General features: G+C 47.6%; 32 protein-coding genes, 1 tRNA gene, 1 other RNA gene and 1 pseudogene. 4 read left to right on the top strand and 31 right to left on the bottom strand.

The features are described 5' to 3' along the window. From ACI4N7_RS05125 to ACI4N7_RS05060, 14 genes and pseudogenes are all read right to left on the bottom strand, one after another. Positions 1–171: pseudogene (locus ACI4N7_RS05125) on the bottom strand (30S ribosomal protein S12 methylthiotransferase RimO); the annotation flags it as partial. Then, positions 168–1,214: an ABC transporter substrate-binding protein gene (locus ACI4N7_RS05120; RefSeq protein ID WP_439732287.1), complete on the bottom strand. Its 1,047-nt coding sequence runs from the start codon at positions 1,212–1,214 to the stop codon at positions 168–170. The pseudogene ACI4N7_RS05125 and the gene ACI4N7_RS05120, both read right to left, overlap by 4 nt. Positions 1,215–1,354: 140 nt before the next feature. Next, positions 1,355–3,877, bottom strand: a complete 2,523-nt coding sequence (locus ACI4N7_RS05115) for a DNA translocase FtsK 4TM domain-containing protein (RefSeq protein ID WP_439732286.1) — start codon at positions 3,875–3,877, stop codon at positions 1,355–1,357. Between the two features lie 220 nt (positions 3,878–4,097). After that, complete coding sequence (locus ACI4N7_RS05110) at positions 4,098–5,441, bottom strand: replication-associated recombination protein A (RefSeq protein ID WP_439732285.1); 1,344 nt, start codon at positions 5,439–5,441, stop codon at positions 4,098–4,100. Positions 5,442–5,626: 185 nt separating this feature from the next. After that, positions 5,627–5,809: non-coding RNA, 6S RNA (gene ssrS / locus ACI4N7_RS05105), on the bottom strand. A 53-nt stretch (positions 5,810–5,862) separates the two neighbouring features. After that, positions 5,863–7,671, bottom strand: a complete 1,809-nt coding sequence (gene aspS / locus ACI4N7_RS05100; protein WP_439732284.1) for an aspartate--tRNA ligase — start codon at positions 7,669–7,671, stop codon at positions 5,863–5,865. Positions 7,672–7,716: 45 nt separating this feature from the next. Next, positions 7,717–8,979 carry a histidine--tRNA ligase gene (gene hisS, locus ACI4N7_RS05095; RefSeq protein ID WP_439732283.1) on the bottom strand — a complete coding sequence of 421 codons (1,263 nt, stop codon included), beginning with the start codon at positions 8,977–8,979 and terminating at the stop codon, positions 7,717–7,719. A gap of 197 nt (positions 8,980–9,176) precedes the next feature. Then, complete coding sequence (locus ACI4N7_RS05090; protein ID WP_439732282.1) at positions 9,177–9,644, bottom strand: Fur family transcriptional regulator; 468 nt, start codon at positions 9,642–9,644, stop codon at positions 9,177–9,179. Between the two features lie 10 nt (positions 9,645–9,654). After that, positions 9,655–10,707, bottom strand: a complete 1,053-nt coding sequence (locus ACI4N7_RS05085) for an AI-2E family transporter (RefSeq protein WP_439732281.1) — start codon at positions 10,705–10,707, stop codon at positions 9,655–9,657. Further along, positions 10,704–11,312: an MBL fold metallo-hydrolase gene (locus tag ACI4N7_RS05080; protein WP_439732280.1), complete on the bottom strand. Its 609-nt coding sequence runs from the start codon at positions 11,310–11,312 to the stop codon at positions 10,704–10,706. Before ACI4N7_RS05080 ends, ACI4N7_RS05085 begins: the two co-directional genes overlap by 4 nt. Positions 11,313–11,362: 50 nt before the next feature. Further along, complete coding sequence (gene dtd, locus ACI4N7_RS05075; RefSeq protein WP_439732279.1) at positions 11,363–11,812, bottom strand: D-aminoacyl-tRNA deacylase; 450 nt, start codon at positions 11,810–11,812, stop codon at positions 11,363–11,365. A 2-nt stretch (positions 11,813–11,814) separates the two neighbouring features. Continuing rightward, positions 11,815–14,217, bottom strand: a complete 2,403-nt coding sequence (locus tag ACI4N7_RS05070; protein WP_439732278.1) for a RelA/SpoT family protein — start codon at positions 14,215–14,217, stop codon at positions 11,815–11,817. Continuing rightward, positions 14,210–16,219, bottom strand: a complete 2,010-nt coding sequence (recJ, locus tag ACI4N7_RS05065) for a single-stranded-DNA-specific exonuclease RecJ (RefSeq protein ID WP_439732277.1) — start codon at positions 16,217–16,219, stop codon at positions 14,210–14,212. Before recJ ends, ACI4N7_RS05070 begins: the two co-directional genes overlap by 8 nt. Before the next feature lie 126 nt (positions 16,220–16,345). Further along, positions 16,346–16,792, bottom strand: coding sequence for a histidine kinase (locus tag ACI4N7_RS05060; protein ID WP_439732276.1), 447 nt, complete (start codon positions 16,790–16,792; stop codon positions 16,346–16,348). Between the two features lie 218 nt (positions 16,793–17,010). Between ACI4N7_RS05060 and tadA the strand changes: the two genes are divergently transcribed. The 3 genes from tadA (at position 17,011) to ACI4N7_RS05045 (ending at position 21,342) form a co-directional block, all read left to right on the top strand. After that, positions 17,011–17,460, top strand: coding sequence for a tRNA adenosine(34) deaminase TadA (gene tadA / locus ACI4N7_RS05055; protein ID WP_439732275.1), 450 nt, complete (start codon positions 17,011–17,013; stop codon positions 17,458–17,460). Positions 17,461–17,484: 24 nt separating this feature from the next. After that, positions 17,485–17,573 (top strand) — tRNA-Ser (locus ACI4N7_RS05050). Between the two features lie 2,023 nt (positions 17,574–19,596). Further along, on the top strand, positions 19,597–21,342 hold the full coding sequence (locus ACI4N7_RS05045) for a DUF4127 family protein (protein WP_439732274.1): 1,746 nt from the start codon (positions 19,597–19,599) through the stop codon (positions 21,340–21,342). 153 nt (positions 21,343–21,495) lie between these two features. Here ACI4N7_RS05045 and recN read toward each other — a convergent pair whose 3' ends face one another. Both recN and argR read right to left on the bottom strand, forming a co-directional pair. Beyond that, positions 21,496–23,166 carry a DNA repair protein RecN gene (gene recN, locus ACI4N7_RS05040; protein ID WP_439732273.1) on the bottom strand — a complete coding sequence of 557 codons (1,671 nt, stop codon included), beginning with the start codon at positions 23,164–23,166 and terminating at the stop codon, positions 21,496–21,498. 14 nt (positions 23,167–23,180) lie between these two features. After that, on the bottom strand, positions 23,181–23,636 hold the full coding sequence (gene argR / locus ACI4N7_RS05035) for an arginine repressor (protein WP_439732272.1): 456 nt from the start codon (positions 23,634–23,636) through the stop codon (positions 23,181–23,183). Between the two features lie 322 nt (positions 23,637–23,958). Here argR and ACI4N7_RS05030 point away from each other — a divergent pair, with 322 nt between their 5' ends. Then, on the top strand, positions 23,959–24,453 hold the full coding sequence (locus ACI4N7_RS05030) for an S-adenosylmethionine decarboxylase family protein (protein ID WP_439732271.1): 495 nt from the start codon (positions 23,959–23,961) through the stop codon (positions 24,451–24,453). A gap of 100 nt (positions 24,454–24,553) precedes the next feature. Here the strand turns inward: ACI4N7_RS05030 and pheT are convergent, their stop codons facing one another. The 15 genes from pheT to ACI4N7_RS04955 all read right to left on the bottom strand — a co-directional run. Then, positions 24,554–27,025, bottom strand: coding sequence for a phenylalanine--tRNA ligase subunit beta (gene pheT, locus ACI4N7_RS05025; protein ID WP_439732270.1), 2,472 nt, complete (start codon positions 27,023–27,025; stop codon positions 24,554–24,556). A gap of 19 nt (positions 27,026–27,044) precedes the next feature. Continuing rightward, the gene (pheS, locus tag ACI4N7_RS05020) at positions 27,045–28,058 is read right to left on the bottom strand and encodes a phenylalanine--tRNA ligase subunit alpha (protein WP_439732289.1); all 1,014 of its coding nucleotides are present in this window, start codon (positions 28,056–28,058) and stop codon (positions 27,045–27,047) included. Positions 28,059–28,788: 730 nt separating this feature from the next. Next, positions 28,789–29,925 carry an acyl-CoA dehydrogenase family protein gene (locus ACI4N7_RS05015; RefSeq protein ID WP_439732269.1) on the bottom strand — a complete coding sequence of 379 codons (1,137 nt, stop codon included), beginning with the start codon at positions 29,923–29,925 and terminating at the stop codon, positions 28,789–28,791. Between the two features lie 173 nt (positions 29,926–30,098). Further along, positions 30,099–31,271 (bottom strand): pyridoxal phosphate-dependent aminotransferase, encoded by a 1,173-nt coding sequence (locus ACI4N7_RS05010; protein ID WP_439732288.1) that lies wholly within the window; start codon positions 31,269–31,271, stop codon positions 30,099–30,101. A 53-nt stretch (positions 31,272–31,324) separates the two neighbouring features. Further along, entirely contained in the window at positions 31,325–31,762 is a 438-nt protein-coding gene (locus tag ACI4N7_RS05005) for a flavodoxin domain-containing protein (RefSeq protein ID WP_439732268.1), read from the bottom strand. 157 nt (positions 31,763–31,919) lie between these two features. After that, positions 31,920–32,348 carry a flavodoxin gene (locus ACI4N7_RS05000; protein WP_439732267.1) on the bottom strand — a complete coding sequence of 143 codons (429 nt, stop codon included), beginning with the start codon at positions 32,346–32,348 and terminating at the stop codon, positions 31,920–31,922. A 92-nt stretch (positions 32,349–32,440) separates the two neighbouring features. Further along, entirely contained in the window at positions 32,441–33,130 is a 690-nt protein-coding gene (locus ACI4N7_RS04995; RefSeq protein WP_439732266.1) for a hypothetical protein, read from the bottom strand. 3 nt (positions 33,131–33,133) lie between these two features. Then, on the bottom strand, positions 33,134–34,816 hold the full coding sequence (locus ACI4N7_RS04990) for a glutamine--tRNA ligase/YqeY domain fusion protein (RefSeq protein WP_439732265.1): 1,683 nt from the start codon (positions 34,814–34,816) through the stop codon (positions 33,134–33,136). A gap of 253 nt (positions 34,817–35,069) precedes the next feature. Further along, on the bottom strand, positions 35,070–35,960 hold the full coding sequence (locus ACI4N7_RS04985) for a fumarylacetoacetate hydrolase family protein (RefSeq protein WP_439732264.1): 891 nt from the start codon (positions 35,958–35,960) through the stop codon (positions 35,070–35,072). A gap of 200 nt (positions 35,961–36,160) precedes the next feature. Then, positions 36,161–37,312: an MFS transporter gene (locus tag ACI4N7_RS04980; protein WP_439732263.1), complete on the bottom strand. Its 1,152-nt coding sequence runs from the start codon at positions 37,310–37,312 to the stop codon at positions 36,161–36,163. Between the two features lie 363 nt (positions 37,313–37,675). After that, positions 37,676–38,404 carry an alpha/beta hydrolase family protein gene (locus tag ACI4N7_RS04975; RefSeq protein WP_439732262.1) on the bottom strand — a complete coding sequence of 243 codons (729 nt, stop codon included), beginning with the start codon at positions 38,402–38,404 and terminating at the stop codon, positions 37,676–37,678. Next, the gene (locus ACI4N7_RS04970) at positions 38,385–39,299 is read right to left on the bottom strand and encodes a lysophospholipid acyltransferase family protein (RefSeq protein WP_439732261.1); all 915 of its coding nucleotides are present in this window, start codon (positions 39,297–39,299) and stop codon (positions 38,385–38,387) included. Before ACI4N7_RS04970 ends, ACI4N7_RS04975 begins: the two co-directional genes overlap by 20 nt. Positions 39,300–39,469: 170 nt before the next feature. Next, positions 39,470–40,492: a UDP-3-O-(3-hydroxymyristoyl)glucosamine N-acyltransferase gene (gene lpxD / locus ACI4N7_RS04965; protein ID WP_439732260.1), complete on the bottom strand. Its 1,023-nt coding sequence runs from the start codon at positions 40,490–40,492 to the stop codon at positions 39,470–39,472. Positions 40,493–40,500: 8 nt separating this feature from the next. Continuing rightward, positions 40,501–40,959 (bottom strand): OmpH family outer membrane protein, encoded by a 459-nt coding sequence (locus tag ACI4N7_RS04960; RefSeq protein ID WP_439732259.1) that lies wholly within the window; start codon positions 40,957–40,959, stop codon positions 40,501–40,503. After that, on the bottom strand, positions 40,952–41,191 hold a 240-nt coding region (locus ACI4N7_RS04955; protein WP_439732258.1), incomplete at its 5' end, for a hypothetical protein. The genes ACI4N7_RS04960 and ACI4N7_RS04955, both read right to left, overlap by 8 nt.

Genomic DNA, 41,191 nt, shown 5'->3' with positions numbered 1-41,191 from the left:
TTCCTTGGCGGGATCAATAAAGGTGCAGGTATTGATGATAATGACCTGGGCCTCTGACAGATCTTCTGTCAGCTCATAGCCTGCCTTTTCCATAATACCTACCATCATTTCCGTATCTACCAGGTTTTTGGAACATCCCAGGCTGATAAATCCAAGTTTCTTCTTACTCAACTATTTGTCCCTCCAAAACGGATCTTCTCTCCCCACTGGGTAAGAAGATCTTTCTTTCCTTCATCAAAATACATTTTTTCCAGATTCCAGAAGTCCAGCGAATGGCCGTCGCTGTCCGGTTCCTTTGTAAAATCATTGACATAAATATAATAATACTGGTTTTCTTCCATCTGTTCTTTATATTCGGAAGAAGTCAGAAGCCAGTTCAGAAGTTTCTGCGCCCGGTCAGGATGGGCTGCATCGGATGAAACGCCGGCGCCGAAAAGATACCAGGGCGATCCGTCCTCCGGATACATAATCACAATGGGCATTTTGTCCTTCTGGCTTCGAATGGCTTCATTCAGTCCGGAAATGCCGATATCGCACTTTCCCATACCGGCCATACGGGAAGGGGTAGACAGATATTTCCCGTACTGCACAATATGCTTCTGGGCTTTTCCCAACAGGGAAAAAGTCTGTTCAATGCCAAAATGTTCTGCCATGCACATCAGCAGGTCTTCTGCCATATCCGCCGCAATAAAGTCGGTCATGGAAAGACGGAGGGAACTGCGCCCCAGCACTTCATTCCAGTTGTAGGCAAAAGCGGGATGTTTCTTTGCATAGTCTTCATTCACCGCAAAAACTACCGGATCCACCCAAAGACCGGTCCAATAGCATTCTTCATCTTTAAACAGATTCAATGCAGTATCTGTCTGGGCAGAGGCATAGGGAGAAAGCATTTTTTCATTTTTCAGCCTGATGAGCATATCCTGGGATGTAATGTATAAATCTGCCGCCGGCATGGAATCACTTCCGCTTCCCGACTTGAGAAGCTGGGATTTAGACTGGTACACTACATTCATTTTAAGTCCGCTGTCATGATAAAAAGTGTCGCCCAGCGCTTCCAGCATGCCGCTCGGCATATCTGTATACACCGTTACATACTCCGATGGATACAGCTTTTCTGCCTTCACTTCCGCCTGCTGCCGTGCAAAGCGGAGAATTCCCCAGAATGCAAGGGCAGCCAGCAGTAAAAACAAAAAAACAGAAGCCAGTCGTTTCATGGAACCACCTCTTGCAAAATTATATCATACTTCCACAGCATGAGAAAAAGGGATAGTGAAAAGCGCAGTTTCCTGAAAAAGCTTCCTGCAGCCGGATATGCAGAACAGGGTTCCCGACGAAAGTCCTCTCTTTTACTGTTTTACTGTTTTTCCGGCTCCGGCGTTTCATCCTTCGTTTCCTGTACGGATTCCCTGGTTTCTTCAAAAAGCTGCTGCGCCCTGTTCTTATCCATAAGGATTTCCCTGGGTTTAGCCCCTTCGGCAGGACCTACAATTCCCAGCCTTTCCATGGAATCCATAAGCCTCCCCGCCCGGGTGTAGCCGATGCGGAAACGCCGCTGCAGAGCAGAAACGGAAGCTCTTTTCGTATCAAGCACCCATTCCGCTGCTTCCTGTAAAAGCTCGTCCTGTTCTTCTTCCTCCTCCGTCTGTCCCGATTCTTCCTTTTCCGGTACAGAAAGGTCGATAGGTTCATATTTGACAGGTGCTTTTTCCTGCTCAAGGCATTCTTTTCTTACATAATCCACCACAGCTTCCACTTCTTCATCAGAAATAAAAGCCCCCTGCACACGGACTGTAGTCAGTGCACCGGCCTGTTTGAAAAGCATATCCCCTTTGCCAAGAAGTGTTTCGGCGCCGCCTTCATCCAGAATAATGCGGGAATTCAGGGCAGACTCCACCATGAACGCAATCCGGCTTGGAATATTGGATTTGATGACGCCGGTAATGACATCGGCGGAAGGACGCTGGGTTGCCAGAATCAGGTGAATACCGGCGGCTCTGGCCTTCTGGGTCAAACGCTGGATAAGGACTTCCACTTCTTTGGCAGCCACATTCATAAGGTCTGCAAATTCATCTACAATAATAAGAATATAGGGCATCTTCTTATCCGGATTCTGCTTGTTATAGCCCTCAATATTTCTGACCTTGGCTCCTGCAAAGAGCTGATAGCGGGCTTCCATTTCACGCACCGCCCAGTTCAATGCTCCCTCCGCCTTCTTCATATTGGTAATGACTTCCGTGCGAAGATGGGGAATGCCGTTATATACCGAAAGCTCGACCACCTTGGGATCAATCAGCATCAGCTTGACATCTTCCGGACGGCTGTGGTAAATGATGCTGGTGATAATGGAATTAATGCACACCGATTTCCCGGATCCCGTAGAACCGGCAATCAGAAGATGAGGCATTTTAGCAAGGTCGGTTACCACCGGCTTGCCTGTAATATCCTTGCCTAAAGCCACAAGAATATGGCCCTTCCCATTCCTGAATTCACTGCTGTCAAGCACATCCCGAAGAGGTACGGTTACGGAACGGGTATTGGGAATCTCAATCCCCACTGCTGATTTTCCCGGAATGGGCGCTTCAATACGGATATGGGTGGCTGCCAGAGCCATGGCCAGTTCATTGGACAGTCCTTCAATCTTGCTCACCCGCACCCCGACTTCCGGGCGCAGCTCAAAACGGGTCACCGTAGGCCCTACGCTGGCATGAATCACTTTAGCCATGACGCCGAAGCTTTTAAGGGTGGATTCAATAAGTGCCGCATTCTTACTTACATCGCTTCCACTCTCTCCTTTGGCACCTTCTGTATGGAGCAGAGATAAGGGAGGAAACCGGTATTCCTGTTTCACAATGCCTGTCACAGGAGGCCGGACAGGAGATTTTTCTCCCTCTTCTTTGACCGCTTCCTCCTCTGTATTTTTCTCCTCCGGCAAAGGCTGCAGCTCTTCCTCCGATTTCTCGGAAGGCAGTGCTTCTTCCGGCTCCGGAGCGGGCGCCTCTTCCGGTTCTTCTGTTTCAGGGAGAGGCGGCATCACGAAATCTTCCGGCTCTTCCGCTGCCGGAGGATTATCCTTTCCTGTTTCTGTTTCTTTTTCTTTTTCTTCTGCCGGGGAAAGAGCTTCTTCCGTTTCCGGAGAAGAAACTGCCTTTTCGTTTTCCTTTTCTTCCTCTGCCGGTTCAGATTCCGGCTCTGCCTCTTCTGCTTCTGTCTTTTTCTTTTTAAAGATAAATTCCGTGGGCTTATCTTTCAGTACTTCCAGTCTGGCAGCAGAACGGGCTGCTTCCAGCGAAGCCTTCCGCTCCTTGATCTTCTGGGCCATACCGCCCAGCTTTTCCCCTGTCTTTGCGCTGATTTTCTGCGCTTTGGTTCCCACCTTTTCCGCTCCTTCAGACAGGGACCAGTGGGTCAGGAGAAGAATATCCACCACCGACAGACCCAGAAGAAGGATGGTCGTACCGATTTCTCCCAGAGCCAGATGGAAAAAGGCGGTCAGTCCTCCGCCAATCACCCCGCCGTACTGCAGGATTTCCGAAATATCCATTTCCCTTCCCTGGGGTACATAGTAATGGTGTACCAGGCAGAGAAAGAGAACAAACAAAACCCCCAGGAGCACATTGCGCCGGTTCGCGGCAATCCCCCGGGATGCCAGGGCATATCGGGCGCCAAACAGAATAAGGAACAGGGCGGAAAGAACACTGCCCAGCCCAAAGAGAAAATGGATACCGTCATTGACCCATTTTCCCATAATTCCTGTACCTTCGCTGAAGAGGCTGATTAATACAAAAATGCCAAAGCAGAAGATGACAATTCCTGATATTTCATAACTTCCTGATCTATTATTTTTCCGCCTTCTGGCGGAAACGGTCTTTTTTTTCATACTGTCGAAAACTCACTCCTGTTTTTGAGACCTATCCATAATCGGGCTTTCCGGTCTTTAAGGAATCGCTGATTAAGTCATTGTCTGTTTTTATTCTTGAAGTTTTATGCAATGCAAGAAATAGAACAATGCAAACAGCGGTCTGTTTAAGAAGCCCCATGATGCGGCAGTGCACAAAAATTCTTATAAAAGCAGGCTCTATGAATGAATCAGTGCTTTCTCAGTCATGGAGGCCGGTTTTACCGCTTCCACCGGTATTTCCCTTATTTCTCCGTTCTTCCCAGCGTTTGGAAATCATTGTTTCTTCTCCATTGCTGATGGGCTTATAGTAAACATGCCCTTCCAGTTCCCTGGGAAGATAGCGCTGCTTCACCCATCCGCCAAAATCATGGGGATAGAGATATCCGTTTCCATGACCCATCTCCCTGGCTCCGCTGTAATGGGCATCTTTCAGATAGTCGGGAATAGACCAGTCCGTTCTTGTCTTGACTTCATCCATGGCCCTGTCAATGCCCACCACCGCGCTGTTGCTCTTGGGTGCCAGTGCAATGTAAAGCACCGCTTCCGACAGAGGTATCTTGGCTTCCGGAAATCCGACCATTTCAGCAGCCTGCGCTGCTGCCACCGCTACGGAAAGAGCCCGGGGATCGGCCAGCCCCACATCTTCTGCCGCACAGATCATAATGCGCCGGGAAATAAAAGAAGTTTTTTCTCCCCCGTCAATCATGCGGGCCAAATAATGAAGAGCCGCATCGGGATCACTGCCCCGCATGCTTTTAATAAAGGCGGAAACGATATCATAATGATAGTCGCTGTTCTTATCATATACAGATAGATGTTCCCCTGCAACTTCTTCCACTTCCCTTGCAGTAAGCATTCCGTTCACAGGCAGCAGGGAAGATGCCTGCTCCAGCAGGTTCAGAGCCATCCGTATGTCACCGGAGGCATAGGAGGAAATCATCTTCAGCACATCATCCGTTGCCTGGTAGCCATAGCTTCCAAGCCCCTTTTCCTTGTCCGTAAGGGCACGACGCAGGATCTGGATTTCCGCACTTTCCGGAAGGGCCTGCAGATGAATCAGGCGCACACGGGAAAGAAGAGGTCTGTTGATTTCGAAATAAGGATTTTCAGTGGTGGCGCCAATCAGGATGATAGTGCCATCTTCCAAATAAGGAAGGAGCAGATCCTGCTGCCCCTTATTGAAACGATGGATTTCATCAATAAACACAATGGTGCGTCTGCGGTAATAGCGGAGATCCTCTTTCGCCTGGGACACTACGTCTCTGATATCTTTTGTGCCGCTGGCTGTCGCATTAAGCTTCACAAAACGGCTCTCCGTCATTTTGGCAATGACTGATGCAATGGTCGTTTTGCCGCACCCTGGAGGTCCGAAGAGAAGAATAGAGGGAATCGTATCTTTTTCAATCATGCGGTACAAAAAAGAATTTTTCCCCACTGCCCTTTCCTGTCCCAGGATGTCTTCCAGACGGTCCGGACGCATGCGGTCGGCCAGGGGAGCATAAGAAACGGTCTTTCCATTATCATAATCGAATAAAGAGTCCATGATAACCTCACTCAAATACAAATGTTTCCCCTATATTATCCCATGGATGGAAAGAAAAATCAAACAGATTTTCCATAGACGCACTGCCGCTGACGGCAGAAACAGAGGTCTATGCCGCCGGTGATTCATCCAATGCAGAAGCTCATCAAAAAAGCCGCCAAGAAAATCTTGACGGCTTGATTGTTGATAGCCCCACCATGTCGTTTATTGCCGTATTTTGAGTCTGCATAATTGCAGGTGGGTGTTCTTGAGACAAGGTTTCTTGAACAGTCCCCTTTCGGGGCATTGACTCACCTCATCAGCGCTGAACTCCCGTTATAAAGGTGTTGGTTCAAAATAAGAAGGCACGACGTGCACAGCAGGGTTTCTTTACAGATAGTGTAGCAAAAATCCTATCATTTTACAAGATGATGACAAAGATTTATGCCTTTTCAAAGAGATCTTTTTCTTTCTTGATATCTACTTTGATATGAAGTTCCTTCAGCTGTTTATCAGCAACGGTGGAAGGAGCCTGGGTCAGCGGATCAATAGCGCTCTGGGTCTTCGGGAAGGCAATGACATCGCGGATGGAATCCAGGTGCAGCATGAGCATGACGAGACGGTCAAGGCCCAGTGCAATGCCTGCATGCGGCGGAGCACCATACTTGAATGCATCAAGCAGGAAGCCGAACTTCTGCTCTGCTTCTTCCTGGGAAATGCCGATGGCCTTGAATACTTTTTCCTGCAGGTCTTCCTGGTAAATACGGAGAGAGCCGCCGCCGGCTTCTACGCCGTTCAGCACCATATCATAGGCCTTGGCATAAACCTTGGAAGGATCTGTGAGGAGGTACTGTACATCTTCATCCCGAGGTGCGGTGAAAGGATGATGTTCAGCGACATAGCGGTGTTCTTCTTCGCTGTATTCGAACATAGGGAAGTCAGTTACCCAGCGGAAGCAGAATTCATTGGGATCAATGAGGTTCATGCGGCGTGCCATTTCCAGACGGAGTTCGCCCAGAGCCTGAGCGACTACCTTCGGCTTATCCGCAATGATCAGTACAAGGTCTCCCTTTTCTGCTTCGCAGGCTTTTCCGATTTCACGAATCTTGTCTTCGCCCAGGAATTTGGTAATCTGGCATTTCAGAGTGCCGTCTTCATTGAAGCCGATCCAGGCAAGACCTTTTGCACCATAGTGGCCTACATAGTCTACCAGACCGTCCAGTTCACGGCGGGGAATACCGGCATCGCCCTTTACATTGATGGCTTTCACTACGCCGCCATTGTCAAGAACGGAGCGGAATACCTTGAAGCCCGTATTGCGGAGCAGGTCGGAAATATTATAGAAATGCATGTCAAAACGGAGATCCGGTTTATCGGAGCCGTAAAGATTCATGGCATCGTCCCATTTGATTCTCTTGAAGGGGATTTCAATATCCCTGTTCAGAACCTTCTTGAAGACTCTCTGCATCATATGTTCCATCAGGTCCAGAATGAAATCCTGATCTTCAAAAGAAAGTTCCATATCCAGCTGGGTAAATTCAGGCTGGCGGTCCGCACGGAGGTCTTCATCACGGAAGCAGCGGGCTACCTGGAAATATCTTTCCAGTCCGGAAACCATGAGCAGCTGCTTGAAGAGCTGCGGGGACTGGGGAAGAGCATAGAATTTGCCCGGGTTGACACGGCTTGGTACCAGATAGTCTCTGGCACCTTCCGGGGTGCTCTTTGTCAGCATCGGAGTTTCGATTTCAAGGAAATCATGTTCATCCAGGAAGGTTCTCATTTCATGGACAATCTTATGTCTCATGATGAGATGGTTCTGCATTTCCGGACGTCTCAGGTCGATATAACGATATTTGAGACGGACATTTTCATCTACATCAATGCCGTCTTCCACATAGAATGGCGGAGTCTTGGCCTTGTTCAGGACACGGAGTTCAGAAACAACGACTTCTATTTTGCCGGTCTTCATTTTCGGATTGACAGTGTCTTCGCTTCTTTCGCGAACCTTGCCTTTGACTGCCAGTACATATTCGCTTCTTACGCCTTCAGCCTTGTGGAAAGCTTCTTCACCGTACTGTGGGCTTAATACCAGCTGTACGATACCGCTTCTGTCACGAAGATCAATGAAAATCAGTCCGCCATGGTCGCGGCGGGTATTTACCCAGCCTGCCAGAGTTAATTCCTTACCACAGTCGTTTTCTGTTACTTTACCGCATCCGCAGGATCTTCTCATCCCTGCCATTGTTTCCATATTAGAGCACCTCTTTAAAAATAATATATAAAAGAATGACAACTCTCAGGAGTTATGTTCTTCTTTTGCAATAAAACCGGCTACTTCTGCAAAGGGAATATCCTGCTGCGTTCCGGTATCCATATTCTTTACGGCAGCCTGACCTTTTTCCAGTTCGTTGCTTCCGATGATAACCGTAAACTGGGAATTCAGCTTTCCGGCCTGCTTCATCTGTCCCTTCAGGCTTCTTCCCTGAAGATCCATATCAGTAAGTACGCCAAGACCCCTTAATTCTTCCTGAATCTTGAATCCTTCCGCTACGGCTTCCTCTCCCAGGGCAGCAATATAGACTCTCTTCTGCGCTTTGGGCTCAGGAATGAGATGCTGCATCTCCAAAGCCAGGAGAAGACGTTCCAGTCCAATGGCAAAACCGATGCCCGGTGTGGAAGGGCCTCCGATTTCTTCTACCAGTCCGTCATACCGGCCGCCGCCGCAGACAGCGCTCTGGGCGCCAAGAGGCGGATACTGGATTTCAAAAGCTGTATTGGTGTAGTAGTCCAGGCCTCTTACAAGACGGGGATCAACGGTATAGGAAATGCCCAGTCTGTCAAGGTAGTGCTTGACTGCTTCAAATTTGGCATGGCATTCATCACAGAGATAATCCGTGATTTCCGGAGCTCCTATGGAAGCTTTCCGGCAGCCCTCTTCCTTGCAGTCCAGAATACGGAGAGGATTCTTGTAGAGCCTTTCCCTGCAGTCATCACAGAGCTGGTCCTTCTTTGCTTCAAAGAATTCAATCAACTTTTTCCGGTAAGCAGGACGGCAGTTCTTATCACCGATGGAATTCAGGTGAAGATCCAGGTCTTTCAGTCCCAGCCTGTGGAAAATTTCACAGGCCATGGCAATCACTTCCGCATCAGCCAAAGGCGAAGAAGCCCCAAGCACTTCCAGGCCGAACTGATGGAATTCCCGGTACCTTCCGGCCTGAGGCCGGTCATAGCGGAACATGGATCCGATATAGAACATTTTATGTACCTGCTGGTCTCCATACATTTTGTGTTCCAGATAGGCACGGACTGCGGAAGCTGTATTTTCCGGGCGCAGGGTTACCGAACGGTTTCCCCGATCCGTAAAGGTATACATTTCCTTCGTTACTACATCGGTGGTATCACCGATACCACGCTGGAAAAGCTCTGTCGCTTCAATAATAGGAGTCCTGATTTCCTTATATCCATACCGGGCGCATACATCCCGGATGACTCCCTCCATATAATCCCACTTATACACTTCTTCAGGCAGAATATCATGGGTTCCTTTTAATGCCTGCATAACGACACCTCTTTAATTTTTGCAGATTTCTCTCTGCAAAGGCATTCTTCCGGATAGATTTCCCATCCGGGTACATTAACAAACTAAATTGTACCATCTTACAGGGTATGTTGGCAAATTGAAATTAGATACGCCTCTGGCGCCAAACTTCGGGCTCTTTAGACCCGTCAATCCTTACGCCCTTCGGGTGTATCCCTTTACAGATTCTGGTTCTTGCTGGCACAGTCCCTGCAGTATCCGTAAAATTTCAGCTGATAGTCTACAATATCAAATCCGTTTTCCTTCTTGATTTTATCCTTCACTTCGTTCAGGAAATCATAGGAAAATTCCGTTACCTTTCCACAGCCAAGGCAGATCAGGTGGTGATGGGAATGGGACAGGTTATGGTCGTTTAATTCATACCGGCTCCGGCCGTCCCCAAAATCCAGTTTTTTCAAAAGTTCCAGATGAGTGAAAAGTTCCAGGGAGCGGTATACAGTAGCCAGTCCGATATCCGGATTTTCATCCCGCACCATGGCATATACATCTTCTGCGCTCATGTGGTTTTCCTTGCTGTCCAGAAAAGCCTGCAGGATAATCTGGCGCTGGGTAGTAAACTTATACTTATGTTCCCTGATTTTCTTTTTCAGAGTATTCATAACCGTAGACTTTTTCATATTTCGCATAATCCCTCCATTATCTTACATTTTTATATCTGTCATAAAACCACATATGCTTCAGAAGGATCTGCAGCACTGCCACCAGGGGAACGGCAATCATCATCCCCAGCACGCCGAATATTCTTCCTCCGATGAGAACCCCGGCAATAATGGCCACCGGATGAACATTGATAATGCTTCCCATCAGTTTGGGCATGACAAAATGTCCATCCACCTGCTGCACGATAATGTAGAAAACAATAACCTGAAGCATGACGGCTGTCCCCTGCAGAAGCCCCAGAAGGATGGGAGGGATAGCTCCAATAATCGGCCCGATGAGGGGAATCATTTCCACAATCCCTGCCAGAAGACCGATGACCAGCGGATAAGGAATATTCAGAGACCACATGCCTATGAAAACCACAATGGCCATAAGCGTGGATAAAAGCAGCTGCCCCCGAATATAGGCATTCAGCACGAAATGGATTTCTTTAAAAAGTTCTTCCAGATGATGATGAAAACGGTCGGGGAAAATATGGATGAATGCATTCACAAAATACCCGCCCCGCTTCATCATGTAGAAAGTGATAAAAGGCACTACGATCAGTTCAACCACCGTACTGGCAAAAGTAAAGATTGCTGACAGGCTGAAGGAAGCAATCTTGAGGGTATATTCACCGATATCCTGCAGAATGCGGGCCAGAAGAGATTTGGCTTCCGGCGGCATGAGACTGAGCTGGTACTCTTTTTCCAGCTCCGGTATGGCCTGCTGCACTGCCAGAAGCATGCCCGGTACGCTTTTGATGAATTCCTGGAATTCCGAAATGAAAGGAACGAAAATATGAACGGCAATGAAATAAATCACTGCTATAAACAAGGCGAAGGAAAAGAGAATAGCAAAATCGTAAGGAAAATGCCTGATTCCCATTTTCTGGGCCTGTCCATATACCGCATGGGCCACAGGGTTCAGAAGCGTAGTAATAATCAGGGACACGATAAAGGGAAACAGAACAGACGGTGCAGCAATGATCAATGCTGCAAAGGAAACGGCAATCGCCACCCTCAGCCAGAATTCAACGCCCCATTTCATAGGGATCCTCCATGGAGAAAAGGATTGTTCCTTTTCTCTTCCCCAATGGTGGTCTTGTCTCCATGGCCGGAAAGAACCACTGTACTGTCAGGAAGAGCAAAAAGATTTTTCCTGATATTTCCGATGAGTTCTTTAAAATCTCCGCCGGGAAAATCCGTGCGTCCCACAGATCCCTGGAACAGGGAGTCCCCGGTAAAGACGATACCCTCTTTCGGTGCATAAAAGGAAATTCCTCCGGGTGTATGCCCCGCCGTATCAATCACCTGAAAAGAAGTGCCGCAGGCATGGATGATATCTCCATCCCTGACCCACCGGTCCGCATCTGCCACCAGAGTAGGAGAAGGAAACATGGCCGATAAATTCATATCTGCGTTCCGCAGCCCTCCCTGATCCCGTTTATCCATGTACATCTGCGCTTCCGGGAATGCTTTCCTCAGCGCGTTCATGCCTGCCATATGGTCTACATGGGCATGGGTCAGGAAAATGGAACTGAGCCGGATTTTCTTTTCCTGCAGAACCCGAATATACTGCTCCGGCGAGAAGGATGGATCCACTACAATTCCCTCCATGGTTCCCTCATCGTACAGGATATATGTGTTTGTCATAAATGGTCCAAGAACCATGTACATAATCTTCATCATGTAAAACTCCGGTTTTAAAAATTCTTTTCACTGTCCAGAAGAATAGTGACAGGCCCGTCATTTTCAAGGGCCACTTTCATATAAGTACGGAAATGTCCGGTTCCTACTGAGACTCCCGCTTCCCTGCAGATTTCCACTACCTTTCTGTACAGATCATCTGCCCTGTCGGGAAGCTCGGCTTCTGTAAAACTGGGACGCCTGCCGTGCCGGGCATCTCCGTAAAGAGTGAACTGGGATACAATAGAAAGCTCTCCTCCTGTATCCAGCAGGGAAAGGTTCAGTTTGCCCGCTTCGTCTTCAAAAATACGAAGATGAAGGATTTTGTCTGCTATATAGGCAGCATCCTTTTCCGTATCCCCCTTCTTTACTCCTAAAAGGACGGACAGCCCTTTCCCTATGGAGGAAACTTCTGTCCCCTCTGAATCGACTTTGCACCAATTGCAGCGCTGTACAACTGCTCTCATCATCAATCTCCCTGTACTGAATGCATGCGCCGCACGGAGTGGACGCCCTTGATTCTTCTGATTTTCGTCATAATATAATCCAGCTGCTGCAGATCTTTGATCTGGATTCCCAGATGCATGACTGCCATGCCGTTGTTTTCAACCTTCACATTCGCTTTGGATACGGAAAGCTTCATTTCTGTCAGGGCTGCCAGGATATCCGCCATAAGGCCTGTCCTGTCATAGCTGATTACTTCAATGGTTACCAGGAACATGCTGTTCGTCTGTTCTTCCCAGGACACATCAATCATGCGGTCCTTGTCCGGGAAATTAATGGCATTGGGACAGTCTGCCCGATGAACGGAAACGCCCCGTCCTCTTGTGACAAAGCCTACAATGTCATCACCGGGTACAGGATTGCAGCATTTGGACAGGTGCACCACCAGCCCCTCTTCCCCTTTCACCAGGATGCCGTTATTAGACCGGGTCTTTACGCTCCGCATCTTCAGGTTTTCCAGGGCTTTGGCTGTCTTCTGGGCTGTCGGCTTCTGGGCATTCACTTCCCTCTTGTAGAGTTCCGTGAGCTTCAGAATGACACTCTTGACAGCCACCCCGCCAAATCCTACGGAAGCCAGCATATCCTCCGTGCTCATATTATTGAATGTCTTAGCCACCTGGGCCAGCCGGTCTTTGGCAATCAGTTTCTTCCATTCATAACCCAGACGATCTGCTTCCTGGATGAGCGCTTCCTGGCCGCGGGAAATATTTTCCTCGCGGTTTTCTTTCTTGAACCAGCTTCTGATCTTCGCCTTGGAATCCGCCGCTCCCACCATATTGATCCAGTCATAGCTGGGTTTCCCTGTTTTGGAAGTAATAATGGAAACGATATCTCCGTTTTTAAGCTTCGTATCCAGAGGCACGATTTTATTATTGACCTTGGCCCCTACACAGCGGTTACCCACTTCCGTATGAATCCGGTAGGCAAAATCAATGGGGATAGAGCCTTTCGGAAGATTGATGACATCCCCCTTAGGCGTAAAGACAAAGACCTCATCAGAGAACACATCCAGCTTCAGCGCATTCATGAATTCCTTGGGATTGCTTGTATCCTGCCATTCCAGAATTCGTCTGAGCCAGCTGATCTTCGCATCAAAATCCTTGGAGCCCGCCTGCTTGCCTTCCTTATACCGCCAGTGGGCAGCTACGCCGTATTCGGAAATATGATGCATTTCCCAGGTACGGATCTGGATTTCTACCGGCTGTCCCCGGGTGCCGATGACAGTGGTATGAAGAGACTGGTACATATTGGGTTTCGGCACCGCAATGTAATCCTTGAAACGGTTCGGCAGCGGCTTCCACAGAGAATGGGCAATCCCCAGGACCGCATAGCACTGGGGAATGGTATCGACAATAACCCGCACTGCATAAAGGTCATAAATCTGGGATAAATCTTTATTATCCCTTTTCATTTTCTTGTAGATACTGTAGAAATGCTTCGGCCTGCCGGTAATGGTCGCCTTAATGCCGGCCTCTTCGATATGGTCATGAAGCACCCGCATGGTATCATTGACGATTTCTTCCCGGGCCTTCCTTTTCTGTTTCATCTGGCGGACCAGATCATAGTATTCATCGGGATGCAGGTAATGGAAGCAGAGATCCTCCAGTTCCCACTTGATATTGTATATGCCGAGACGGTGCGCCAGGGGTGCGTAGATTTCTATGGTCTCCTTGGCAATGCGCTGCTGCTTTTCCCTGCGGAATACCCCCAGGGTTCTCATGTTGTGCAGACGGTCTGCCAGTTTGATAACCACCACCCGGATATCCTTGGCCATAGCCAGGAACATCTTGCGGAAATTTTCCAGCTGCTGGTCTTCCTTATCCTTATAGTGGAACTGGGACAGCTTTGTGACGCCGTCTACCAGAAAGGCCACTTCTTCCCCGAACATCATCTTGATGTCTTCCAGTGAATATTCCGTATCTTCCACCACATCATGCAGAAGGGCGGCGATGATGCCCTGGGCATCCATTTCCAGTTCCGCCAGAATATAGGCTACTGCCAGAGGATGGATAATATAGGGTTCTCCCGTAGCCCTCACCTGGGAGGCATGGGCTTTATCCGCCAGCTCATAGGCTTCCTGGATGGCATCCAGACTTTTGGGATCCTTGATATAGGTTTTTACCTTATCAATGAGGCGCTTGTATTCCTCTTCCTTCTCTCCGCCCCAGTCCTTTTTCTGCTTCTGCTTCTCCACATATTCTTCCTGGTGAATCAAAAATTCTGCCAGTGTAGAAGCCGATGCATCTGTATGAATGGTTTCTTCATTCAGGTTCCTGTTGAATACCCCCTGAAGATTGGCGGGTTTGATCGGCAGCTTTTCTGCCGGTTCTGCGGCCTGCACATTTTCGTTTTCCATGCTCTTATCCATTCCATCCACCTCCCTGAGCCCTGTGTTTCCTGTAAACGGAAGAAGATAATAAATCCAGCTTCCTGTTTATTATCCTCTTCTGGTAAAAATCCTCTCCATTCCTGCTGAATCGGGACAGGATCTCCAGCTCTTCAAAAACCGCCAGCGCCATGCCTAACTTAACCGGTTCGAAATCATATTTCTTCTTCATCAGATAATGGACTTCTCTTACCGGTTTAGCCATATTCCGCAGGATAACCATGAGCTTCCTGTATACATCCGCCAGATAATCTCTGTCCAGCAGGTTCATCGGTTCCTCTCTGATATCCCTGCCGATCAGCTGCACATGTTCCCCATACCATTCGTGCACTTCCGGTTCAAACACCAGATCCACCACATCCCCGGCCTGGCAGGGATTTTCATCCCCTACGCCCCAGAATATGGCATCTACCAGACCGCTGCTGCCGGACAGCTGACACTTGAAATGCCGTCCGTCCGCCCCCATATGACGGGCTGTTTCCACGAAAGCGTGCTTCATGGCAAAAAGAGGCTTGGGGTTATCTGCACCGCAGGGTTCCAGAAGATCCAAGGAATGAATGAAATCAAGACTGATATCTTCCATGGAAAGCTGTTCTTCCACATCCAGTACAGGAATACAGTCTTCTTCCGTCAGGACCTGTCCTGCATAGGCATTCATACGCCGCCGGAATTCCGGAATATTGTCTTCCTTAATGGAGAATCCTGCTGCCATTTTATGACCGCCGAACTGGAGCAGAAGATCTGACTGAGCTGACAGAGCCTCATAAATATTAAAAGCGGAAATACTGCGGCAGGACCCCTTGCCTATACCGTCCCTTACGGTAATGACAAAAACCGGACGATGGAAGGATTCCAGAATGCGGGAAGCCACTATACCGATTACCCCGGGATGCCAGTCCTTTCCATCTACCACAAGAGCCATATCCTTTTCAATATGAAGCTCTGCAATGCGATTCCTGGCCTGTTCAAAGATTTCACGCTCAATCTGCTGCCGTGTCAGATTGATTTCACAAAGACGGCCCGCCAGAGCTTCCGCCTCTTCCTTTGATTCCGTAGTCATCAGGCGGACCCCTTCTGATGCATGGGCAATGCGGCCCGCTGCATTCAGCCGAGGTGCCAGACCAAAGGATACCTGGTCTGCCCTTTTGATTTCCTTTGTATCTTCGTGTACAATGCCGGACGCCTTCAGAAGGGCTGCCAGCCCTTTGATCTTCGTCCCGATGAAACGCTTCATCCCTTCTTTTACAATGATCCGATTTTCTCCGGTCAGTGAAACCACATCCGCAATGGTGCCAAGAGCCGCCAGCTCTACTGTATCATCATAATCCCTTCCCAGTTTTTTCAGACACAGTCCGCGGCACAGAGTATAGGCCACACCGCACCCTGCCAGTTCTTTGTAGGGATAGGGACAGTCCTTCTGGTGGGGATTCAGCACGGCTACACAGGAGGGAAGAACCTCCGGCGGCGTGTGGTGATCCGTCACAATGATATCAAGCCCTTCCGGTGCTTCCCCGATCAGGGCAGCAGAGCTGATACCGCAGTCCACCGTAATCAGAAGAGTATACCCTTCTCCGGAAAGCTTCAGAAGCGCATTCTTATTCAGCCCATAGCCTTCCTTTTCCCTTTGGGGTATATAGTATCCTGCATCTGCTCCGAAGGATATCAGACATCGATACAATATAGAAGTGGATGTAATGCCGTCCACATCGTAGTCTCCATACACAACGATTTTTTCATGTCTCTCCAGAGCTTTCAGTATCCTGTCCACCGCCTCCTTCATTCCCTTCATCAGGAAGGGATCCGAAAGGCAGCTCAGGTCGTCATAGAGAAAATGAGACAGCTTTTCCTCGCTGTCTATTCCTCTATGGATCAGGATACGGGCCAGTTCTCGGGGAATCCCATAGGACGAAAAGAAAGAAGGTACTTCCTTCCCTTCCCTATGGATTTTGATATTCCACTTATAGTTCTGTTTTTCCATAGCCATAAAAGATCCTCAATTCTCATTCTTATTTTCATGTTTAATTCTATCACCTTTTATTCTCAATGACTACTGGATATTATCATTATCAATAAAAAAATCCCCGGGGTTCTCGCCCCGGGGCCGCTTTTCTTATTCCCAAGCTTCCTTCATAATGTTTTTGTATTCCGTATTGAGATGGTCCACCACCACATCAAGCACGACACGGACGATTTCCGGATCAAAGCTGTCATTGGTGCTGGGCAGGCAGCAGTCCAGGAAAAGGGATCCGTCTTCTGCTGCTATATATTTGAAGACCTTGTAGCTTCTGTTCAGGGTATTCAGGTATTCCAGGAATTTCACTCTGTTCTTGTCTTTGATCAGCTGGCTTCCCACCTGTACGCGGATAATGGTATAAATGGTGTTATCCGTAATAATGCCCATGGGAATGGTCTGTCCTTCTACTTTAATATTAGACTGGAAAACCACTGTATCCGCTTCATCATGAACTTCATTTTTATTGAAGAAATTCATATTATTTTTCTGGATATACGCTTCAAACTTCTTTGCTTTCAGATTGACTCTTTTTTCTTCTGCCATCAAATTCACCTTCCATTAGAAAAATAGGATTAGCCTGTATGTATTGTACCCTGCCTTGCTATTTATTTCCACTTTGATTATCATATTTTTAGAAAAAAGGATCTTCTGCGATTTTTCATGCTGCAGCTGGTAATCGCAGCACATGAATAAATACAGCCTCCGATCATGAAAAATGAAATGGAATCGTGATCGGATTTTTTCTGAGGATAAAGAAAAATATGACAGATACAGAATACATGGAGCTTGCCCTGGAAGAAGCGGAAAAAGCAGCGGCGGAAGGAGAAATCCCCATCGGCGCGGTTCTCGTTTACAGGGATCTCATCATTGCTTCCGGCCATAACTGCAAAGAAAAGGATCAGGACCCCACAGCCCATGCGGAAATCCTAGTCATTCGAAAAGCAGCCCGCTTCCTGAAAACATGGCGTTTGACGGACGCCTGTCTTTATGTTACCATAGAGCCGTGTCCGATGTGCGCAGGCGCCCTGCTGAATGCAAGGATTTCCCGGCTGGTCTACGGGTCACCCAACCCGCAGTACGGAGCCATAGATTCCAGGTTTCATCTTGTTTCTTCTTCTGTACTGAACCACAGCATAGAGGTAAAATCCGGTGTCCTGCAGGAAGAATGCCAGTCCTTATTGGATGATTTCTTCTCCCATCGGCGCAGATAAGGGACTTTGATCCCAATTTCATATGGAGCAGTATCGAAGTGGTCATAACGAGGCGGACTCGAAATCCGTTAGCCCTTCGGGGCCCGTGGGTTCGAATCCCACCTGCTCCGCCAGATGCAAAGCACCCGCAGGGGTGCTTTTTTATATATCACGGAGAAGGAAAAGAATAAAAAAGGACGCCGCTTTTACTGCAGACCAGCCAAGGCTGCCGTCTGGCATTCCATCCATATGAGAGTATCATTTCTGTATGCTGCCCCGTATATCAACTTTACCCCTTTGCGGCACCTGCCTTCAAAGGGAAGCAGGGTCTTTATTAAAAATTTTCACCTGCCCTGCCGCCATTCTGCATGGCAGGTGAAGAATCTCCATGCAGGAAAGGAGTGCTTCATGTACCGGTAAGTACTGTTCATCTGCAAGGCCGGCCCATGTCGCAGCATATAATCCCTTCTCGGAAAGGAACTCCTCATTGAATAAAATGCCTAAGATATTCCATGCTGTCAATGAGACAGTGCTTCAAAAGAATACAGGACATGATGCCTATGAAAACACCCTGTCCTGTATTCTTTTCTTATGTTATTTTATATTGCTTCCTGTATTTAATTTTAATTGGCACCCAGCTCCGATAATTTCTTCTTTGCGTCAGTATCTCCCTGATCTGCAGCCTTCCGGTACCATTCCACCGCTTTCTCTTAGGGCTGCTCCACTCCCTGTTCATATTTACATGCAGCCCAGATCATTTTCTGCCAGTCAGCCCACTGATTGATTAAATCATTCTTTCTCTGTTCATCTGACTCGTATGAGCAGCATTCAACTGCCGCAGGAGCATAACCTGCCTGCAGCGTTTCCCTGTAATACTCTATGGCTTTCTCTCTTCTACGAATGACCGCATTGTATCCTCCTTATAAAAAGCTCCTGTATAAAAGAGTCCACCCATGTCAAAAGCAGAAAAGCCTGTCAGAAGATTCCCCGGTTCCATACAACCGGTCAATACGGTGTCCGCAGTCTGACCTTCCCATTGGCAGAATTGCTGTTCTAAACTGGCACTGATGTAAAGAAAGTGCCGAGACGGCTTTTCCTTATTGCTTTTTGTATTCTGTTTTTTATTTACCTGCTTCTATTGTCTCCGGCCAGCTTTCCCAAAACAGAGAAACGAAAAGTAAAATTTCCTGGTGATTTCTTTTTCCCTTCTCTTTTACTTACCGCAAACGTGAAGAAGTGCCCACGGGAAATCGAATTCATTATCTCATAAGGTTTTTCATCCTTCTCTTACTGATATAGAGATAATCTCTCTTTTCCCCTCAATGAATTATATGATTTGATTTTTATCGGGAGCTTTACTATCCGTCAGCAAAAAACATCACAAGGGAATCCGGTATTTTTCGCCTGTTCTGCCCAATGAGTTCGGTGTCTGCATGGCTAGCAGCCGCTGCTGTACAAAGTACGACGGCTCGCGCCAGGCAGGAACTCCCGTCATTTCTGCAAATCTAGAGCTTCATTTCCGGATTTCCCTGTGATGTTTGATATTTTTCTGCCTGATCAGGGAGGGAATAAAAGGAGTTAACTCATGGCTGTCCGTTCTCCATACCTGCATTCCCTATGGCCAGCTTGGAAATTTATGGAGTACTTCTTTCCATTCCGCAGTCTTTTATGTCCCTCTGCTTTATATATAGAAAAAGCAGTCCGGTTGTGAACGGCTATGTGAAAAATTTTTTAAAATTTTTCATATTTCTATGCTGACCGGAATTCCTGATAAAAATTCATGCTGTATGGCGAGTATCAACTTTTAAAATCTTAAAAGACCTGCCATTGTTGTATCGCAGCCGCCTGTTTATTGCAGACTTTCGTTATCCCTGTTTTTATTATCTTTTCTGAAAGTTGTAAAAAAGTCTTATGCAATATCAGAAAACCTCTATAGAAAGATGCACAATTCAAAAGGTATCATGTATACTGTGAAAGATTCCGGCCGGAATACTGACCGGCATAGATACTTCTGCGCTTTGCACGGCCGCAGAAAAGGCTCTGAAAAGTTAAATCGGAACCGGGACTTCCTCATATATTAAAAATTCGTTTACTCTTCCCAATTTACCCATGATATAATAATACAGATTGATTCATAGATACGGGAGGTATAAACCATTGATTTTTCATAAGAAATTTTGTCTTCTTGCATTGACCGCCTGCCTTTCCGCCTTTGTCAGTGTGGCGGAAGCCAAGACCATCCTTCTGGTTCCCCAGGACGACCGCCCTGTGAGCCTGGATTATACAGTTTCCACAGCGGAAAAAGCAGGATATACCATTTTGACACCGCCCAGGGCGTATCTGTCCGGTAGGAATTTCCGCGGCAGTCCGGACCAGATCTGGCGCTGGATAGAGCAGAATATGAATCGGGCCGATGCTGCTGTTCTTTCTACCGATTCCTTAATTTACGGCGGCCTGGTTGATTCAAGAAAACATAATGAATCCCTGACTACTTTGATGGCCAGAGAAAATAAAATCAAGGCGCTTCATTCCCAGTATCCGAAAACCCCGATTTATGCTTTCGGTACTATCATGCGTACCCCTTATGCCTCCGGAAGCGGAGTAGAGCCCTATTACTACACCAAGTACGGCAATGACCTCTATCGCCTTTCCGGCCTGCAGGATAAAATGGATGCGGGAAAAATCACCACAGAAGAAGCTTCGGAGCTTCTTTCCCTGAAACTTTCCATTCCTGCGGAATATCTGCAGGACTGGTTCAAACGGCGTACTAAGAACAATACCATTAACCGCATGCTCATCAAGGATACGAAAAGCGGAGTCTTTACCTATTTCTGTGAAGGACATGATGACAACAGCAAAAACTCACAGTCTGCCCTGGAAGCCCGGTATCTGGCAGTGGATGCCAAAAGCCTTCCTTCTTCCCGATACGGTTCCTTCCCCGGTGCTGACCAGCTGGCTCTTCTCCTCATTGCCCGCTACCATAATGACAGCCTCCACCTGAAGCCTTCCTTTACTGTTATTTATCCCCTGGGACGAGCAGAAAATACGGTTCCCAGTTATGAAAATCAGCCCATCGGAAAAACCATCAGCGAACATATTGAAGCCGTAGGCGGCACCATGGCAGGCAAAAATATTCCGGACATCGTTCTTGCCGTCAATACCCCCATTGCTTCCACCGGCGAATCAGGCCAGTTCAGTAATTTCGGCATGCTGAAACAGAGTACCACCGATTTCATGAATGAAGTGAAACAGATTTCCGACAGAGGCATCCCTGTTTCCATGGTGGATGTATATTTTGCCAACGGCTCTGACAATACACTGATGAATCTCATGCTTAAGGATAACCTTCTCTATAAAGTTGCCGCTTACAACGGCTGGAATACCGCATCCAATACCATTGGCTACGCCATCGCCCAGGCGGTGCTGGCACCGGATATGACAGAACAGGATCATAAAAATATGCTCACGGAGCAGTATATTGATAACTGGGCTTACCAGGCCAATGTACGCAAAAATATAACCCGTCTCACAGAACAGGAAACGAATGACATGATTCCGACGCCTGCCATCAAAGAAGAAATGATTGCAGAAATCCAGGAATTTGCGAAGAAGAAAATGGGACTGGATCCCGCTACCGTATCCGCCGACTTCCCCTGGAACCGTCTCTTTGAAATCAATGCTCTTGTATCATCAAAGCCCCGCTACACCGTTTACCTGACCAGAGCAGAAAAAGAACGGATTGCCGAGGAAAAAGCAAAAGCCGAAGCAGAAGCCAAAGCAAAGGCAGAAGCGGAAGCTAAAGCTAAAGCAGCGGGGAAAGCGGCTGCGCCTGCTTCCTCTCCTGCCCCTTCTGAAGATACCGCCGGTGATGGCGATATTTCTACCATTGTGATCAATAAATAACGCACTGCCGTTTCGTCCATTTCATACTAAAACGCCCATGACCTCATTGGTCATGGGCGTTTTGCCTGTTCTTAAAAAAATATCGATAGAAATCGGTGACTGATTTTTCTGCCTTTCACTTTCATGCAGGAAAACACTGATTGAATCCCGAAATTAAACCGGTGCCTCTTTTACCTTTTTTTTCATTTCCACCGCTGATTCCAAAGCACTGGCAGAGGAGTCGCTTCCGGAAATCATAAGAGCAATATCCGACAGGTGCTCTTTTTCATTAAGGAGTACGGCCCTTGTTGCTGTCCGGCCATGGGAGACAGACTTTACAATTTTATAGTGCCTGTCTGCGGCGCAGGCCGTCTGGGGCAGATGAGTAATGCAGAGGACCTGGATGGAGCGGGACAGAAGTGCGATTTTCCTTGCCACCTGCAGGCCTACTTTCCCGCTGATTCCTACATCGATTTCATCAAAAATAAGCGTCTGCTGCCGGAGCATGCGGGAAATAACCATTTCAATGGAAAGTGCAATACGGGAAATTTCACCGCCGGAAGCGGTATCCTTCATGCTTCGGAGAGGCTCTCCCATATTGGCGGAAAAATAAAATTCCATCTCTGCTGCACCGTTAGGTACAGGTTCTTTGGCAGGCAGCAGATGCAGTTTCATTCTTGCATTTTCCATCCCCATGTCCCGGAGGGAGGCGGTTACTTTTTTCAGGATGACTTCCGAGGATTTCTTTCTTTCCTCATTCAGTACTTCCGCCTTTTTCATGAGAAGGCCGGTCAGCTCTTCGTAATTTTTTCGGATGGTATCATTGTCATATATGATTTCCTTCAGGGAATCATACTCTTCCCTGGCTTTCTTTTCATACTTGAGTACATCCTCCAGGGAGGGGCCGTATTTTCGCTTCAGCTCCATAATCACTTCATTCCGTTCCTGAAGAGAAGAAAGTTCTTCTTCAGAAAAATCAGAATTGGAAATGTAGTCTTCCATACTGCTGATAGCATCTTCCAGCCCGAAGGAAGCAGAACGAAGAGATTCGAGAATCGGGTTCAGGGACTCATCATACCGGGCTGCTTGGGACATTTCTTTATCTGCTTCCGCAATGGCATCCTGGGGACCGCCGTCGGCAGTCATAGTGTCCAGGGCATTATGGATAGACCGGAAAATCCGTTCATGATTCTGGAGCACCTGCAGCTTTTTTTCGACTTCTTCGTCTTCTCCTTCCTGCAGGCCGGCAGAAGAAATCTGATTCAGCTCCCACTCCAGAATGTCGAGACGCCTTTCTCTTTCCTGTTTGCGTTCCTTATAGTCATCCAGTGCGTCTTTCAGTTTTTTCCATTCCTTGTAGGATTCACGATACGAGCTATAGGCATCGGCCGCTGCCTTTGTTCCGGAATCCACCATCCTTTCGCAGAAAGGAATAGACAGAAGCTCCATATTGTCGTTCTGTTCATGGAGCCGTACCAGCTTTTTGCCCAGCTTCTGGAGCTGGCGCACGGTACAGAAACTGCCGTTGATGGTGCACAAGCCCCGGCCTGAACGGTTCAGTCTGCGGGAAATCACAATCTGTCCGTTATCTGTATCGATGCCCTCTTCCTTCAGTTCATCAATAATAGAGCTGTCAGCGTAGAAGACCCCCTCTACCTTGAAGAAATCAGCACCGGTCCTGATGAGTTCCGTGCTGGCACGTCTTCCGGTGAGCATGGCCAAAGCATCAATAAGAATTGATTTCCCCGCTCCTGTTTCCCCGGTAAACACAGTGACTCCCTGGTCAAAGTCAATGACTGTGTCTTCAATGATGGCAAAATTAATGATATGCAGGCTCTGCAGCATATAAGCTCACCGCCTCAGGACTTAAGCATGCCCTGGATATGGGAAAGCAGTACGGGCACATCCTGCGGATCTTTCAGGATAATGAGCACCGTATCATCTCCTGCCAGAGTGCCGATGATGACATCATTCTTGGAATGGTCAATCGCAAACGCCACAGAAGAGGCAGAGCCGGGAATGGTATGCAGCACCACCATATTCATGGCAGAGTCGATTTTCACTACGGCTTCCTGGAAAAGGATGGCTGTATGGCTCTTGGACATGACACTCTGTTTTTCATTGGAAAGTGCATAGCGGTAATGTCCATTCTTATAGGGAATTTTAATGAGCATCAGGTCTTTGATGTCTCTGGACACAGTAGCCTGGGTGACAGCAATGCCTTCCTGCCTTAAAGCTTCCGCCAGCTCTTCCTGAGTCTCAATGACCTGATTCTGTATAATTTCCTTGATTTTCATAATTCTATATCTTTTCATAAGCGGTCTCCTTGATCTGAAACGTAAGTCCTCTGTTTTGAAAGCTGAATAAACTGCATAAATGAGGAATTTAATTTGTATATTTTTATCAATTTTATAGCATTTTTCCTTTCAGGTCAAACATTTTCTGCATAAAAATAAAATTTATGTCGTATTTTTCTGTATTTTTTGCATTTGAGCGTTTATTTATTCAATTATTTTCTTTTCTCAAAGCAGCCGGCCTATAAAATGCAAATGAATTGCAAAAATATTACTGCATGAAATTAAAAATTCTGTTATAATCAGACACAGAAAGAAAGAATTTTTAGAGAAGGAACACAGCATGGATAACTATATAGGAAAACATTTACTGATTGACTGCTACAACTGCAGTACAGATTCTATCGACTCTTCCCAAACCGCTCTTCACACGCTCACTGATGCGGCAGAGAAGATCGGCATGGATGTAAAGGACACCTTTTTTCATGAAAGCGATGATGAAATCACTGCTGCTGCCTATGGACCCAAATCCCACATCTGCATCCACTGGTATGCCAAACTGGGCTATGCAGCAGTAGATATTTACAGCTTTGATACAGATCTGAAACCGGCCCGTACCATGGCGGTGCTCCGGGCTTCCCTCCATCCGGAAAAAATCAGGGCCACTTCCGTCAAGCGGGGCAATATCAATCCGGACATGAAGCCGAACATCAAATCCAAGTCCACCACTCTGCATAAATTTAAAAATACCGGACAGCAGATGAAAACAGCCGGCCAGAAAGTGGCCAACTATATGCGCCACAGGAATGAAAAAAGAGATACTCTTGGACCGGAGTAAACCGGCAGGAATACATTCTCCTTTCGCACTTGAAAGCAAATAAAAATCCCGGAAAATCATTTCGATTTTCCGGGATTTTTATTATGTGGATTGTATGTAATCAGGCGCGGAGGGTAATCTCTGCTTTTTCCAGTTCTTTGACAATCTTTTCAATCCACTGATCCACTTCTTTATCGGTAAGGGTGCGGTCTTCTGCACGGAATGTGAGGTTGTAGGCCATGCTCTTGCAGCCTTCCTTCACCTGTTCGCCCTGATAGAGATCAAAGAGACGGAGCAGTTCCAGATGCTTGCCGCCGGCTTTGCGGATAATTTCTTCTACTTCATCATTGGAGTAGCGGACAGGCACCAGGAGGGAGAGATCACGTTCAGAAGCAGGGAACTTCGGAATCTTGGTATAGTCAATGGTTTCATCAACCATACTCATAAGATGAGGAATGAAGATCACGAAGCCATATACTTCCTTCTTAATCCCCCATTTGTCCAGGACAGCAGGATGAAGCTGGCCAAAGGACATGAGCGTTCTGCCGTCCTTTACGAAATCAGCGGAAATGCCGGGATGGAATACGGGATAGGTAGAACGTTTGATTTCATAATCCCTGATGCCCAGCGTTTCCAGCACATCTTCCATAATGGCCTTGACATCAAAGAAATCATATTTTCTGCCATTATTCGGATAGCCTGCTTCGTCAGGACTTCCATAAAGGAGGCCGGAGAACAGTTCATATTCATAAGGCAGGTCCTTCAAAGGCAGTTCCTTGGGCTGGTATACATGGCCCGATTCGAAAATCGCAGCTTCCTCGTTCTTCTGGGAAAGGTTGTAGCAAAGAGTATGCATCAGTCCGGGCAGCAGGGTAGTTCTCATGTCCGGATATTCTTCGGAAATGGGGTTCATAATCGGAATGGCATTATATACCTTATGTCCCCAGGGGAAATTCAGTCTTTCCAGATCCTTTTTATCCATAAAGCTGTAGTTGACGACTTCGGAAAGGCCATCTGCCACCAGGCTGTCGGTAATACGGAAAATCACATCCTGTTCCTTAGACATAGCTCCTTTGGCAATGGCGCTCCAGGGTGTGGTGATGGGGATATTCTTATAGCCATACACCCGGGCCACTTCTTCTGCCAGATCGGGCATGCCATCCAGATCCAGACGGAAATCAGGAACGGTTACTGTGAGATTTCCATCCTGTTCTTCTACTTTGAAATAGAGATCTGTCAGGATTTCAATCATTTTTTCTTTTGGCATATTGATGCCGATGTAGTCATTGATACGCTGTACCGTAGTCTTAATGACCTGTGGTTCTGCCTTGACCGGATATTCGTCAAGCATGCCTTTGGCTGTAACCGCTGCCCCTTCTTCTTCCAGAAGCTGGCAGATGCGGTTAATAGCCATTTCGCTTCTGGCCGGGTTGATTCCCTTTTCGTAACGGCCGGAAGCTTCGGAACGAAGGCCCAGGCGGCGGGATGTTCTTCTGATGGAAGCAGAATCAAAAACAGCAGCTTCCAGGAATACATTCTTTGTATCTGCAGTGACTTCAGAATCAAGACCACCCATGACACCGGCTACGCAGGAAGCTTTATCAGCGCCATCGGCAATGACAAGGTCGGACGGATTCAGTTCTCTCTTCTGTCCGTCCAGAGTCACAATCGTTTCGCCTTTATGGGCATGGCGGCAGGTCAGGGAATGACCGGCTACTTTATCATAATCATAGGTGTGGAGCGGCTGTCCGATTTCCAGCATGACATAGTTTGCAGCATCTACCACATTGTTGATGGGACGGATGCCGTTGCTGCGAAGCCGGTTTTCGATCCATTCCGGAGAACGGCCGATTTTGACATTTTCCAGCAGACGTCCGCAGAACCGTTTGCAGTACTCCGGTTCGGAAATATGAACAGAAGCACGGCCTTCAATGGAGGCTCCTTCTTCCTTTACAGAAATATCCGGAAGTGTCACTTTCTTCTTGAAAATAGCACCGGTTTCCAGCGCCATGCCGATCATGCTGAAGCAGTCAGCCCGGTTGGCAGTGAGTTCCATTTCATAGACTACATCATCCAGATCATAGAGGCTGTGGATATCCACACCGACCGGTGTATTTTCCGGAAGAATCAGGATGCCTTCATGATTCAGGCTGGGGAACAGATTGGCATCCATTCCCAGTTCTCCCAAGGAGCACATCATGCCTGCGGATTTCACACCGCGGAGTTTTCCTGCCTTGATTTTGATATCCCCGTGACGGAGGCCGCCGGGAGCCTTGTTATCATGAGCCGCCGGTACATGGGCGCCGGACAGGGCGCAGGGCACAATCTGACCGGCTTTTACATTGGACGCACTGGTAACAATCTGCACCGGTTCTTCCCTGCCTACATCCAGCTGGCAGATCAGAAGGTGGTCTGCATCGGGATGTTTCTCTACGGAGAGAATCTTTCCTGTCACTACGCCTTTGATTCCTTCCCCGGGGCGGATCACATGCTCTACCGGGATGCCGTCCACGGTCAGCGTTTCTGCCATATCATCAGGATTCATTCCTTTTATATCGACTAAAGTTCCCAGCCATTTTAAAGATACATTCATCTATATAATCTCCCTTCCATTAGAACTGCTTCAGGAATCTGACATCATTTTCGTAGAAATTGCGGAGATCATCGATTCCGTAAAGCAGCATGGCAATACGTTCAATGCCCATGCCGAAAGCAAAACCGCTTACCTTTTCCGGATCATAGCCGTTCAGCTTCAGAACCATGGGATGAACCATGCCGCAGCCCAGAATTTCCAGCCAGTCCGGATCTCCGTCTTCTTCACCGGTTCTGGCAGCGAAGGAAATATCGACTTCTGCCGACGGTTCCGTGAAGGGGAAATAGCTGGCGCGGAAACGAATCTTGGTGTCAGCGCCGAAAAGATCCTTCAGGAAAATTTCCAGGGTGCCCTTCAGATCTGCAAAGCTGATGCCCTTATCTACTACCAGTCCCTCTACCTGATGGAAAACAGGAGAATGGGTGGCATCATTATCCCAGCGGAATACTTTGCCTGGAGCAATCATGCGGATCGGAGAATTGGGTTCGTGCTTCCGCAGGGTCCTGGCCTGTACCGGGGAGGTATGGGTGCGGAGAAGAATTTCCGGGGTAATGTAGAAGGAGTCCTGCATATCTCTGGCAGGATGATCTTTCGGAAGGTTCAGGCACTCGAAATTATAGTAATCCTTTTCAATTTCCGGACCTTCTTCTACGGAATATCCCATGCGTACAAAGGACTTCATAATCTCCCGAAGAGCCTTGTCCAGAGGATGAAGATGTCCGATCTTGTGATGACGGGCAGGAAGGGTAATATCCACTGTTTCATGTTTGATTTTTTCTTCCAGCCGTTTCTGCTTCAATTCTTCCATTTTAGCGGAAATGGCATCTTCCACATCGGTTCTCACCTGGTTGGCCAAAGCGCCGATAATCGGACGCTGAGCAGCGGAAATATCTTTCATGCCTCTTAAGATGGCCGTGAGTTTCCCTTTCTTGCCAAGGAAGAATACCTTGGTATCCTGCAGTGATTTTTCATCCATGGAAGCAGCAATTCTTTCCTGGGCTTCCTTCTTCAGGGTATCCAGGTCCTTCTCCATAAAAGAAACGATCTGGTTTCTTACCTGGTCAGCCAGATCAGACATGGTCTTGTCGCTTTCATTCAGATTTTTAATATCTCCCAGAAAACCGGTCAGCTTTGCTTTGACTGCTTCATAGGTTTCCTGCTTGCGATTTTCATCTCTGCAGGCTTTCAGCATTTCTTCTGCTTTTGCTTTCAGCTCATCCAACTTAGTATCCATCTATATACCTCCTGTATTGGTTCAGGCTTCTGCGCATTCTGCCCAGAAAACCAGGATGACATAAATAAAAAAAAAGACCCGCCCCTGAAGGGGCGAAGTCTTTATCCGCGGTACCACCCTGATTTTGTACTCAAAAGCTTTAACGCAGCCCTGCGTCCGGCCTACTCCGTTCAGCCGGCAGCTCCGAAGTGAACTGAGGTCGGCTCATTCTTTCCGGTGTTCCACTATCGCCGGATCCCTGCATAGAATGCATGCCTGCTCCTTCTTCATCATCGCTTCAAGTTATAAAAATATTTTAACATTCCTGCCGGAAAAGTCAATGGGGAATTCACAATCCCAGTACCGACGCATCGGTATTCATGAAAAGTGCTGATTCCATGATGACCGGGTTTTATCCTTCTGTTCTGATGCATTGGAGGAAATGAGACCGCAGACAGCAGAATACAGAGGAACGCGTATGGGGTTTCACGACGCAGCAGTGCATAAAAACTCTTATAAAAGCAGACTCTGTGAATGAATCAGTGCTTCCTTAATACATAGCCGCATTAGCAATGACAAGGCGCTGTATCTGGTTTGTTCCTTCATAGATCTGCATGATTTTAGCATCACGCATATACTTTTCATTCGGATTTTCTCTGGAATAGCCATTGCCCCCCATCACCTGCACGGCAGTAGTAGTTACTTCCATAGCCGCATCCGAAGCAAAGCACTTGGACATGGCAGAGAAGAGGGCTGCCTGTTTATCACCGGTCATCTGCATCCAGCATGCCTTATACACAAGCGCCCTGGCCGCTTCTGTTTTCATGACCATATCTGCGATCATCTGCTGTACCATTTCAAAAGAAGCAATCTTCTGGCCGAACTGTTTTCTCTGGTGGGCATAATGAATGGCATTTTCCAGAGCAGCCTGGGCAATGCCTACAGAAATGGCACCTACCACCGGCCGGGATTTCTCCAGTGTTTCCATGGCGATGCGGAACCCCATGCCTTCTCTTCCCAGCCTTGCCGAGGCAGGCACGAAGCAGTCATCGAAAATGATTTCTGATGTAGCGGAGGCACGGATTCCCATCTTATCTTCCTCTTTGCCCATGGAAATCCCCTTTGTATTCCGGTCGACAGAGAATACAGTAAGACCACGGATACCTCCGGATTCCCTGGTATTAGCAAAAAGTGTGATTTTATCCGCAATAGGCGCATTGGTAATAAAGCATTTGGTGCCATTCAGCACATAGCCGCCCTCTACCTTTTTAGCCCGGCAGGAAACTGCACCGGCATCGGAACCGGCTCCCGGTTCCGTCAGGGCAAAGCAGCTCATGCCTCCTTCATTGAGGCAGTCGAAATAAGATTTCTTCTGTTCATCGCTTCCTGCAATCAGCACCGGAAAAGAAGCCAGCGAATTGGCAGCACATACCGTAGCCACCCCGGCACAGCCCTTGGCCAGCTCTTCACTGATCATGGCAATGGTGAGAAGATCCAGTCCTGCACCGCCAAATTCCTTAGGTACTGACAGCGCTGTCATGCCAGCCTGCTTCAAAATGTGAAGCAGTTCTTCATCCATAACGCCGCTTTTATCAATATCAAGGGCTCTTGGCGCAATTTCCTTCTGTGCGATATCCCGAGCCAGTGCAACCAGTTCTTTCTGCTGATCTGTCAAAGTAAACTCCATTTTCCAACACCTGCCGAATCAAAAAATACGAACTATTCATTTTCTCTGCATATGATGCAGAAATATTCCTATTCATTATAACAGATTTTTCCCAAAAAATTCACCATGGAAAAAAGCCCCGCCTGCAGGCAGGGCTTTTTCAGATAAGGGAAAACAGTCATCAGACCATCCGCTTAATTTTTTCTATATTTATCTACAAAATGGCCGATCCGCTTCAGCGCTTCCGCCAGGTTTTCCCTGCTGGCAGCGTAGGAAATACGGATATGGTTTTTCCCCTGTGGTCCAAAGCAGGTGCCCGGCACTACGCCTACTTTTTCTTCCTTCAGCAGGCGGTCGGCAAATTCTTCATCATCCATGCCGGTAATGCTGATATCCGGGAAAATGTAGAAAGCGCCCTTGGGCTTGAACACAGAAAGTCCGATTTTGCGAAGGCCTTCATATACCATATCCCGGCGTGCCTTATACTCGTTATACATAGCCTTCACATCATCATCGCAGTATTTCAGGGCTGCAATGGCACCGTACTGGCTGGTAACGCTGGCGCAGAGAATTTCATACTGGTGCACTTTATAAATCTGCTGCATGATTTCTTTTGGTCCGCAGATATAGCCGATGCGGAGACCTGTCATAGCGTAGGATTTAGAGAAGCCGTTCATAGAAAGGGTTCTCTCTTTCATGCCCGGCAGGGAAGCAAAGCAGGTATGGGTGCCTTCATAAGTGAGATCACAGTAAATTTCATCGGAAATAACGACCAGATCATGTTTTTCTGCAAAGGCGGCAATTTTCTCCAGAGATGCCCTGTCCATGACAGTACCGGTGGGGTTATTCGGATAGCCGATAAGAATGGCTTTTGTACGGGGAGTCACTTTCTTCTCCAGTTCTTCCACCGTCAGTTTGAACTCATTCTCTCCATAGGTAGGAACCAGTACAGGTTTTCCTCCTGCAATGGATACACAGGCAGGATAAGCCAGATATGCCGGGTCCGGAATGAGCACTTCATCCCCCGGGTTCAGGAGCGTGGTCATAACCAGGCCGATGCCTTCCGATACACCCACTGTTACCATGACTTCATCCTCCGGATCATAGTCCACATGGTAGCGGTTATGGAAAAGCTTGGCAATTTCCTGGCGCAGTTCCAGAAGACCCCAGTTGGAAGTATAGGATGTTTCTTTTCGTTTCAGACTTTCAATGCAGGCGTCAATCACCTTATCCGGAGCTGAATAATCCGGTTCCCCTACCCCAAGGGAAATGACATCCTTCATAGTGCTTGCCAGGTCAAAGAATTTACGGATGCCGGAAAAAGGTACTGCTTTAATATTGGATGCTACTTTTTCATCCCAATTAATCATAGATAATTCTCCTTCCATTTGAAATATGGAAACATGGAAAAGCAAAAAAACTACTTTGTTTCTGCCACTTTCTTCCCCAGTTCTTCACATTTTTTCAGCGATGGTTCATCGGGATACCCATAGGCCAGAAGCGGCTGGGCCGGGAAAGAAGCACCGGCAAAATGAAGCTCGTTGTACCAGGAATTGAGCCAGGCTCCGCGGCTCCATCCGCAGGAGCCGAAAATTCCCATAATCTTTCCTTTGAGGTAAGGCTTCAGCTTGTCGCAGAACGGCTTCATCTGGGCCTCTTCAATCACTTCTACACCCCAGGCACTGCATCCCAGAATAATATGATGATACGTATTTCCAATGACCACAGGATCCACATCAGACACCGGTGCCAGGAGTACTTCTGCTCCTGTACTTTTGGCTCCTACAGCCACAGCTTCTGCCATGGCTTCCGTATTTCCTGTAGCAGAGTAATAAATGACAGCTACCTTTTCTGCCATATTGGCCTCCTTTTCTTGACAGGCCCTGTGGGGCGGTTGTTCGATCCTATTCAAATCGGAAGGCGGCCTCCTGATCCTTGATTCCCGCCGCCAGTGCCTCTCTTATCCCTAAAAAAAGAAGCGTCCTTAAAAAAGAACGCTCTTTTCCATTCTGAAATTATGCCTTAGCTACGGTTTCGCCCAGTTTTTTGCAGGCTTCCAGTGCTTCATCATCAGGATAGCTGTATGCTTTGACCGGATCAGCAGCCAGTTTGATGCCTGCTTCGTCAAAACGTTTCTTCCAGTTTTCAATCCAGTCGCCCTGGTTCCATGCATAGGATCCAAAAATAGCGACTACTTTGCCATTCAGCTGAGGAAGAAGTTCTTCGAAAAATGGTTCGAATTCATATTCTTCCAGTTCTTCGTTGCCCATAGCGGGGCAGCCGAGGATGATGTGGTCGAAAGCAGCTACATCGGAAGCAGAAGTATCGCTGACAAAGGAAAGAGTGGTTTCTGCACCTGCAGCCTTTGCACCTTCTTCTACAGCCTGTGCCATAGCTTCTGTGTTACCGGAACCGGACCAATATACAATTGCAACTTTTGCCATTTAAAATTCCTCCTATCAATATTTAATTGATAAAATTGTCTTACTTCTCTATCTTACTGATTCAAAGGCTCCTTGTCAATTTATAAACGCAATTATTCTATTTCCGTAAGAGATGTTCCCCTTTGGGAAAGATCCAGCAGATTGGCTTTCTGCGGGAACTTGCGTTTCATGACCATCTTTTTTACGGCTTCCGTAATATCATTCCTGTCACCGTCTGTGTTAAAAATACCAAGAGTGGTAAAATAACCGTCACACTGGAGCAGGATGGTATACGCCTCGTTATAGGTGATTCCCTGTTCGGTGGTCTTGATGGTCACAAAACCTTCCCAACGGGGATGCTTGCTGTCTTTAATTTTTTTCAAAGGAGCTGTACCTTCATAAACGGCACCCTGGGAAATAAGCTGATGGTTCAGCCAGTCGGCAATGATGTCCATCTGGTCTTCCGGCTTATCATCTTTATGACGGAATTCTCCGATATCCTGCAGGAAAGGGATTCCTGTTTCATGGGACATAGCCCAGCCATAGGAAAAATCAGGACCGTTCTTCCAGGTCATGGTATAGTATTCGCTTTTAGACATGCCCTTCCGGATAAAGAACCGCTTCGTTCCTCCCTCTTTCACAAAGGGCAGGGCATTCTGTGCCCCCTGGGAAAAGGTAATTCCCTTGGGAACTTCCATAGTGCCAATGCCGGAAAGTATCAGTTTATCAGCGGCGGAAGCCTCCAGACAGCCGAAGAAGAAAAGTCCGGCTGCCAAACATGCTGCTAAAGATAATCTTTTCATAGATTAAGCCTTCGCCTGTTTCTTCTGCAGTTTTGCCCAGGTGTCACGGAGACCTACAATGCGATTGCATACCAGATGATCTTCTGTAGTATCCTGGTCAATGATGAAATAGCCCTTCCGCAGGAACTGGAAACGGCTGCCAACAGGATATTCCTTAATGGCCGGTTCTGCCTTGCTCTTCATGACAGTGAGGGAATTGGTATTGATTTTTTCCATGAAATCCCGTCCATCGTCCTTGTCATCAGGAGAGATGAGGTAATCGTAGAGTCTTGTTTCCACATCCACAGCAGTATCGGCGCATACCCAGTGGAGGGTGCCCTTGACCTTGCGGTCAGCGCCCGGTGTGCCGCTTCTGGTATCAAAATCAACGGTGCAGTGGATTTCCTTAATATTGCCGTCTTCATCTTTCACCACATCGTCACATTTTACAATGTAAGCTCCTTTCAGGCGCACTTCCTTACCGGGGGTCATGCGGAAGAATTTATGAGCCGGATGTTCCATGAAATCTTCTCTTTCAATGTAAAGGTTTCTGCCGAATGGAACTCTGCGGCTTCCCATGGATTCATCTTCCGGGTTATTTTCCAGAGTCATGTATTCAATCTTATCTTCCGGATAGTTGGTGAGTACCACCTTGACCGGATCAATGACTGCCATAATGCGGGGTGCCTTGGCTTTCAGGTCTTCGCGGATGCAGTATTCCAGAAGGGACACATCGACTACGCTGTCCGCTTTGGCCACGCCGATGAGGTCGCAGAAATGACGGAGTGATTCCGGTGTATAACCTCTCCTGCGGATGCCGCTGATGGTAGGCATACGGGGATCATCCCAGCCGGAAACAAGGCCGGCTTCTACCATTTTACGGAGCTTTCTCTTACTGGTAATCATGGTGGTCACATTCAGGCGGGCAAATTCAATCTGCCGCGGCTTTTCCTTGCCGTCAAAGGCCTGGAGGCACCAGTTATAAAGAGGTCTTCTTTCTTCAAATTCCAAAGTGCAGATGGAATGGGTAATTCCCTCCAGGGCATCAGAGAGAGGATGGGCAAAATCGTACAGAGGATAAATGCACCATTTATCTCCCGTTCTGTGGTGGGTAGCATGAAGAATACGGTAAATGACAGGATCACGCATAACCAGGTTCGGGGAAGCCATATCAATCTTGGCGCGGAGGCATTTTTCGCCGTCTTTATATTTTCCTTCCTTCATTTCCTCGAAAAGCTTCAGGTTTTCTTCTACCGACCTGTTTCTCCAGGGGCTTTCCTTGCCCGGATGTTCCAGATCGCCCCGGGTATTATGGATTTCCTCGCTGCTCTGGTCATCCACATAGGCCAGTCCCATGCGGATAAGTTTGCAGGCAAACTCATAGAGTTCAGGGAAATAGTCAGAAGCAAAATGAACCGGTTCCTTCCATTTGAAACCCAGCCATTTGACATCGTTCAAAATGGAATTTACAAATTCCTCATTTTCTTTGGTCGGATTTGTATCATCAAAACGTACATTGGTAGCACCGTGATACTTTTCCCCCAGCCCGAAGTTGAGACAGATGCTCTTCACATGACCGATGTGCAGATAGCCGTTCGGTTCCGGCGGAAAACGGGTCAGTACCCTTCCATTGGCATAGACATGGTTGGCTATGTCTTTATTGATTTCCGCTTCAATAAAATTAGCGGCTTCTCTCTTTTCTTCCATTCCAGATTCCTCCATTTCATTTTTATCATGGATATTTATTTTTATTATACAATATATTATCTTTCTTTTCTTCTATTTTGATGAAAGAAATCCTGTCATCTGCCCTCCATAAAAGGAATCTACTGTTAAAGCAGAAGATGAAAACCCTATGAAATCCGATTTTTAATGCACTCAGTACTTTCTGCGGTTCCTTTTCTTCTCCATAGACAGAAAAAGACCGGCTGACCGGTCTTTTTCCTGCATGCGCAGAATTTTATTTCACTGTATTCTTCAGGGTGCCGATAGGATCAATGGTGATTTCCACCACATCCCCCTTCTTGAGAAACTTTGGCGGATTGAATCCCATACCTACGCCCTGAGGAGTACCGGTGGCAATGACATCACCGGGAAGGAGAGTCATACCGTCGGAAAGTACCTCAATCAGCCTGGGGATAGAGAAAATCAGGTCGTTGGTAGAACCTTCCTGACGAAGATGGCCGTTTACCTTTGTATAAATAGTAAAAGGCACCGGCCAGTCCCCTACCATAACCGTAGGTCCCATGGGGCAGAAGGTATCCAGGCTCTTTCCCTTGAACCACTGCACATGTTTTTTCTGCAGGTCCCGGGCCGTTACATCATTGATAATGGTATAGCCATACACGTATTTCATTGCATCTTCCGCTGCCACGTTGCTGCAGCGCTTTCCTATGATCACGCCCAGTTCCCCTTCATAGTCTACTTCTTTTGTCGTTGCCGGATGACTGTCGATTTCCTCATCCGGTCCGATAACAGAAGTGGTAGCTTTGGTAAAGAAAATCGGAGTGGTCGGATTCTTTGCGTTTACATTCTGGTCAAATTCCTTCACATGGGCCTGATAATTCTTTCCCACGCAAAGAATATTGCGCTTTGGATAGAAAGGAACTTCCAGACGCACATCTTTTAAAGAAAGAGGCTCAATGGATTGATCCTTCTCATTCATCTCCAGTGCTTTAGCCAAATTCAGAAGTCCTTCTTCACCGGTTTCAATAAATTCCTCCATGGTTTCCCCCAATGGAATAAAATAGGTCTCTTCCAGATCCTCTGCAGAATAAATGGAAACACCATCTGCAGCCAGTACGCCCCACTGGCGCTGGCCATTGTAGTTATAGGAAACAAGTCTCTGCATGATATACCTTCTTTCTATTGGTAGATATGCCCATTATATCATGAACACCAGTGGGTTCAAAGTGTTTTAAAAGGTTCAGAGAAAAAGGCTGCCAGTCCAGTGAACTCAGCAAAGGAAACCTTTCCGCCACACGTCCTGCGCATGATATGGCTGCCCGGCATTCCAGATACTGTCGGCTTGCAGAACAGTCACACCGCCATTTATCTACTGCCATTTTTCCTGTGAGTGAGACAGACTTTCAGCCCCAGAAGCAGCTGGATAAGTCCTGCCGCCAGATAAACCTCCCAGATTCCAAAGGCCATGGAAATGGCAGAGGATAGAAGAGGACCGCACATATTGCCAAACTGCTGAGCCGTATTGGAAAGGCCGAATATGCGTCCCCGGAAATCAGCTGGCGTATGTTCTACCAGAGCCGCATTAATGGACGGATTAGCCCCTATGATAAAACAGCCTACCAGAAACTGGCAGATGCCAAACCCGAGAATAGAATCGGGAATCGACTGGATAATGGTAAATGCCCCGGCCAGAACAAGGGTAATGGTCATGGCGAAATAGTACCCCCGGGACTGTCCGAATTTTCCCCAGAGGGTAGTCGTCAAAGCGCCTGCCAGTCCTCCGCTGGACATGATGAATCCGGCAGTCAGCTCTATATTTCCTTCATGGTGCATCAGTTCCCCCACATAGAGAGAAGTCACCGGCTGGATCATAAGCAGCGTAGACTGCAGGAAAAAAGTGAGAAGAAGCAGTTCCCGCAGGGATGAATTATGGGCAGTATAGGAAAGATCCTGTCTGATGGATGTCGTTTCCCTTTTCTCCCTTTTCCCTGTCCCATTCTTTTCTTTAACCAGAAAAATCACCGCTGCTGCCACAATCCAGAGAAACAGGGCAGAAAGGAAAAATGTATTTCTCATGCCGAAAGCATGGGATAACGCACCGCCCATGAGCGGCCCCAGAATACCGCCCACCACCAGGGAGGTCTGGGCCATTCCCAGAGTACCGCCCAGCTTTTCTGTCTCCGCACTGTCAGCAATGATTGCCATAGATGCGGCCACAAAACCGTTGGCAAAGCCCTGGAATGCCCGGGCTGCCATCAGGTGGTACTGATTCTGGCAGAGACCGCAGAACAGGTAAGAAAATCCAAGAAGCACAGCTGCCCGCACAGCCATTTTCTTCTTTCCGCCGGAATCAGCCAGCTTGCCCCAAACCGGCCCCATGATACCGGCTACCAGGAAACAGCTGGAAAAGACAAGGCCTGTCCAAAGTGATATTTCATTATCCGGCACCCCCAGTTCTCCTAAATAAAGAGGAAGAAAAGGGATGACCATGGTGTACCCGGAGGAAACCAGAAACATACTGGCTACCAGGGTGATAATATTTTTATTGTAACTCAGAAACAGGCCTCCTTTCGATAATGGCTGATATGCACAGCAATGCAATGACAAAAAAATACTGCGTGATTGGTCCCAAAAGTCTGACCCCTCTGCAGATCGAATGTAGATAGGACTAAAAGCGGCAGTTCACTTCCTCATCAAAGACACGACCAAACTGTTTTTAGCACGCCACCCTTTATGAGAATGTGAATGCAGCATGTAATTCTTTCCTCTTTGTCAGATAAAACCGGCAGCATATTTTAAACAATAAGCACACCTGCCACTATTTCCCTTTTCATTCTTATTTTTTAAAGGAAACAGTGCAGGACCTTTCGAAAAGGCAAATCACACCTTCTCCATCCACTTCATTGCATCATCTATCATATTGGTGGTGACGAAATGACCGAGTCCCGGATAGGTTACTCTTACCGCCCGTCCTCCCGCTTCCTGAAGGACATCATAGAAATGGGCCTGGGCTCTGGGATCTACTGAACTGTCACTGTCTCCATTTGTCATGAAAATAGGTACCTGTTTCAATGCATCCACATGGCAGACAGGCGACTTCTTTTCAATTTCATCATATAAAGCCCAGTCTTTTCCCACATACATGCCAAAGCGGGACTGCATAAAAAGATGGGTAAGAAGCCAGTCCCCGGAACCGTTGAAAGATACAATCCCTTTCACTTTGTCCGGATATCTGCTTCCTATGCCCAGAACAGAAATCCCACCCATGGAATGTCCCAGAATAAAAGGCTTTTCATTGTACCTGCTTTTAATATACTGCAGGATAAAAGGAAATTCATCCATATTCCGGAAAATGGTTTTCCAGAAAATATCATAGTCTTCCTTTTTGTAATAATCGGCAAGAGCGCCCCGTTCTCCATGGGCATCCTCTTCAGGTACATACACGGTATAGCCATTGACTGCCAAGATAGATGCTTTTGTAAGCTGATATTCCGACCGGCTGCTCCAGCCATGATACAGAATGACAGTACGGCCTCTGTCCTCTATGGGATGAACAACCATAACAGGAATATGATGACAGTATATTTTCTCAGTTTTCAGCTGGTTCATGGGCCGCTCCTTTCAGTTCCGGATAAAAACGATCTGTCCATTTCCAGCGGTTATGCAGCCAGAACCATTCTTCCGGATATCGGCGTATCCATGCTTCCAGACGACAGTTTACCTTATCTGTAATATTGCTGATGGCTTCTTTTTTCTTAAGCCCTTCATCGGCAGTAATGGGTTCGCCGATAATGATTTCATAATGCCAGGGAGATGTTTCATGGATAAAGGCAGTCATAACCGGAAGGCCAGTAAGAAGAGCAAAATGGGCCGGGCCGGTAGGGCTCAGTGTTTTCTGTCCCATGAAGGGAGACAGGATGCCTGTATCGCCGGGGTCCTGGTCGCAGAGAAGTCCCACAAAGTATCCCTGCTTCAGCCGCCTCAGCATGTCCCTCACCCCGGTCTTGTATTCCACCTTCTGCCCGGGCATGGAACGGTATTCACAGAGAAAACGGTCAAAATCCCTGTTTTTCTGCTGCATGGCTACAGAAAGAAGGGGATACCCGTACAGAGCAAGGGCTGCTCCTTCTACTTCCCAGTTGCCGCAGTGGGTGGCAGCCAGAATACAGCCTTTCCCCTCTTCTTTCAGGGCATCCAGTTTTTCCTTGCCCTGAATTGTCACATAGTCTCTGATGTTATCTCTGTTCAATAGAGGGAAACGGAACATGGATATTCCCAGGGGACCAAAACGGAGAGAAGAAGCTTTGGCAATTCTTTCCGCTTCCTTTTTATCTTTTGTTACGCCGGCACGAAGAATGTTGTTCACTGCCAGCTTTTTCCTTTTAGGAGGAACGAAGGTCCAGAAGAAATGACCCAGCCCCCGCCCCATAACCTGAGCGCCGGAAGGAGAAAGGCGGCAGGCCGCCCAGCCCAGAATTTTTAGTAATCGGTATGTTGCACCCATAAACGAAACCTCGTATAGATAAAAGAAAAGCACAAGGCTCCTTTCCCCTGCGGAAAAGGACCTTGCACCCTCCTCTGAAAATGAGGATGTGACCATTTCCTGTGAAGAAACGAGCCTTCCCCTCATAACAAAAGCAAATGAATCAGCACTGCTGCTGTTCTGCTTTATTATTACTTGTCTTCCGCCTCTTTCAGTTTTTTCTCCAGAAGACGGATTTTTTTCATCAGTTCCGGAAGGTGGGAAATCATAACTTCCACTCTTCCCCACTGGGCGTGGGTACGGGCAGGATACCCCATGTACACTCCCGGCTTCCTGATGCTTCCTACAACACCGGTCTTGCCGCCAAGAATGACATTATCACAGATGCTGATATGACCGTTAATACCGGTCTGTCCTGCCAGGATGCAGTGATTTCCGATGGTGGTGCTTCCAGCAACGCCGGTCTGGGCAATAATAAAGCAGTCTTCTCCCACTTCCACATTATGTCCCAGATGAACCAGATTGTCGATCTTTGTTCCTCTGCCTACCACCGTATCATTCAGCGCACCGTTATCCACAGCTGTTCCTGCTCCCAGTTCGCAGTCATCCCCAATGACTGCTTTACCCAGCTGGCGAATATGGTGGTGATGACCTTTCTCATCGGTGGAGAAGCCGAATCCCTGGCCTCCCACAACGGCATGGGCACGAAGCACCACCCGGTCTCCCAGGATGCTGTTTTCATGAATCACGGCGCCGGGATTGATTTCACAGGCTTTTCCGATCACTGCATTCCTTCCTACATAGGTATAAGGGAAAATAACCGTACCGTCACCGATACGTGCACCGTCATCAATGACCACATAGGCCATGATACATACATCTTTCCCGATAATAGCCTTATCGCTTACTACCGCCGTAGGATGAATGCCCGGTGTGTACCTGCTTTCCGGGTGGTAAAGATCCACCAGTTCCCCAAAAGACCGTCGGCAGTCCGGCACAACGATAAGATTTTTCGTATAATGGGCGGGCAGTTCATCTACCAGAATAACTCCTGCCTTCATTTCCTCAATATGCTCCGCATAGATTCCTCTGGCGAAGGTTACATGGGAAGGACCGGCGCTTTCTGCGCTTCGTACATCATCAATCAGGACAGTGCTGTCTCCATACAGCTTTCCGCCCAGAATTTCTGCCAATTCACCTGCTGTTTTTTTCATAAGAATCCTCACTTGGACTGGGAAGAAGCGGCCTTGGAGGCACCGCCGTCCATTTTGGCCAGAACTTCATCTGTAATATCTACGGCGCCGGAGGGTACCGCCATTTTATTCATGACAATTCCGATATTCTTATCCTTGGCAATGACTCCAGCCTGAGACTGGATCATAGATTCAATCTGCTTCTGTTTGCTCTGGATGAAAATCATCCGTTCCTGCTGGGCAGACTGTACCTTTTTCTGCATTTCTTCATCAGAAAGACCCTTCTTGGAATCTTCCGACAATCTGTCGCTGATTTCCTTATCCTTATCTGTAATTTCCTGCTGGATAGCCTTGATCTTCGGGGACTGTTCCTCGATTTTCTGGTAATCCACCACAGCGACTTTATGTTCACTGCCGCAGCCGGTGATGACAGCGGCAAAAGCAATCATTCCGACACAGGCCAGTTTTTTCCACGCAGCCTTATTCATTCTTTTCCTCCTCCTTGATGACGATTACTTTAATTATCCTCAGATATGAGCCGTCCTCATATCCTATCTCAGCCTTCAGTATTCCGGATTCCTCTGGAGTGAACCAACCGTTGGCAGCAGGGCTTATGGATTTATCGTTGTATTTCCACGACAATGTCGTACCCTCTTCCCGGTTCATTATCATCAGCGGAAGTTTTACACCCTTGTTAAACGAACCGTCTTTGTTCCTGCT

It is taken from the genome of Dialister sp. (genome assembly GCF_051885895.1).
In the GTDB taxonomy this organism is placed as follows: Bacteria; Bacillota; Negativicutes; order Veillonellales; family Dialisteraceae; genus Dialister.
This window is presented reverse-complemented; position numbering and strand designations above follow the sequence as displayed.

Bases quoted from the DNA above. Each gene is read 5' to 3' on its own strand.
- ACI4N7_RS05120 (WP_439732287.1), bottom strand. From the start codon at position 1,214: ATGAAACGACTGGCTTCTGTTTTTTTGTTTTTACTGCTGGCTGCCCTT.
- ACI4N7_RS05115 (WP_439732286.1), bottom strand. From the start codon at position 3,877: ATGAAAAAAAAGACCGTTTCCGCCAGAAGGCGGAAAAATAATAGATCA.
- ACI4N7_RS05110 (WP_439732285.1), bottom strand. From the start codon at position 5,441: ATGGACTCTTTATTCGATTATGATAATGGAAAGACCGTTTCTTATGCT.
- aspS (WP_439732284.1), bottom strand. From the start codon at position 7,671: ATGGAAACAATGGCAGGGATGAGAAGATCCTGCGGATGCGGTAAAGTA.
- hisS (WP_439732283.1), bottom strand. From the start codon at position 8,979: ATGCAGGCATTAAAAGGAACCCATGATATTCTGCCTGAAGAAGTGTAT.
- ACI4N7_RS05090 (WP_439732282.1), bottom strand. From the start codon at position 9,644: ATGCGAAATATGAAAAAGTCTACGGTTATGAATACTCTGAAAAAGAAA.
- ACI4N7_RS05085 (WP_439732281.1), bottom strand. From the start codon at position 10,707: ATGAAATGGGGCGTTGAATTCTGGCTGAGGGTGGCGATTGCCGTTTCC.
- ACI4N7_RS05080 (WP_439732280.1), bottom strand. From the start codon at position 11,312: ATGACAAACACATATATCCTGTACGATGAGGGAACCATGGAGGGAATT.
- dtd (WP_439732279.1), bottom strand. From the start codon at position 11,812: ATGAGAGCAGTTGTACAGCGCTGCAATTGGTGCAAAGTCGATTCAGAG.
- ACI4N7_RS05070 (WP_439732278.1), bottom strand. From the start codon at position 14,217: ATGGATAAGAGCATGGAAAACGAAAATGTGCAGGCCGCAGAACCGGCA.
- recJ (WP_439732277.1), bottom strand. From the start codon at position 16,219: ATGGCTATGGAAAAACAGAACTATAAGTGGAATATCAAAATCCATAGG.
- ACI4N7_RS05060 (WP_439732276.1), bottom strand. From the start codon at position 16,792: ATGGCAGAAGAAAAAAGAGTCAATCTGAAAGCAAAGAAGTTTGAAGCG.
- tadA (WP_439732275.1), top strand. From the start codon at position 17,011: ATGACAGATACAGAATACATGGAGCTTGCCCTGGAAGAAGCGGAAAAA.
- recN (WP_439732273.1), bottom strand. From the start codon at position 23,166: ATGCTGCAGAGCCTGCATATCATTAATTTTGCCATCATTGAAGACACA.
- argR (WP_439732272.1), bottom strand. From the start codon at position 23,636: ATGAAAAGATATAGAATTATGAAAATCAAGGAAATTATACAGAATCAG.
- ACI4N7_RS05030 (WP_439732271.1), top strand. From the start codon at position 23,959: ATGGATAACTATATAGGAAAACATTTACTGATTGACTGCTACAACTGC.
- pheT (WP_439732270.1), bottom strand. From the start codon at position 27,025: ATGAATGTATCTTTAAAATGGCTGGGAACTTTAGTCGATATAAAAGGA.
- pheS (WP_439732289.1), bottom strand. From the start codon at position 28,058: ATGGAGAAGGACCTGGATACCCTGAAGAAGGAAGCCCAGGAAAGAATT.
- ACI4N7_RS05015 (WP_439732269.1), bottom strand. From the start codon at position 29,925: ATGGAGTTTACTTTGACAGATCAGCAGAAAGAACTGGTTGCACTGGCT.
- ACI4N7_RS05005 (WP_439732268.1), bottom strand. From the start codon at position 31,762: ATGGCAGAAAAGGTAGCTGTCATTTATTACTCTGCTACAGGAAATACG.
- ACI4N7_RS05000 (WP_439732267.1), bottom strand. From the start codon at position 32,348: ATGGCAAAAGTTGCAATTGTATATTGGTCCGGTTCCGGTAACACAGAA.
- ACI4N7_RS04995 (WP_439732266.1), bottom strand. From the start codon at position 33,130: ATGAAAAGATTATCTTTAGCAGCATGTTTGGCAGCCGGACTTTTCTTC.
- ACI4N7_RS04990 (WP_439732265.1), bottom strand. From the start codon at position 34,816: ATGGAAGAAAAGAGAGAAGCCGCTAATTTTATTGAAGCGGAAATCAAT.
- ACI4N7_RS04985 (WP_439732264.1), bottom strand. From the start codon at position 35,960: ATGCAGAGACTTGTTTCCTATAACTACAATGGCCAGCGCCAGTGGGGC.
- ACI4N7_RS04980 (WP_439732263.1), bottom strand. From the start codon at position 37,312: ATGTTTCTGGTTTCCTCCGGGTACACCATGGTCATCCCTTTTCTTCCT.
- ACI4N7_RS04975 (WP_439732262.1), bottom strand. From the start codon at position 38,404: ATGAACCAGCTGAAAACTGAGAAAATATACTGTCATCATATTCCTGTT.
- ACI4N7_RS04970 (WP_439732261.1), bottom strand. From the start codon at position 39,299: ATGGGTGCAACATACCGATTACTAAAAATTCTGGGCTGGGCGGCCTGC.
- lpxD (WP_439732260.1), bottom strand. From the start codon at position 40,492: ATGAAAAAAACAGCAGGTGAATTGGCAGAAATTCTGGGCGGAAAGCTG.
- ACI4N7_RS04960 (WP_439732259.1), bottom strand. From the start codon at position 40,959: ATGAATAAGGCTGCGTGGAAAAAACTGGCCTGTGTCGGAATGATTGCT.